Here is a 57671-nt window from a genome sequence, read left to right as displayed (position 1 = left end):
GGCGGCTACTGGGTGATCTCCGCCTACAAGGCGCTCTTCGACGCCTCCCGTGACGACGACCTCTTCTCGTCCGGCCGGCACGACGAGTACGGCGGGCCGGGGCTCTCCGTGACCATCCCCAAGGCACCGACCGCCTTCCACATCCCGATCGAGCTCGACCCCCCTGCGTTCCGTCCCTACCGCCGCGCGGTCAACCAGGTCACCGCCCCCGCCGCCGTCGAGAACCTCGACGCGGTCATCAAGCACTACGTCACCGGCTTCCTCGACACGATCATCGAGGGCGGCGCCGCCGACCTGGCGATCGTCGCCTCGGTCCCGGCCGCGGTCACCATCGACTGGCTCGGGCTGGACCCGTCGGAGTACCAGAACTACGTCGACGCCATGCACACCCTCGTCTCGGCGGCCCCCGGATCGCCGGAGTACACCCACGCGGCCGAGGTCGCCGTGCCCTGGGTCAGCAAGACGGTGCGGGAGCACATCGCCCACCGGCGCCAGCACCCCGCCGACGACGCGACGACCCACTTCATCAACGTCGAGGTCGACGGCCGGAAGATGGACGACGACGAGATCTACTCGATCCTCGAGCTCGTGATCTCGGGCGGGGTGGGCACCACCGCGTCGCTGGTGACGCAGTCGCTCGTCTGGCTGTTCCAGAACCCCGGGGAGCGGCAGCGCCTCATCGACGACCCGTCCATGGTCGACGTGGCGGTCGAGGAGTTCCTCCGGGTCTTCTCGCCCACCCAGGCCCTGGCGCGCACGATCATGGAGGACACCGAGTTCCACGGCTGCCCGGTCCGCAAGGGCGACCGCGCACTGCTCTCGTGGGCCTCGGCCAACCGCGACGCCGAGCAGTTCGAGAACCCCGACACCGTCGACATCACCCGCTGGCCCAACCGCCACGTGGCGTTCGGGCTGGGCATCCACCGCTGCGCCGGCTCCCACCTCGGCAAGGCGATGGCGCGGGAGATGATCCGTCAGGTGCTGCGCCGGATGGGCGACTACGTCGTCGACATGGACAACGCCGTGAGCTACCCCGACCAGGGGACCAACGCCGGGTTCCACAGCCTCCCGGTGACCTTCACCCCGGGTGCGCGCGAGCTGGGCGACACCCCGCTGTTCGCCGAGCACTACACCAAGACGGGGTCGTGAGCGCGGCCGTCGGGCCGGCCACTGAGGCACCGCTCGACCTGGCCGAGGGACGGGTCGTCGTCGTCGGCGGCGGCCTGGCCACCGCCCGGGTCTGTGCGGTCCTGCGGCGCAAGAAGTTCCGTGGCGCCCTCACCGTGGTCGGCGCGGAGGACGTGCCGCCGTACGACCGCCCGCCACTGTCCAAGGAGGTCCTCGCCGGCGAGCGCGATGACGCCGCACTGCCCTTCGACGTGGAGAAGCTTGCCGTCGACCTCCGGCTCGGGACCCGCGCCACCGCACTCGACACCGGCTCGCGCACCGTCACCACGACCGCCGGGCAGATCGCGTACGACCGCCTCGCTCTCGCTACCGGCGCCGAGCCCCTCACCCTTCCCGGCGAGGGCCGGCAGCTCACGCTGCGCACCCTCGACGACTCGCTGCGCCTGCGTGCCGCCCTCGTCCCGGGCGCCCGGGTGGTGGTCATCGGCGCCAGCTGGATCGGAGCCGAGGTGGCCACCGTCGCCCGGACGAGCGGCTGCCGGGTCACCTGTCTCGAGTACGGTCCCGAGCCGCTGGCCGGCGCCCTCGGCGCCGAGGTCGGTGCGGCCACCCGCGCCTGGTGGGACGGCGTGGACCTGCGCACCGGCACCGCCGTCGCCTCGGTCGAGCCTGACGGCGTGCACCTCGCCGCCGGCGCCGTGCTGCCGGCCGACGTCGTCGTCACCGGCATCGGCGTCCGCCCGGACGTCTCCTGGCTGGCGTCCTCGCAGGTGGAGACCGACCGCGGGATCCTCACCGACACCCGCTGCCGCACCAACGTCCACGGCGTCGTGGCCCTGGGCGACGTGGCGCAGCGCTGGTCGAGCCACGCCGGCGCGCACCGCGTGGTGGAGCACTGGGACGAGGCGAGCACGTCCGCCACCGTCGCGGCGATGAGCCTGCTCAGCTGGGACGACGGACCCGCCCACGATCCCGTTCCCTACTTCTGGTCCGACCAGCACGGCCACAAGCTCCAGTACGTCGGCTCGCACGGCCCCGAGGACACCGTCACCGTCGACCGGCGCACCGACGGTTCCCTGGCCCGCGCTCGGTGGAGCAGGGACGGGCTCCTGACGGCGTGGCTCGGGGTGGACGCGACGAAGGACGTCGTGGCGGCCCGGACGGCCGTCGGCGGACCGCTCGACGCCCTGGACTGACCCCGTTGGACCCCAGCCTCGCCGCCGACCCGCGAGGCCGCCGTCCCGCGGGCAGCCGCCGACTGCCGGCGTGGGTCGCACTCGCCCTGGTCGTTGCGATCGGGGTGAACGTCCGCGCCATCTTCGGCGTGACACCTCCGCTCATCCCGGTCATCAGCGACGACCTCGCACTCAGCGCGACCACCGCGAGCCTGCTGACCGCCCTGCCGGTGCTCGCCATGGCGATCTGTGCCCCGCTCGGCCACGCGCTGTCATCCCGGCTGGGGACCGACGGGGCGATGATCGTCATGCTGGTGGCGCTGAGCATGGGCGAGCTCTCCCGCCTGGCCATCGGCAGCGCGGTCCCGCTCGTCGTCTCGGCCGGTCTCATCGGGGGCGCGCTGGGCGTCCTCTCGACCCTGACGCCGGCGTTCATCGCGCACCACCTCCCGCGCCTGCGCGGGCTGGCGACGGGCATCTACTCGACCTCCATGGCGCTGGGCGTGGCCGTGGCCGCCGGCACGGCCCAGCCCCTCGCGGGCGGCCTCGGCGGGTGGCGGGTGGCGCTGGCGCTGTGGGGCGTTCCGGCGCTGCTGCTCGTCGCGGCTCTGGTAGCGGCCCGGGCGAAGGGCGCCGGGATGCCGGAGGCCGCCGGACCGCGCGTGAGGCTGTCGCTGCCCCTGCGCGAGGGGCGGGCGTGGTTCGTCACCGCGGTCTACGGCGTACCGATGTTCCTGGGCTTCGGGGTGATCGCCTGGCTCCCCAGCCTCTTCATCGAGGTCGGGATCAGCCCGGCCCGAGCCGCCGTGAACCTCGTCATGTTCCAGGTCGTCCAGCTGCTCTCGATGCTGACGCTGACGCCGCTCACCGACCGGAGCCCCGGTCGGCGCGGCGTCTTCGCCACCGTCATGCTCACCTCGACCCTCGGCCTGCTGCTCCTCACGATCGACCCCCGGGCACTGGCGCTCCCCGGCCTGCTCCTCGCCGGCTTCGGCATCGGCGGCGCCAGCAGCCTGGCCCTCGTCAAGGTGCAGGACGAGGCAGTCTCCCCGCAGGACGCCACCCGGCTCAGCAGCATGGCGATGCTCTTCTCGTTCACCGCCGGGGCCCTAGGCCCCTTCCTCATGGGGTCGCTGAAGGACCTCACCGGCAGCCTGGTCCCCGGCTTCGGGCTGTGCCTGTTCGTGAGCACCCTCAGCCTCGCGCTGCTGATCCGGATGCACCCTGCGCATCGCAGGCCGGCCGGCGCGACCACAAGCCACTAGAATCTATGCGCATGATTGTTCTAGACTGCGACGTCTACCGAATCTCTCGAGAGGAGCCCCGCGATGCCGGGCATGTGGTTTGAAGAGTTCGAGTCCGGCCAGGAGTTCGCGCACCCCTGGAGCCGCACGGTCACCGAGATGGACAACATCCTGTTCACCTCCATCACGATGAACCCGGCGCCCATCCACCTCGACGCCGAGTACATGGCCACGCAGCCGCATGGGCAGCGCCTGATGAACAGCCTCTACACCGCCGGGCTCATCGGCGGGATGATTGTCTACGACCTCACCATGGGCACCACGCTCGGCAACCTGGGCTACACGAAGTTCGACTTCCCGAACCCGGTCTTCCACGGCGACACCCTGCGCGCCGAGACCACGGTCCTCGACAAGCGGGAGTCGAAGAGCCGCACCGACTCGGGCATCGTCCGCTTCGAGCACCGCGGCTACAACCAGCGCGACGAGCTCGTCCACATCGCCCACCGGGCCGGGCTGATGCTCAAGCGGCCCACCGAGGACTGAGCTCCAGATCGGCTGGCGCGGCGCTAGCACGGGCTTGTCCACCCGGCTCGCGCCGCGCGCCTGGTCACGCCTGCGCGGGGAGGCCCGCCCCGGCCCAGCCGCCGTCGACGGGAAGGACTGCCCCGGTGACGTAGGAGGAGCGCGAGCTCAGCAGCCAGGCAACCGCGTCCCCGATCTCGCCTGGCTGCCCCACCCGACCCATCGGGATCCGTGCGAGGTACCCGTCCAGCGAGGCGCGACCGCTCGCCACCATCTCCTGCTGCATCTCCGTCGCGATCGTGCCCGGAGCCACGGCGTTCACGCGCACGCCGTCGGCGGCCCACTCGGTCGCCAGCGACCGGACCAGCCCCTCCACCCCCGCCTTCGAGGCGCAGTAGGAAGCGCGTGCGGCGAACCCCTGGACCGCGCAGATCGAGCTCAGCACGACCATCGACCCGCCGTGCGGCAGGTGCCGACGGACCACCCGGGCGCCCACGAACACAGCCCGCAGGTTGACGTCGAGCACGCGGTCCCAGTCGTCCATGTCGTAGTCCAGCGACGCCCCAGGCGCCGCAACTCCGGCATTGAAGGCCGCGCCGCCGAGCCCACCCGAGGTCGAGCCACCGAGGGAGCACGCCCGCTCGAGGACATCGACGTCACGGACGTCACCGACCACCGCCGCATGCTCGGGACCCAGCGCGTCTGCGACGTCCGAGACCGCCGGGGCGCGGTCGACCAGGACCACCGGCCGCCCGTGACCCGCCAGGACCTCGGCGATGCCGCGGCCGAGCCCCTGGGCGGCCCCGGTCACGACCACCGCGCCCGCGCGCCCGGCCGTCCCGGTCATGCGCCCACCACCGTGGCGGCCGGAAGCGTCACCACGCGCTGGACGTGGTTGCGCTTGTGCGCGAAGCGGAGCTCGTCCGCCACCTCCACCAAGTCGTCGACGTAGCGGCCGACCACCACGCGGGTGCTCTCGGCTTCGAAGAACATCGCACGGAAGTACGCCCGCGCCTGGACGACCTCACCGTCCTGCTCGGCCACGATGTTCGTCACGGAGTGCTGGGTCAGCGGCACCCCCTGCGCGACGACCTGGCGGTAGACGTCCAGGAAAGCCTCGACCCCCGCCGCCTCCCCTCCGGGCCGCGTGATCGCGACGTCGTCGGTCACCTGCTTGCGCAACGCCTCGATGTCGCCGGCGTCCACCGCCTCCGCGTAGCGCGCGTATAACCGGGCGACCCGACTCTCCAGCAGCGACTGCGCGCGTTCGAGCTGTTCCATGACGGACTCCTCCATCTGTTCCCGCGACCAGGGCAGCGGCCCTCTCGACGAGGGACCCTCTTCCCTATCTAGAGTAATCATGCATATGGTTGGCAGTGAACCAGGTCACGATGGTCGGGTTGATACACCAGCAGGAGGTCCTCATGTCCGCACGCAAGCACCGCCTCGCAGTTCTTGGCTCGACCTTCGCGGCAGCCGCGCTCCTCAGCGCGTGTGCCGGGGATGGCGCCGGCTCCACGAGCGACGACGGGAGCACGACCCTCAAGTTCCAGGACATCTACGCCCCGGGGAACTACTTCGCGGACGCGAGCCAGGCCTACGGCGACTACGTCACCGAGGCCACCGACGGCGCCGTGGACTTCGAGTACTTCTGGTCCAACAGCGTGGCGCCCACCGACGAGCTCGCGGCTGCCATGAACGACGGGCTGCTCGACATGGGTCGCGTCCAACCTCCGGCGTCGCCGGCGGAGTTCCCCGTCATCAACTGGCTCAGCTCGGCGTCCTTCCTGAACACCGGCGCCTTCCCGGCCGGACTCCTGCAGAAGATCGGTGCGCACCTCGAGTTCGCCGTCGACACCGGCGCGCTCGACAGCGACCTCGAGTCCCAGGGCATCCGCTACATCGCTCCGATGGCACTGGTCCAGCAGTACGACCTCCTGTGCAAGGAGCCGATCGAGGAGCTCTCGGACTTCCAGGGCCGCAAGATCCGCATCGCCGGCCAGGCGTGGGCCGAGGAGGTCGAGAACCTCGGCGCCAACCCCGTGACCCTCCTGCCCGAGGAGATCTACGAGGGCTACCAGCGCGGCGTCGTCGACTGCGTCATGACCTACCCGACCCACTACGTCCTCTCCGGGCTCTGGGAGCTCGGCGGGCACTACGTGCCGCTGCAGTTCAACGGGTGGAACCAGGACGGCGTGACCATCAGCAACACCGCCTGGGACAGCCTGGACGCGGACGAGCAGGAGCACATGTACGCCGGCACCCGGGCGTGGCTCGAGACGTTCGTCCAGGCTCAGATCGAGGTCTACTGGCAGTTCGCCACCCAAGCCGAGGACAACGGCGTCCAGTTCGGCGAACCGGACCCGGCGGTGCAGCAGAAGATCACCGCCCACCAGGCGACCGTGCTCGACGCGATGGCCGCGGACGCCCCGGAGGGCGTGGAGGACCCGGAGGCGCTGCTCGACGAGTACGAGGCCGCGCACGAGAAGTGGCTCGGCATCGTCGAGGACCTCGGCTTCGCCACGGACTACACCGGCCTGCAGGGGTTCCTGGACTCTCTCGAGGACCCGACACAGGCGCCTGAGGTCGACCTCGACCCGTGGCTCGACGCGGTGATGGCCGAGGCGTTCGACATCGACGAGTCCTGAGACCGGGCGGGAAGCACGTCATGAGCGCGACCGGTGAGCGCGACTCGAGAAGACCGTCCCGGTTGGGCCGGGCCCTCGACGCGGTGTGGACGTTCTACGCCGTCCTCGGCGGGGTGGGGGTGGTAGCCCTCCTCGGCGTCGTGGTGGTCGACGTGCTCCTCCGCTACCTGGCCAGCTCGGGCATCACCGGGGCCAACGACATGGTGGCGTCGTGGTTCATGGTCACGATCGCCTTCGCCGGCGTCGCCCTCGCGCAGCGGGCAGGCGGGCGCATCCAGGTCGACTTCGTGGCCGATGCCGTTCCCGGACGTCTGCGCCAGGTCGTGGACGTGTTGGTCCTCCTCGCCGTCGCCGGCGTGGGCGTGCTCTTCGCCTGGTTCGGCTGGGAGGAGGCCCTGAGCAAGACGGCGTCCGGCGAGTACGCGCCCATCGGCAACCGTCCGCTGTGGCCCTTCCGCTTCCTGGTCCCCCTCGGGTTCGCCGGCTTCGCCCTCGCCTGTCTCCTGAGCGCTGTCGAGGTGGTCCGGAGAGGTCCGAGCGAAAAGCCCGCGGCCGAGGTCGAGTACGAGCTCGCGAAGCTGGAGCGCGAGGCCCGCGACGCCGCTCGTCGGGGCGCAGGGAAGGCAAGGAGCATCTGATGAGCGTGACCACCGAGGCCCCGGCCCCCGCGAACGCTGAGCCCACCGGACCTCGCCGCGGGCGCCGAGCGGCCGCCGTCTTCGTCCTCACCAGCCCGATCGTGCTGGGCTACTGCGTCTTCGTCATGTTCAGCGGGGCGACCCCGCTCAACATCGCCGGCTCCGCCCTCGTCGCGCTGTTGTGGCTCATGTTCCTCCGGGTTCCCGTGGGCATCGCCCTCGCCGCCGTCGGTCTCGTCGGCCTATGGGCCTTCACCGGGACCACCGCCGGCGCCATGAACAGCCTCCGCGAGACTGCCTGGTCGAGCACCAGCAGCTGGACCCTCAGCGTGATCCCGATGTTCGTCCTGATGGGCATCCTGCTCGAGCGCAGCGGGCTCGGCGCCGACATCTACCTTGCGGTGCGGGCCATGGTCGGCCGTACGCCGGCTGGCCTCGCCGTGAGCACGAACTTCGCCGGCGCGGCGATGGGTGCCGCGAGCGGGTCCACCACCGGCATCGTCTACTCGCTGGGACGCACCGGCATCCCGGAGATGGTCAAGGCCGGCTACGACCGGCGCTTCGCCGCGGGGTCGGTCCTCATGGCCGGGTCCGGCGGCCAGCTGATCCCGCCGAGCATTCTGCTGGTGGTCTACGCCGGGATCGCCCAAGTCCCTGTCGGGCAGCAGTTGATGGCCGGCATGCTCCCGGGAGTCCTGCTGCACGTCGCCTACGCGATCGCGATGGTGGCACTCGTCCTCACGCTGCCGGGACTCGCACCGCGTCGCGGCGGGTCCCGGCAGGCCTTCGGTGAGCGAGCGCGCGAGAGCGCCGGCATCTGGCCGGTGCTGGTCCTGATCGCCGTCGTCCTGGGCGGGCTCTACCTCGGGATCTTCACGCCGACGGAGGCAGGAGCCTTCGGCGCACTGAGCGCGGCCGTGATGGTGGCGCTCACCAAGGGCCTCGGCACGCTGCTCGAGACCCTTCCCGGCGCGATCAGGAGCACCGTGATCGCGTCCGGCAGCATCTTCCTGATCATCATCGGCGGCCACATCTTCGGCCGGTTCATGGCCGTGAGCGGCATTCCTCGGATCTTCACGGAGTTCCTCCAAGACGCGAACACCGGTCCGATCGGCTTCATGCTGCTCGTGCTGGTGCTTTACCTCGCACTCGGCACCTTCATGGACCCGGTCCCGATGATGCTGATCACCGTGCCGATCCTGCTCCCCATCGCGATCACCCTGAGCGTCGACCCGATCGTCTTCGGCGTCTTCGTGGTCCTCATGGGCGAGCTCGCCGTGCTGACCCCGCCCGTGGGCATCCTCATCTACATCGTGCACCGGATCGCTTGGGACGCCGACGTCAAGATGTCCTTGGGAGAGGTCATCCAGGGCATCGCCTGGTTCTACCCCATCGCGATCGCCTTCGCCCTCTCGCTCGTCTTCTTCCCTGAGTACGTCGTGTGGCTCCCCGGGCTCATGCAGTGACCACCAGCTCGGCGCCGATGGGCATCGCGGTGGTGACCGGTAGCGCGAGCGGTATCGGCCGGGCCTGTGCGCGCCGACTTGCCGCAGACGGGTTCGAGGTTCGGGGGCTCGACCTCGCGGAGCCCGGCGTCGGCGGCGCGGGTCCGTGCACGCGCTTCGACGTGACCGACGAGCCCGCGTGGGAGGAGCTCGCCCGCGAGCTGGGCGAGGGCGACGCGCCGGTGACGGCACTCGTGACCTCTGCGGGGATCCTCCGGTTCGGTTCGGTGACGTCCTGCTCGCTGGATGACTTCCGCCTGGTCCACGAGGTCAATGTGGTGGGGACGTTCCTCGCGCTCAAGCACGTCCTGCCGCTCATGGCGAAGGGCGGTGCCGGCTCGGCGATCACGATTTCCTCGGTCGCCGGGCTTGTCGCCAAGCCCAATCAGCTGGCCTACGTCGCCGGGAAGTGGGGGATCCGCGGCATGACCAAGGCTGCCGCTCAGGACATGACCGGGACCGGGGTGCGGGTCAACTCGGTGCACCCGGGGCCGGTCCGGACGGAGATGACCGAAGGACTCCCGGACGACGTCTTCGCGCGGCAGCCCATCCGTCGTCGAGCCGACTCCTGGGAGGTCGCGGGGATGGTCTCCTTCCTCGCCGGGCCGGACTCCGCCTACTGCACCGGCGCCGAGTTCGTGGTCGACGGCGGGCACGTGCTGCAGGGCTGACGGACAGCGCTGATCTCGCCCACGCACACGACGAGGGCCGCGCGGTGAACCGGGCGGCCCTCGTCCTGGGGGTGTGCGGAGGCACTCGGCGTGGTCAGCCGGTGCGTGCCTCCAGCTCGTCGAAGCCGATGCTCTCGAGCTCCTTCAGCGGCTCGACGACCTCGCGACCGACGTGCTCGAGGTAGGCGACGGTCTGCTCGATGTCCATGCCGGGCCAGTGCGGGCGGATCAGCAACGGACCGATCGGGAGCCGGTCGGCGATGTCACGGATCTGGTCGCGCACCTGCTCGCCGGTGCCGAGAAGCACGTGGTCCTTCAGGTTCTCCTCGAGCTCGCGCTCCACCCGCTCCTGCTCGAGCAGCTGCATGCCCTGGCCGGCGTACGACACGTACTTCACACGCGCCACGTCGGCGAACTTGCGGAGCGCGTCCTCGGGGGACGACCCGACCATCAGCTCACGGCGCAGCGGGAACTTCGTCAGCGGCAGCTCGTGCTTGGCCCGCTCGTCGAGATAGATCCCGACGAGGTCTTCGACCTGCTCGATGGTCTGCTGCGGGGTGATCGTCCAGACGTCGCCGTGCCGGGCGGCCCGGCGCACACCCATCTCCTTCATCGCGCCGAGCCAGATCGGCGGGCGCGGCTTCTGGACCGGGTGCAGGTGCGTGGGTCGGTCCTCGATGTCGAAGAACTTCCCGTGGTGGGTGACCCGGTCCTGGGTCCAGACCTTCGTCATCACCTCGATGAGCTCCTCGAGCAGCGAGTAGCGCTGCTTGTAGGGCTTGTCGAAGACCTCGTACTCGTGCGGGAGGTAGCCGGTGCCGATTCCCACGACCAGCTTGCCGCGGGTGATGACGTCCAGGGTCGCCAGATCCTCGGCGAGCGCCACCGGGTGGTGCAGCGGTCCCACCAGGACGGTGGTCCCGATCTTGACGTGGTCGTCGAGCTCAGCCGCGAGGCGGGCGAGCATCGGCACCGGCTGGAACCAGCGGAACCCGTCGTAGAGGTAGTGCTGTCCGATGGTGAGGTAGGTGAAGCCGGCCTTCTGCGCGGCCTCCACCTTCCTCAGCAGCAGGTCGAGGTGCTCCTCGGGCGGGGTGGAGACGGGCTGGTCGCCCATCAGGATGCCGAACTCCACGTGCGTTCCTTCTCCGGTCGGCCCGACCGCACCGGGGTGCAGCCGACCGTCCTGGGTCACTTGGCCGTGAGGCCACCGTCAACGGGGATCGTCACACCGGTGACGAAGCTGGACATGTCGCTGGCGAGGAAGAGCGCGACCTGGGCGATCTCCTCTGGCTGAGCGGCGCGGCCCAGCGGGATCTGGGCGAAGAAGGCCGCCTTGCGCTTCTCGGTCTCCTCCGGGCTGGCACGGAAGAACGCGGGCAGGCCCGGCGTCTCCACCGACCCAGGGGCGATGGCGTTGACGCGGATGCCATCGGGCGCCAGGGCCAGCGCCATCGAGCGCACCAGCGCGATGACGCCGCCCTTGGTGAAGGAGTACATCGGGCTGAACGGCGAGCCGACGAGACCCGACGTCGAGCTGGTGAAGATCACCGACGCCTTGTCGGCGGCCTTCAACGCGTCGGTCAGGTAGCCGGAGAGGAAGAAGCTCGCCCGGGCGTTGATCTCGATCCCGGTGTCCCACTCCTCCACCGACATGGCGAGGCCGGCGGCGCCCGGGATGCCGACGTTGTTGTAGAGCACGTCGAGCTTCCCGTGCTCGGAGACCACGCGGTCGGCCAGCGCCTCGAGGGCATCCAGGTCGCGCACGTCGACCACCGCCGCGGTCGCGGAGCCACCCTGCGCCTCGATGCCCTGGACGACCTCGTCGGCCGCCTCCTGGTTCACGTCCACGACGTACACGTGGGCGCCGTGGGCTGCGAACAACTCGGAACCAGAGCGTCCCATCCCAGAAGCGCCAGCGGTCACGAGCGCGACCTTGTCCTTCAACAGCATGTGCGTGCCTTTCTGTGGTCCTCGGGAGTGGTCGGGTCGGGCTCAGGTGCCCGGCGGCTTCGTGATCCCGGCGAGGGCGTACTGGATGTGCTTGACCTCGAAGAACTCCGCGTAGCCGTCCTCCCCGAGCTCGCGACCCACGCCGCTGCGACCGGGGCCCCCCCACGGGGCGTCCGGGCGCATGCCAGCACCGCCGTTCACGGTCACCGTTCCGGCGCGGATGCGGCGGGCGACCTCGATCGCCTCGTCCAGCTGGCCGAAGACGTTGCCGGCCAGGCCGTAGCGCGACTTGTTCGCCAGCTCGACGGCGTGGTCGACGTCGCGGTAGCCGAAGATCATCCCGATGGGGGCGAAGAACTCCGTGTCGGCCAGCGGGTGGTCGGGATCGACGTCGCGCAGCAGGCCCGGGCGCACGTAGTGCCCGTCATCGAGGTTCTCCGGGCGGCCGCCTCCAGCACCCCAGCTCGCGCCCGACTCGAGGAGCTCGGCGACCCAGCCCTCGACCTTCTCGCGCTGAGCCGCGGAGATCACCGGGCCGACCACGCTGTCCTCCTCGAGCGGATCCCCGACCTTGACGGTGGCGATGAACTCGTCCGCCAGCCGGCAGAACTCGTCCACCTTGTCCTCCGGCACCAGCACGCGGCTCCAGGCCGCGCAGCCCTGACCGGCGTTGCGGGCGAAGCGCAGGATCGAGGCGGCCACGGTCGCGGAGATGTCCGCACTGGGAAGCACGATGTTGGGGCTCTTGCCGCCGAGCTCCAGGACGGCCTTGCTGACCGAGCCGAGCGCGCCTTGGGACATCACCTGAGCACCGACAGCGTCCGAGCCGGTGAACGAGACCATGTCGACGTCCGGGTGCCCGGTGAGGCGGATGCCGACGTCCGGCCCGCCGGTGACGAGGTTGACCACACCGGGCGGGAGTCCGAGCTCGTCGACGAGCTCCATGATCCGCAGCGTGCTCCACATGCCCTGCGGGGAGGGCAGGACGACCGCGGTGCAGCCGCTGGCCAGCGCACCGCCGAGCTTCCAGACCAGCAGGTTGAGCGGGTAGTTGTAGGCCGGCAGGCAGGCGATGACCCCGACCGGCTCATAGTGCAGGAGGCTGCCTGATGCCACCGGCGTGTTGTAGTGCGGCAGCGCCTGCTCGTAGCCGCCGCGCGGGCCCTTCAGGGCCATGGTCGCATACCAACGCAGCACCTCGATCGGGCCACCGACCTGCATGCTGCGGCACGCGGCGACAGGAGTGCCGACCTCGGAGGCGATGAGCCGCGACAGCGGCTCCCGCTCGCGCTCGAGGATGTCGGCGAGCTTGAGGATGACGTCGGAACGCATCTGCGGCGTCCACGAGCGCCACTCGCCGCCCTCGAAGGCGGCCTTCGCCGATGCGACCGCCTGGTCGACCTGCTCCACCGAGCTGGTCACGGTCTCACCGAGGGCCACGCCGGTCGCGGGATTGGTCGACACGAAGGATTCCCCCGCGGCACCGTCGCACCAACGTCCGTCGATGTAGGTGCTCGCGCTCCGCTTCTCCGCAGCCATGCTGGACACTCCCTCAGATCGTTCGGTCGGCTCTGACTCGCTTCTCTGTCACCCAGACCATAGCAATCATATGCATGAAAAGGAACGGCGTCAGATGACTTTCCACTCGCACCGCTAGCCTTCTGCCGAGATCGCATTTAGTATTAACTATTCGCATAGATCTGCCCGCTCGACGAGGAGGCACCGTGCACGGCCAGTCCACCACCGAACGGACCCAGCTCGAACGAGTCGTCATCCGCTTCGCCGGCGACTCCGGCGACGGGATGCAGCTGACCGGGGACCGGTTCACCGCCGAGAGCGCCGCCTTCGGCAACGACCTCTCGACACTGCCGAACTTCCCCGCCGAGATCCGCGCACCCCAGGGGACCATCCCCGGCGTCTCGTCCTTCCAGGTGCACTTCGCCAGCCGCGACATCCTCACCCCCGGCGACCGACCCGACGTCCTGGTGGCGATGAACCCCGCCGCGCTGAAGGCCAACGTCGCCGACCTGCGCCCCGGCGCCACCGTCATCGTCGACACCCACGACTTCACCAGTCGCAACCTGACCAAGGCCGGCTACGCCGAGAGCCCGCTCGAGGACGGGACGCTCGACGAGCTGCAGGTGCACGCCGTCGACATGACCGGCGTGACCGTCGAGGCGGTCAAGGAGTTCGGGCTCTCCCGCAAGGACAGCGCGCGGGCGAAGAACATGTTCGCCCTCGGCCTCGTCTCCTGGATGTACGGACGCCCGGTCGAGGGGACCGTCGCGCACCTTGGGCGCAAGTTCGCCAAAGTTCCAGCGATCCGGGACGCCAACATCACGGCCTTCAAGGCAGGCTGGAACTTCGGCGAGACCACCGAGGCGTTCGCGGTGAGCTACGAGGTCGCGCCCGCGGAGGTACCCGCGGGTACCTACCGGAACATCACCGGCAACGTCGCGCTCTCCCAAGGTCTGGTCGCCGCCGGTGTGCAGTCCGGGCTACCGGTCTTCCTCGGCGCCTACCCGATCACCCCGGCGAGCGACATCCTGCACGAGCTGAGCAAGCACAAGAGCCTCGGCGTCACCACCTTCCAGGCGGAGGACGAGATCGCCGCGGTCGGCGCCGCGCTCGGCGCGTCGTACGCCGGCGTGCTCGGCGTCACGGCCACCTCGGGCCCCGGTGTGGCGCTGAAGGCGGAGACTGTCGGGCTCGCGGTGATGCTCGAGCTGCCCCTGGTGGTGATCGACGTGCAGCGCGGCGGACCCTCGACCGGCCTGCCGACCAAGACCGAGCAGGCCGACCTGCTGATGGCGATGCACGGACGCAACGGCGAGGCGCCGGTTCCGATCGTCGCACCTCAGTCCCCCGCCGACTGCTTCGACGCCGCTCTCGAGGCGGCGCGGATCGCGATCACCTACCGCACCCCCGTCATGCTGCTCTCCGACGGCTACCTCGCCAACGGGTCCGAGCCGTGGCGGATCCCCGACGTCGCCGATCTCCCGACGATCGAGCCGGACTTCGCCACCGAGCGCAACCACGTCGTCAAGACGCTCGAGGACGGGACGGAGGAGAAGGACTTCTGGCCGTACCTGCGCGACGAGGAGACCCTCGCCCGCCCGTGGGGGGTCCCCGGCACGCCCGGCCTGGAGCACCGGATCGGCGGGCTCGAGAAGAAGGACGGCTCCGGGGACATCTCCTACGACCCGGCCAACCACGAGCACATGGTGCGGACCCGACAGCAGAAGGTCGACCGCATCGCTCGCAGCCTGCCTGCGCTCGAGGCCGACGACCCCACGGGCGACGCTCGGCTGCTCGTCGTCGGCTGGGGGTCCACCTTCGGGCCGATCAGCGCCGGAGCCCGTCGGGTCCGGCAACGTGGCCTCTCGGTCGCAACCGTGCACCTGCGTCACCTCAACCCCCTTCCGGAAGACCTCGGAGAGATCCTGGAGCGCTACGACCGGGTGGTGTGTCCTGAGATGAACCTGGGGCAGCTGGCGAGCCTGCTGCGGGACCGCTACCTCGTCGACGTCCGCCGACTCACCAGCGTGCGAGGCATGCCGTTCGGCGCCGAGCAGCTCGAGCACGAGTTCCTGCAGCACCTCGAGGAGATGGAGCGCGCATGACCACCACCGCAGACCTGCCGTACCCCGGCGCCCGCTCGGGCACCGAGCTGGTCCCCACCACCGACCAGGCCCAGACCGGCAAGGACTTCTCCTCCGACCAGGAGGTCCGCTGGTGCCCCGGCTGCGGCGACTACGCCGTGCTCAAGGCCGTCCAGGGCTTCCTCCCCGACCTCGGCCTGCGCCGCGAGAACATCGTCTTCGTCTCCGGCATCGGCTGCTCCAGCCGCTTCCCGTACTACCTCGACACCTACGGGATGCACTCCATCCACGGCCGCGCACCCGCGATCGCCACCGGCATCGCCACCGCCCGAGAAGACCTCTCGGTCTGGGTCGTCACCGGCGACGGCGACGCCCTCTCCATCGGCGGCAACCACCTCATCCACGCCCTGCGCCGCAACGTCAACATGACGATCCTGCTGTTCAACAACCGCATCTACGGCCTCACCAAGGGCCAGTACTCCCCCACCTCCGAACCGGGCAAGGTCACCAAGTCCACCCCCATGGGCTCCCTGGACCACCCCTTCAACCCCGTCTCCCTCGCCCTCGGCGCCGAGGCCTCCTTCGTGGCCCGCACCATCGACTCCGACCGCAAGCACCTCACCTCGGTGCTCTCCGCGGCCGCCGCCCACCGCGGGACCTCGCTGGTCGAGATCTACCAGAACTGCCCCATCTTCAACGACGGCGCCTTCGACGCCATCAAGGGCCAAGGCGACTACAAGGAGTCCAAGGGCGAGGCCATCATCCCCCTCGTCCACGGCCAGCAGATCCGCTTCGGCGCCCCCGACGAGAACGGCCTCGGCTCCAAGGCCGTCATCCGCGACGCCGGCCCCGAAGGCACCGGCGGCGTCAAGGTCGTCACCGCCGCCGACGTCGACGACGCCGACATCCTCGTCCACGACGCCCACAACCCCGACCCCTCCACGGCCTTCGCCATCTCCCGGCTCACCGCGTCCGACTACCTCCACCAGGCACCCATCGGCATCTTCCGCCAGGTCGAACGACCCACCTACGACGACCAGGCCCGCGCCCAGGTCGGCACGGCGCAGCAGCAGGCGCAGGAGGCCTCCCCCGGCGACCCTTCGGACCGGCTCGCCGCGCTCATCGGCTCCGGCGACACCTGGACCGTCGTCTGACCCTGCCCGATCCGGTGACGTCGCGCGGGCGAGCCCTGCTGTCGCCACACATGGCCCGGGACCTACCGCCGGAGCGGTCCGCCAGCACGGCGGTCCGTACGGTGGATGATGTCCGTGCGACGGAAGGAGAACCATGCACGACCAGCGGCCGGCCAGGTCGTCGTACCCTCGTCGCGACAAGGCTCCGCCCGTGATGCCGGCCGCGGAACGGGCCTGACGTGGTCGGCGACCGCGATCGGAACGACCGGGGACGCGCCGAGCAGGCCCGGCCCCGCGACGCGCTCGGACGCCCCCTACCGTACGGCGCACCGGGCGTCGAGCCCATCTCCGAGGAGCCGCTCCCTCCCGACGAGACCCTCGCGTACGCCCGCGCCCTGCTGGACGAGGGGCGCCCCTTCGCGGCGCACGAGGCGCTCGAGGTCCGGTGGAAGTCGTGCCCGGACGAGGAACGAGAGCTCTGGCAGGGGCTGGCCCAGCTGTGCGTGGGCCTGACCCACCACGAGCGCGGCAACGCCGTCGGAGCCCGCCGGCTCGTCGATCGCGGAGCGAGCCACCTGGAGGCCTACGAGCACGCGGGGGGTCCCGCCTACGACCTCGACCTGGCGGCGCTCGTGGCGTGCGCCCGGGCGCGGGTCGGAGCAGGCTGACGACGTCGGCGCCTCTTCCGCCGGCGGCCCGCCGTACCGCCCTTCGGAGGACAGTGGCGCTCCGCGCCAGCGCCTGCGGCGCCGCCTCGACCGAACGGTGAGCGCTGGTTACCGGACTCCCGGCGACGATCGACCAGGCGTGATGATGCGCCGCCCCGCACTTGCGTTCACCGGGCATAGGCGTCACGTCGGCGAGACCTCGTGGCGTGTGAGGTCGTTGGGCACCTCGTTGCCGGGACGGCTGGGCATCACGTCGCGATATAGAAGCTGATCGATGCAAGACTCTCGGGAGCTCTGGTTCCGCCGCCCCTGAGGTCTAAGATCAGGCGGGCGACCTCCGCCGTCCAGAGCATTCCGTCTGCTCCGAAGCGGCGAGGGGAGGCAGGGAAGCGAAGGGGCTGGTCTGCAATGCGCGGTTCACGCGATGCGCTGCGACCCGCCTATCACGGGCCGTCCTGGACCCAGGACGTGCTGCTGGGCCTCTTCGTCCTGGCGGGCACCTTGGTGGAGGTAGACCGGCAGCAGATGTGGGTGCTGGTCCACCCGGAGGCTGGCGTCGAGCTCTTGATCCTCGTTGCTGCCGCGGCCGCCGCCACCGCTCGGACCTTCCCTGTGCCCGCCTTGGCGGTGGCGTCACTGCTCGACGCCTTGCCGTACTGGCTGCCCATCGGAGGCGCCGGCTACCACCTCAGCTTCATGATCTGTCTGTACATGGTCGTCGCCCGCTGCCCACGTCGGACAGCGGCGCTCGCCGTGGCGACCGTGTTCGTCCTCCAGGTGGGGCTCATGGCCTACGACTTCGGTTGGCTGTGGGGGCACTTCTTCGTCCTGCTGGCTGCCTTGTCGGTCGTTCTACCGACCGCACTGGGAGTCGCCGCTCGGTCGCGCCAGGCAGCCGTGGAGGCACTCGAGGCTCGGGCCGAGGAAGCAGAGCGGTCGCGTGACTCCGAGGCCCGCAAGCTCCTCGCCGAGGACCGCCTTCGGGTCGCCCGGGATCTCCACGACTCTGTGGCGCACCAGATCGCGATCATGAACCTGAGCACCGCAGTCGCGTCGAATCTGCTTCCAAACCGTCCCGAGGAGGCCAGGCAGGCGCTGGTCACGGTCCGCGAAGCAGGACGTTCGGTCATCGCCTCCATCGGCGACCTGCTGACCGGGCTGCGCGAAGACAACTGGGACGACGTCGAACCAGATTATGACCTCGCCGAGCTGAGGAACCTGGTCGACGAGTTCCGCACCCTCATGCCCTTCATCGAACTGGACCTCAGCAACCACAGGACAGGCACCCACGGCGTCGGAGCGGTGACGTACCTCGTGGTTCGCGAGGGCCTGACCAATGCGTACAAGCACGGGGACCACGATGCGCCGGTCCACGTGCGGCTGCACCTCGGCTCGGAGTCGGACTCCGTCCGGATGGTCAACACGACCCGTCACCGCACGTCCGGGTTCGAGGAGGGTTTCGGCCTTCGAGGTATGCGTGAGCGAGTGAACGCCGCGGGCGGTCGGCTTCGGGTGTCCTGCACGGACCGGACCTTCACCATGTCCGCACAGGTGCCGGCGCGGGTGGGGACGGCATGATCGACGTCCTCGTCGTCGACGACCAGCAGCTCATTCGCAAGGCCGTCGCAGAGCTGGTCGAGCACGAGCCGGACATGCGGCTGGCCGGCACCGCAGAGAACGGAGTGGAGGCCGTTCGTCAAGCAAAGCGGCTCGAGCCCGACGTCGTCGTGATGGACGTACGCATGCCGGTGATGGACGGTATCGAGGCGACGCGCATCATCACCCGAGATGCGGCACTGCCGGGCATGCGCGTGCTCATCCTGACGACCTTCGAGGACGAACCCGAGTACGTCGTGCATGGTGTGCGAAGCGGGGCAGCAGGTTTCGTGGGCAAGGGCGCGGAGCCGGACGTCATCGTGGAGGCCATCCGGACCGTGCACCGCGGCGAGGGGCTACTGACGCCGCGCGCCACCAAGAACCTCCTCGACCGGTACGCGGGGTCGGCCACCCCGTCCCAGCTCCATCCCGAGCTCCGATCGCTCACCCCGCGTGAGCTCGACATCCTGGGCCTCGTGGCCGAAGGGAAGACCAACCAAGCCATCGCCGACAAGCTCGGCATATCGGTCGTCACGGTCAAGACCCACATCAACCGCACCATGACCAAGCTGGGTCGCCATGACCGCGCGCAGCTGGTGGTGCTCGCATTCGAGACCGGCCTGGTCACACCTCGCTATCGGTGAGCGCCACTCGCCACTTCGACCGCAAGACGCTGCTCCGGTGAGCAGCGTGCCGGTCCTGCCGGGCACGTCTCGAGCAGCAACCTACTGCGATCGCAGTACCTGAAATTGCGGCGAGAGGTTGACGCGTCGGGGCCACCCAGCGGCTGTACTTGCGCCGACGTGACTGACGCCACTAAACCGAGCAGTCGAAGGCTGAAACGTTTCATGCGCGGTCATGTGAACCCCCTCGAACAAGAGCTGGGGCGACCTTCCCGTCTGCCTCGACCGCAAAGGATGGACCGCACGACATGAACCTGACGACCAAGGGGACTACGCCGAAGGTCAACTGGCTGCTCGCAGCCGGGCTGAGCCTTGCCGTGGCCACACCCCTCACAGCGACGGCGGCATCGCCGCCTCCCGGAGCAGCACCCTCGGTGATCGCGTCCCTTCCCGCTGCGGCACTGCAGTCCCCTGCCGTCCCCAGGAGCTCCGCGTTCGCGAAGGAGCTGGCGAAGAAGTACGTCGACCCCGACCGCATCTACAGCAGCGACGTGCGCTGGTGGCTCGGCGAGGCCGCGCACACCGACGAGGTGCTGCTGGAGGAGATCCAGAGGCTCTACGACGCGGGCTTCCGCGGCGTTGAGCTGTGCATGCAGAACGACAAGGGCGCGCCGGACGCCGACTACGCGTACGGGTCGAAGATGTGGACCCACAAGTGGAACCTCATGATGAACAAGCTGCTCGACCTCGGCATGAGCGTCTACCTCACCTCGGGCACGAACTGGGCGACCTCGAACGTGCCCGGGCTCGACCCCACCAGCCAGGCCGCGATGCAGAACATCACCGTCGGTACCGACACCGTCGCCGCGGGCCAGACCCTCGAGGCACTCCCGACTCCCGGAGCCGACCATCGGCACGCCGGCGCAGACTTCGTGACGGCCTACGCCTACAAGGTGGTCGACGGCAACACCGTGGACCCCACCAGCTTCGTGGAGCTGACGCCGACCCAGGGCGGTGACGTGTGGCGCCAGAACCTCAACTGGACCGCGCCGGACGACGGCACCTACCGGGTCTTCGGCATGTGGACCCAAGGCACCCACCAGACCTCCGACCCGTCTGCAGAACCTGCCTACACGACCAACTACTTCGACAAGCGTGGCGTCGACGCGCTGCGCGGGTTCTGGGAGCGGAACTACCTGGCAGACCCGGCCCTCCGAGCGAAGATCGCCGAGGGTGACGTCCAGCTCTTCATGGACTCCCTGGAGATCGAGCTCGAGGGCGGCATCACCTACTGGTCCGAGGACATGGCCGCCGAGTTCCGGAAGCGGAAGGGCTACGACATCACGCCCTACCTCTTCCTCATCGACGGCGTCGAGGCGCCCTTCAACCGGCCGCACACCACCGTGGCCGACGTCGGCACCTACAAGCTGGACGGCGCCGAGGACCGCCGCCAGCGCATCATCAACGACTGGCAGGACGTGCAGACCCAGCTCTACCGCGAGCGGATGCTGCAGCCGCTGAAGCAGTGGCTCAACTCCGTCGGCATCGAGACGCGCGCGCAGATCTCCTACGGCAAGCCGTTGGAGATCTCCGAGCCGATCATGGACGTCGACTATCCCGAGGCCGAGAACCTCAACCAGTACAACCAGGTCGACATCTTCCGCTACTGGACGGGCGGTGCGAAGCTGGAGAACAAGGTCCTCTCCAGCGAGACCTCCGCCATCCCGATCGGTTGGAACGCGACCTACCAGACCCGCCTGCAGGACGCCTACTCGACCTACGCCGCCGGCTTCCAGCGCATCGTGTGGCACGTGTGGGCGGCCGAGTACGGCTACGGCGACTTCGCGTGGCCGGGCTTCAACCCGTCGCCGTTCGCCTTCCTACGCTTCCCGCTGATGGGCGGGCGCGACCCGGGTGCTGTGGACTACGACGAGTTCAACGCCCACCTCGGCCGGGTCCAGCAGCTGATGCAGACCGGTGAGTCACGCAGCGACGTCGGCTTCATCACCCAGAAGTGGGTGACTGGCATGGCGTTCGGTGGCGGCACGGGCAGCGACAACGACGCGATGAACTGGCAGAAGGCCCACCAGGGCATCCAGTACCGCTCGACCGAGCTGCAGGACAACGGCTACACCTACGACTACTTCAGCCCGCGGTTCCTCTTCGACGACGACGTCCGCTTCGACCAGCGGACCAAGACGATCGAGAAGGCCGGCTACAAGGCCGTCGTTCTCTACCAGGACTGGCTCGACATCCATGGCGCCCGCCGCCTGCTCACCTGGGCCAAGCGTGGTCTGAAGGTCGTCATCCTCGAGGACGCCGCCTCGCAAACGCCGTTCAACGACGGCAAGGACGGCGCCCTCAAGAAGGTGATGGACGAGATGAAGACCCTGCCCACCGTGCGGCAGGCCACCGTCTACGACAACATCGACTACTTCAGCAGCGAGCCCGGCGGCTACCAGGACAACGTCTTGGAGAAGCTCCGGGAGCTCGGGGTGGAGCCCTACGCCGGCTACGCCGAGCCCAACCAGCAGCTCCTCACGCAGACCCGGCAGGACGACGAGGGCAACCGCTACCTCTACACGTACAACTACGACGACGGGTCCTACCGCGACAAGAGCTTGAACCCGGAGGTCCGCAGCGCCCGCAACCCGGGCAAGAACATCAAGACCGACGTCGAGATGCAGGGCCGGTACGTCCCGTACGTGATCGACGCGTGGACCGGTGCCGTGACCGAGGTCGCCGACTACCGCTGGGTGGACGGCAAGACCGTTGTCCCGATGGACCTCGACTACAACGACATCTCGCTGATGGCGTTCGAGAAGGTCACCCGCGACCGGCTCCACGTCACTTCCACCGACGCCGACAGCGCGTACGCCACCGAGTCGGGGGTCGCGGTCCGGGTCGACCGCAGCGGCACAGTGGCAACGACGTTGAGCAACGGCACCACGTTCAAGGACGACGTCACGGTTCCCGCGGCCTACGACATCACCGACTGGGACCTCACAGTCGAGTCGTGGCGGCCCTCGGAGACAGAGGGGGACCTGCGCCGGACCGAGACGATCGACGGGCTCACGACGCTGAACCGGAAGACCTCCACCGTCAAGACGCCCATCGAGGTCGAGCTCGACGAGCTGACCACCTGGGACAAGATCCCCGAGGTCGGCGAGGCCGTCTCAGGTACCGGTCACTACGAGGCCACTTTCGAGTGGGACGGTGACGCCGCCTCAGGTGCCTGGCTCGACTTCGGCGACTCTCTCCACGAGAGCATGACCGTCCTCATCAACGGCCGGAAGGTCGGCGGCGAGGTGTCGACGAACCCGACGAAGGTGCGCAAGGACGTGGGCGGTGTCGGCAAGCCGACCATCGACGACGGCACCGGACAGCAGGTACCGCTGGTGGGCCAGGACCTCTACACCGGCGGCGTCAACTGGATGAACCCGGTCGCCGACATCAGCGACTACCTCGTCGACGGCGCGAACACGATCGTCGTCGACTACAAGTCTGTCCTGTCGAACGTGCAGCTCGACCGGGGAGTCATGAAGCCGACGCAGAACGCCAGCGGCTGGTGGGGCTACCACGTCGACTACCTGCCGTTCGGCCCAGCTCAGGCGAAGGTCGTGCCGTTCGTCGACATCGAGTATTCCAGCGCAGCCGGGCCCGCCCCGACCGTGGAGCCGAAGGTGACGGTCAGGGCGAAGGTCCGCGCCGGCCAGTCGCTCAAGGTCCGCGGAAAGAACCTGCCGGTCAACAGGGTCACCATCACCTTGGCCGGCAAGAAGCTGGCTGCGGTCAAGGTCAAGGACGGCCGCTTCGCGGTCACCAGGACCGTCCCGAGGAACCTCGCTGGCAAGAAGGTCCTGCGGGTGCTCGGACGCAAGGGCGAGGTTCACTTCAAGACCACCATCAAGGTCCTGAAGAGGAAGGCGGGCTAGCCGCGCCCCGAGTTCCGCGAGCCGTCATCGGACAGGGGGCCACACCCGTGGGTGTGGCCCCCTGTCGATCGTCTCACCAGGGCGCGACGTCCGAGCGACGGCGATCCGGTCTGAGATCGTCACAATCTTCCCGAGATTGGCGACGATGTAGCTGAAGGCCGAGAATCCGCCCGCCACGATCGCTGGAAGCTCGGCAGCGTCCCACTATTCGACAAGCGTCGGAGACTTTCCGGGTATGCGCAAACGCGAGGGCGCGGCGCGTCCTGCTTCTGACGTGCCCACGTGTCCCGGTAACCCAGTTGGTACGCCTCAGCGGAAACGCCGACACCTCAGCTCCATCCCATGCCTTCAAGTGCCGGACGGCGTCGTTGCGTCCATACCGCCGAGCAAGCTTCGCCTCGCGGAGGGCGGCTTCACGTCGAGACCACAGACACAGGCCGCCTCCGGCTCGGCGCAACGGCGCGCACCGCAGCAACCGGACAGCCCCACTGACCCTCGTGCCGCCCGCGCTGCGGAAGGAATGTCCACGCGGACCACCTCGGCCGCCGGAGAAGTGCGTCGTTCGCCGCCCGTCGGCGCGAGTCGAGGGTGACCCCGATGCTGTCTGGTGTGCGCTCGCCAGTGGTGCTGCGCGGGTTGGCGGGCTGCTCGCCGTTCGCCGGTATCAGCCTGTCAGCCGGTCCAGCACGGCACGCAGCGGTGGCCATCGGTCCTGGCCTCGTCGGGTCAGCGTGTAGGCGCGCAGGATCAAGCCTGGGTCCTCGAGGGGGAGCACGGCGATCCCGTCGCGGTGCGCCCCGTCGTCGGGCAGGAGGGCCACGCCGCGGCCGGCGCTGATGACTTCCTCGACCAGTTCTAGGGAGTCGATCCGGTGGGTGATGCGCGGGGTGAAGCCGGCGAGGGACGCCAGGGTCCGCAGGGCGTCTTCGTCCGCGCTGTTGCGCGAGTTCACGATCCACCCGTGCGCGGCGTAGTCGCCGATGTTCCCCTGCTGGTCCGTGCTGGGCACTCCGAGTCCCCACGGTGCCGACCAGAGGTCGGTGACGTCGAAGGTGGGGCCCCAGGCGGCCGGCGCGAGGTCGTAGTCGTAGACCAGGGCGAGGTCGACGGCGTCGCGGGCGAGGAGGTCGAGGGCTTCGGGCGGCTCGTGCTCGAGGACGCGGATCTCGAGCCCCGGGTGGATCGCTGCCAGCTCGTCGACGACCGGGAGGAGCGAGCGGCGCAGCGCGGTGGCGAACCCAGCCACCCGCACCAGACCACGTGGCTCGGCTCGGGGGTCGAGGTCCAGGCGGGCGGCTTCGACCGCGGACAGGATCACCTCCGCGTGCTCGGCCAAGCGACGTCCGGCCGGGGTGAGACGAACTCGGCGGCCGTCTGGCTCGGTGAGCGGAGTCCCGACCTCGCGGGCCAAGGCCGCGAGGCCTTGCGACACGTTCGAGGTCGTTGTTGCCAGCTCGGCAGCGACCTCGCTCATCGAGCCCAGCCGAGACAGCTCGAGGAGCAGTCGAAGTCGACGGACGTCCATCCCTCTATTGTGCGCTGCCAGTGAACGGTGTGTGCAGCATCCTCACGTGGACGCGAACAGGTGCGCCGAGGTCCACTCCTTCCATGTCGCTCACACCCGAACGCGCCGGTCTGTCGATGGCGCTGGTCGCCATGGTGTCGGTCCAGCTCGGTCTCGCGGTCTCGATCGGCCTCATCGACGAGCTCGGGACCACCGGCGCGGCCTGGCTGCGACTGTCCTGGGCCGCGGCGCTGTTCTTGCTGATCGTGCGGCCACGACCCTCGACCTACAGCCGCGAAGCGCTCATCGCGGGCGTCGCGCTCGGCGTGGTGACCGGGAGCGTGACCCTGCTGTTCATGGCCGCCGTCGAGCGGATCCCGCTGGGCATGGCCAGCGCGCTGGAGTTCCTCGGCCCCCTCGGGGTCGCGGTGGCCCGCAGCAAGAGCGCCGGCCGGCTCTGGGCGGTCGTGGCCGCCGGCGGTGTCCTGTGCCTGACTCAGCCCTGGGGCGGCACGGCTGACCCGGTCGGGGTGGCCTTCGCCTTCGCCGCCGCGTTCTGCTGGGCTGCCTACATCCTCCTCACCCAACGCCTGGGCGACACCGCCGACGGCATCTCCGGCCTCGCCGTGTCCATGCCGGTCGCCGCTCTCCTGGCCACGGGCGTCGCCGGCCCCGGCGTCGTCACAGACCTCACCCCGAGATCCTCGCCATCGGCGTCGGGCTTGCCCTCCTCCTCCCCGTCGTGCCGTTCACCCTCGAGATGCTGGCCCTCCAGCGCCTGTCGACCGGCGCCTTCGGAACCTTCATGGCGCTCGAACCAGGCATCGCCCTCCTCATAGGATTCGTCGCGCTCCACCAGACCCCGAACCCCCTTGCCATCACCGGGATCGGACTCGTGATCGCCGCCGGCATCGGAGCCGAACGCAGCGGAGCCGGCCGACCACCCACGCCGCGCGCAGAGCTGTCCACTCACACGAGCCTGGACGAAACACCCCGAGCAACGTTTGGCCTGACCATCGCTAAGGACGCCGATGTCTGACACCGAAACGCTCCAGTACTACCTGTCGGAAGCCCGAGTGGACCCCGAGGTCTTCGATCTACGACCCGACTACCGGACCATGCTGGTCGCGGTCGAAGGGATCGCCCCGCAGCCAAGTGACGATCTCAGCGAGTCACTCCTGCGGGCGGCGGAGGTAGAGGCTCAGATGCTGTTGGCCGATCGAAGGGTGGAGGACCTCCCTCACATCTCAGCGTGGCGCGAGGCGTACCGCGCCTTCGGCGCCAAACCCCAGCGCACCCGCAACAGCGTCGAGGCCCTGACCCGGCGCGCCGTGGCCGGCGGACTGCCGCGGGTCAACCGGCTCACCGACATCTACAACGCGATCTCTGTGCTCCATCAGGTCCCCATCGGCGGTGAAGACCTCACCAAGTACGCCGGAGCGCCGCGGCTCATGCGCGCGAACGGTGCCGAGCCCTTCGACACAACCGCTGAAGGCGAGGTGGTCATCGAGCACCCCGCGCCCGGCGAAGTCGTGTGGTGCGACGGGACCGGCGTCACGTGCCGACGGTGGAACTGGCGACAGGCGCGCCGCACCCAGCTCACCCCCGCAACCACCACGGCGCTGTTCATCATCGACGCACTCGAACCGATGAGCAACGACCAGCTCACCGCCGCCACCGAAGCGCTCACCGGGCACCTCACCGCACTGGGCCCCGGTGTCCAGGTGGCGCGCCGGTTCATCGAGGCACACGATCCCGCCCCCACGTCGCCGACACCCCAGGAGCGACCCTGACATGCTCATCCACCCGTGGGACGCCGCCTCCGACGCGGAAGAGTGGCGCACCTGGCTTTCGGCCACCGACCGCTTCGGCCTCTTGGTGGTCAACAACCTCGACCCCACCCACGCCCCCATCGTGGTGCCCACGCACTTCACCCTGGGCGAGGCGGGAGACGAGCTGCTGATCCATCTCGCACGTCCCAACCCCGTTTGGCCTCACCTCGAGAGTGCCGCCGAGGTCCGCATCGCAGTGATCGGCGACTACGCCTACATCCCCACCTACTGGCGCGCCGCAGCCGACATTCCCGAGACGGACGGGGTGCCGACCAGCTACTACACCGCCGTGCAATTCGTGTGCCGCCCCACAGTCGTCGACGACCCCGACGAAAAGGCGCAGATCCTCAACACCCAGCTGGCCGACTTCCAACCCGAGGGCCGGTACGCCGATGTCGCGCGCGACAGTGGACCGCACCACCGGATGCTCCCCGGTATCCGCGGCGTGCGCCTTCATGTGCAGCGGGTGGAGGCGAAGTTCAAGTACGACGACAACAAGCCCGTCGAGCACCGGGAGCACGTCAGCCAGAACCTGACCGAACGAGGTCGTGCGCTCGACGCCAGCGCAGCCGCCCAGCAGGAACGGCGCCTCAAGAGCCGCGGACCATGGAAGCCACCCAGCCGCGGCTGACCACTTCCTCGTCGACAACCCGCTCCGCGCACATCCCCAGACGACAACCGTTCGGCGGGGGGCCGGCGACCACGGGCGCCGACGGGACTAAGAGCGTCGCGTGGCGGACTACCTCGAGTCCGAGTTGTTCGTCCACGATGGCGCGGTGGAGGAAAAGCGGTCGCGGCGCCGCGGCGCGGTGCTCGAGCGGGCCATCCTGGAGGCGGCGTGGCAGGAGCTGTCCGAACGCGGGTGGCAGGGCTTCTCGGTCGAAGGCGTGGCCGGCCGCTCCGGCGCTGCGAAGACCGTGATCTACCGACGCTGGCGCAACCGCGTCGACCTGGCGCAGGACATGCTGATCCGTGCCGCCGCCGACTCGGGGCGCGCTACTTCGCAGGGCGCGTTGCGCGCCGACCTCATAGCGTTCCTGGAAGGCATGTCGCGCTTCCTCGGTACGCCGTTCGGGGAGGCAGCTCGCGGTGTGACCTGCGAGGGGGACCCGGCCGCTCAGCCGAGCATCTTCGGCGCGACCCCGGTGGTAGCCGCGATCGAGGACGTGATCGACCAGGCCGTCGCCCGAGGAGACCTCGAAGGCCGGCCGTCGGCTCTCGCGATGAACCTCGGCCACGCGGTCGTGATGTCGGAGTTCCTGCACACCGGCCGACTGCCCGGCCCAGAGCAGGTCACCGAGATCGTCGACGACGCCTGGCTGCCGGCCCTGCGCGCCACCAGCAGCTGATCACAGCTGTGAGTTCCGAGAACGGGCCGGCGCTGATGGCCTAGGAGAAGGGTGAAGGGCGCCGGGGCGATGGCCCGGCGCCCTTCACGATCACTCGCTGCGGTCAGTCCCGCGTCATCGCCGCTTGCCGCGGGTCTTGACGACGGTGTCGCGGTACGGGTCGAGCACGACGGGGCCGAGCAGACCGGTCCGCTGCCACTCCTGCATCTGGTAGTTGCTGTCGCCCGATGCGCGCACGGCGTTGAACATCGTGGTGGCGACGCGGACGACGACCGTGTTCTTCCCGGCGTCGAGCGCCTTCCCGAGGTCGATGCGACCCCGGTCGGACTGGTTGACGACGACTCCCTTGCCGTTGACGGTCACCGACACGGTGTCGATGACGTCGCCTAAGTCGAGGTAGGCCCCGTCCTTCGACTTCCACGACTTCGGCAGCGTCACCGTGGCGGCGTAGGTGCCGACGCCCGAGGACGTGGCGAGGTTGACCGGCGCGAGGATCTCACGCCACGACGGCAGCTTCCCGTCCTCGCCTGCGGTCACGGTGACTCCGGGCTGGTCGGTCTTGACGGTGGTGTACTGGTTGGCGCCGGGCGTCCAGGTCTGGGCGGTCAGCGTCCACGTGTCGAGGTCCTGGCTGGCGGCCAGGCCACGGACCTTCGTGGTGCGCTTGGAGCCGTTGCTCAACCGGGTGGTGTAGCGCCCGTTGGAGGTGGCCCGCAGGACGAGGGTGCGCTTGGTCGCGCCAGCGACCTCAGCAGAGCTGCTGGTGGCGTGAAGTGCTGGGCGCGGGCCCAACCTGGCGGACTTCTTCGCCAGTGCGATGACGACCTTGTCGTAGGGCGCGACGCGGACCTCCACGGTGGTGGCGCCGGCCTTGGTGGTGTACTCGCCGATCGGCTCGATCCTGCCGGTCCAGGTGTTCAGCCGGTACGGGGTGCCGGTCCCGGCCAGGGTGAGCTTCTCGTTCACGACCTTGCCGGTGCGGTTGTAGACGAAGTCGTAGGTCACCCCGGCCGCCTCGCGACGGACTGCGCCGAGCGCGGCGCCGGACTTCCTCGGTGTCACCGTGGGCTTGATGCCCGCGGCGCGCAGGGCGGCCGGCAGACCGGCCTCCTTCCCCACCGTGACGACGTTGGGCTGGTCAAGCAGGGCGTCGATGACGCTCCTGAGCCGGTCGCCGTTCGAGTGTGCCCCGGTCGTCTTCTGCGGCGCGGTTCCCACGACGAACACGCGCAGGCCGTTCTTGGCCAGCTCCAGCAGCTGCTCGGCGTTCTCGACCGACATGGTGGTCTGGTTGTTCAGGACCAGGGCTTCCTGGTCGGTGCGGTCGCCGAAGAGTCCACCGTCCGGTTCGACGATGCCGGGCTCGGTGAGGAAGTCCGGGGCAACGTAGTCGTAGGTGTAGCCCGCGGTCGCGGTCGCGGAGTCGGTGCCCAGCATGTGCTTGGTCGGCTGCTGGACTCCCACGCTGGCGCCGGCGAGGCCGAGGTCCTCGTAGTAGACGGCCAGGTCGACGGTGCCGCGCCCCTGGCGCAGGACGAGCTGGGTCCGGGCGAGGTTGTCGTTGATGCGCTTGTAGTCAGGCCAGTTCGGCTGCCGGGGCCCGAACTCGTCGTTGACGTTGAGGACGTTGAAGATGTCCCACGGGTGGTAGCCAGGCCAGGAGCCGTCGCGACCGGTGGCCGGGTCGGCGGGGGCGTCACGGTAGGGGTAGCCGTGCCAGACGAGCTGGTTGACCCCGCCGGCGTAGGACTTGTAGACGGCGTCGAGGAGGCCGTTGGAGAACTTCCCGCCGACCTGGGTGCCGTCGCCACCCTCGTTGAACTGGCCGGGGACGCTGGGTCCGGCGACACTGGAGCGGTAGTTGCCCATGAACACCGCGCAGCACTCGACCGAGACGATGTCCTGACGGTTGAGGCGGGCTCCGCTGGCCAGGACGCGGTAGTCCTGCTCGGCGCCGAAGGTGTTGGAGCTGGCGCCGAAGTTCAGCGACTCGCCCTCGACGATGCCGGCCTTCCCGGCCGCGACGCCGGAGGCGGCAGGGATGCCGTAGGGCTGGATGCGGAAGTCGAGGCCGTGGCTGGCGGCCCACCGCTGCATGGGTGCGACGTACTTCTGCGCGAACAGGTCGCTCAGGGTCTGCCGGTAGTCCTCGCGGACCTGGTCACCGACACCTTCGAGCTCGAAGGCGGGAGCGTGCGTGCCCTGGATCCCGATGCCGGCGAGCGCCGGGAGCAGCGTGGTCGGGTCGTACCCGCGTCGCTTCTCGAACTCGCGGAGGAAGCCCCACGTCCACTTCTGAGTCTCGCCCAGCTCCAGGGAGTCCTCGAAGATCGCTCCCTGGCCGATGCGGTCCAGGTTCTTTCGCACGGCGTCGGTGAGGACGTGCTCGTCCCAGAAGTTGGTCTGGATGTTCACCCCGCCGCGGCTCCAGTGGTCCACCACGTAGTTGGGCTGGGTGGCGGTGAACCCGCCGCGCTGGGCGACGAGGCCCGAGGCCACCTGGAGGAGGTCGATGACCACCCAGGGGTTCCCGTTGCCGGTGGCGAAGGTGTGCTCGAGGTTGCCGCGCGTCACCTTGTCGGTCACGTCGGCGACCGAACCGGGCACGAGCTTGATCGGGTCGGTGCTGGACGCGTCGCAACCCTCAGCGCACTGCGCGACCAATGTCCTGATGCGGGTGGAGCGGGCGACGTTCTTGACCGGCTCGGCGACCGCGTGCGCGTTCGTCACCGCAGACACCGAGAGGTCAGCACACGTCGCGGTCCGGTCCCCGAGACCGGTCACGACGACCTCCTCGGCCGTGGGACCGGCGCCGACGGTGATCTTGTCACCGCGGGCGAACCCACCCAGGCTGGCGACCTTGAGCACCTCGTCGCCAGGAGCAGCGACACCGCACAGCTGGGTGGTCACCGAGGGCGGAGCAGTCGTGGGCGCAGGCAGTGCGCCGGTGCGGCTCGAGCCGGGCTCGTTGAACTCGCGGCCGTAGATGAGCTGCTGCTCGGCCTGCGGCTGGTTGAAGCTGTTCAACGTGGGCACGGTCGGCGGATAGTGGGGGCCGAGGTTCTGGTCGACGATCAGACCGAGGTCGGCGGCCTCGGAGGTGATGACCTCCATCTTGTGCGCCCACAGAGGGGTGCCCCACCCGTACTCCGCCAGGAACGCGTTGCTCTGGTTCCCCGGTCCGGGGACGACGAACGGCGCCACCTCGACGCCACCGCCCCCTGCGGCTGCGATGTCGCGCAGCTCCTCGCGCAACACCTCGTCGTCGGTGAACGCCAGCGGCATCCACCACCGGTACATCGGCCGGACCCCCGTCGGCGGCTTCGCGAACGTGCGGGGCGTCAACCTCGTGGCCCCCGCCTCCTGGGCCGCGGCACGCGCAAGAGTCGAACGAACCGAACCCGCCGACGCCACATCGGACGCCACGGCGCTACCGACGCCGGCCGCAGCAGCGCTCCCCGTCCCCACGAGAGGAAGGGCCGCCGCCACTGAGGCAATCGCGGCGCACGCCGCAAGCGAGGCCCGTCGACGCTCGCGAGGTCGACGTGGCGGGAAGGATCGTTGCTTCATCTGGGACCTCAAGTTCGCATTGAAAGGTTTCACAGTGGCGGTGGTCACACACGCTAAGCGGGAAGAGGTAGCCCGTCAATAAGCAACGGCACGTTGCTTCAAGGCTTTGCCCTGCCGGTCGGCGGGGGCGGCCCCGCGGCGGGTAGCGGGCGGGATCCAGTGACGCGATGAGGGTGTGGGCGGACCCGTGTACTCCCCGCGTGAACCATCTCTGGTCGCGAGCCCCACTCTTCACCGGCGGGCCCGACTCGACCGCCGACAGGATGTCGGGCGACATCGTGAGCAGCCGGCACACCGTCGCCCCGTCCAACGGTTCAGCGAGCTCGGTGCGCCGAGGCCACCACAGCTCCGCACCTAGTCGAGCGAACACCGAGAACGTAGGCCGATTCCGGGCCTGCTCCAGCCGCCTCAGCGACCCCAAGCTCACTTCCGCGACCGCGACGGCCTCACGTATGGGAACTGTGGCAGCCACTCGCACGGCGCGCAGCTCACCACAGCGCCGCACCAGCTCCGCCGTCACCTCGCGCGTCGCTGTGCGCCTACGTAGCCCGCACTCCCCCAACCCCAATCGTGAGCCGCCCCTGTGCAGAAGCGGCATAGAACCCGTGACGATTCACCGCCGGACACCACATCGCACCACCACCCACCAGGTGGCGGCAGCCTGCCCACACACGACCCCGAAGGCCGTCACTCGCGCTGCGTGAGGGTCTTTCGCGCGCTCTGACTCGTCCTGCCGTGAAACGCGGGTCCACTGCCCAAGCACACCGAAGGGCCTGCTGCACGAGTGGGTGACACTGTCATCAGTTCGTGCAGTAGCCCCTACACGTCACGTACACCAGTTCTCGGCCCTGGCTCACATCGCTGACCCGCGGCCGCTGTGCGGGTAAAAGCACGCGACCGTGCCACTGAAGTCTCCCGTTGCGACCTCGGCGGACGCGGCCGCGACCAGCAGCCGCCACCCCGGAACCGTTACGTACTCGTGACGCGGGACGGGCAGGTCGAAGAGGACCAAGACCTCGCCACCACGGCGGCATCGGACCCGCTTCTCCACCTGCTCCCACACGTCGCGGGTCGGCACGGGGTATCCCCCCATCCGCGCCGCGGGTGCGAGGTCGACGTAGTCGTCCTCAACCGGCGACGTCTCGGCCAGCTCCAAGCCGCCGGCCACGTTGCGCAAGTACGGGTCCTCGTCCAGGACCCGCTCGAGGACGGCGTACTCATCCCGCTCGCCCTCCTCGAACAGGTCGACCACATCGGACAGCGGCGGCAGGGTGAGGGCTGTGTCGGCGTTGACGAGCTCAAGGTCGGACTCCGCGCTCTCCCGCGGCGTGCGATGCAGCTCGTCGCTGAGTTCCTCCGGCGGCACGCACACCACTTGGTGGTCCACGAACCGGGGCTTCCGAACGGACCCGACTCCGCGGCTCTCGGTGGCCGCGGCCAGTGCGTCGGTGACGGGCTCGGAGGTCGCCGAGTCGGTCGTTGCCGCCAGAAGGGCACTGGTGTCGACGAAGAGCTGTAGGACACCTCTCGTCGGCAGCCCGACGGTCGCATAGTCCTCCTCGTACACGTTGCTCTCGACGCCTTCGAGGTCGACCTGGAGCAGGAACGACAGCGGAACACCGGCGCCATTGATGGGCCACGACATCAGGGCGCTGGAGGACTGGGGCGCTCCCCCGTGCCAGCCGTACCCACCGGTCCAGGGCTTCTTGCGGAACCGGCGTCGTTCCAGCACCGACCCGGATGGGAACGGCTTGGTGAGCAGCGTGACCGCGGGCCGGAACGGGACCCGTGCCGGGCTCACGGGCACGGCAGGCTGGGCGTAGACGCGCTCCGGATCGGTGACGCCCAGGTGCACACCCGGCACGACCAGCGACCGGAGCCACTCACGCACCTGTGGGTCCGGGTGCCCGGCGAGGATCGAGCGCAGCAGGGCGCGGTCGGTCGACCTTGCGGTGGAGGCGCTCAACGCGTCCAGCACTTGGTCGGCCTGGTCGCTGGCGTCGGTGGAGTCCGTCCCGCCGGGGGTCGCGGCGATCTGCTCCAGCCGAGCCACCAGGGCCCGCAGCCGCCCGGTGGCGTCGGCACCCTGGCTCGGGCTCACGGTGTCGTCACCGGCCCACGCGAGCGGGCGACTTCCAGGTCATTGTCGCTGATCACAGTGCTACCTCCACCCCGCATAGTGTCAGGAGCCGGAGCCCGATCAGATGCAGGTTCTCGTAGCTGAAACCTCGCTGGTACTCCCGTAAGGTCAGGTTCCGGTTCGCCGCGACCCGCCGGATTCCCAGACGGGATAACTGGCTGGCGGGGATGTTCTTCAACCTCGTACCCATCAGGGCGCTGACGCACTTCTGGTGGATCCCGGTCGGGATCGCAACGAGGTTCTGCCGGTTGTGCACCATCCACGCCTTCACCCGGCCGCCGGTGTGCCGAAGCGCCGACTGCTCCACGATGTGGTGCCACTGGCGGCCAGTTCCCGCTGGTCCCCACTTCTTGAGGAACGCCTTGTAGGTGCCGAACCCGTGCTTCTCTTTCGGCGTGGCGTTGAGCCGGATCTTGAAGTTGCCGGCCGTCTTGAACTACCCCTTGATCGGTGCCCCGGCCTTCTTCGGGGTCTTCCCAATCTTCTTGACCGCACGCACGGCCGCGCGCTGCGCGCCCTTCTTCGTCAGGGCCTTCACCGCGACCTTGACCGCGATCCGACTACCAACGATCGCGACCGGCACGAACCAGGCCGGGTCAGCGATCACGGGGTACCGAGCGCCGCGGTGATCGACGACTTGGGTCAAGCCCTCGGGAGTGATCTCGAAACGCGTCGGAACCGGGCGGGCGCCGGCGTCGAACGCCCAGGGCGCCGCGAACGCGCCGATGACGTCACCGGAGGAGCTCACGGCCGTCAGGGATCCGTCATCGGCGTGGGCCAGGCGGGCACCGGCCGTAAGGAAGACAGGGATGTCGTAGCGGGTCGCCGTACGTCGGGGTGCTCCTGGAGGCGCCCGATGCGGGAAGCGATCCGCATTCGCGGAGGGTTCGCGGAAAACGCGCACACCTGTGACACCAACAGAGCGGCTCCTGACTTGCGTGGCCGCAGGTCAGGAGCCGTTTGATCTGAGCCGCCTGTCGGAATCGAACCGACGACCTATTCATTACGAGTGAATCGCTCTACCGACTGAGCTAAGGCGGCGCGCTGCCCCCGTCCGGCGGGCCGGGTGGCGGGCAACTCGGGGAAGTATACGGATCGCCTCTGGTGGCGCGAAAACCGGCGGGCGCCACGTCCCGCGGCGCGGGTGGACGGCGTTGCCGGCCGCCGAGCAGACTCGGGACATGGCCGCCCCATCGGAGCAGACCGCACACCGCTCGACCCTGACGGCGCCGCCCGGGTCGTCGACGCACGCAGGGCTCGGCCTCGCGGCGTTCGTGGCGGCGGTGGCGGTCGCCGCGGCGCTCGGAGCGGTCGCGGCCGGATCCGCCGAGTCGACGTACGACCGGCTGGAGCTGCCGCAGTTCGCGCCGCCGTCCTGGGTCTTCGGACCGGTGTGGACGGTGCTGTACGGCATGATCGCGATTGCCGGCTGGCTCCTGTGGCGCCAGCGCGGGGTCGACCGGGCAGTCGTCGTGTGGGCCGTGCAGCTGGTGCTCAACGCCGCATGGACGCCGCTCTTCTTCGCTGCCGGAGCCTACGCGCTGGCGCTGGTCGAGATCCTCGCGCTGCTCGCCTCCGTCGTTGCCCTGATCGCGCTCGCGGTCCCCCGCAGCCGGGCAGCCGCGCTGCTGCTGGTGCCCTACGCCGCCTGGGTGGCGTTCGCGACCGCGCTCAACGCCTCGATCTGGTGGTTGAACCGCTGAGCCGGTCAGGCCGCGAGGGCGACCTTCTTCTCGCTCTTCCCGCCGGTCGGGGCGAGCCCGTACGGCGCGGACTGCTCGGCCCCGCACCAGCAGGTGAAGGTGGCGACCGCGCCCTGGCCGGAGTCGGCGACGGCCGTGATCTGGGAGGGGAAGATGAGCTGACGCTTCTGGCACACGGTGCAGGTGTGGGTGAACACGGCGGGTCCTTTCTCGACTCGGCAGCAGGATTGCTACGTCCAGTCTGACCGCCGAGGATCCATAGGGGTAGCCTCTCTTTCCAGCCAGTGGCATAGGCTCGACCTTGTGCTTTCTGTGCACCAGCTCACATGCTTCCTCGCCGCCTACGAGCACGGCTCGCTGACCCGCGCCGCCGAGGAGCTCGGCTACGCCCAGCCGTCGGTCTCCGAGCAGATCCGGGCGCTGGAGAAGTCCCTCGGCGTCCCGCTCTTCCGCCGGGTCGGTCGCGGCGTCGTGCCGACCACCGTGGGCGACACCCTGCGCCCGTACGCCGAGCGCGTGCTTGCCTCGATCGACGACGCCGAGCGCGCCGTGCAGAGCGTGAAGTCCTTCGAGACCGGCACCATCCGGTTCGGCATGTTCGGCGCCGCCCGGCTGTACGCCGGCGCGGGGCTGGTCGCCGACGTGCTGCAGCGCTACCCCGGCGTCCGGGTGGAGCTGGTCGGGCAGAACTCCGCCGACGTGCAGGAGGAGCTGCGCCGCGGCCGGCTCGAGGCGGCGATGATCGCCGTCGCCGCCGCGACCAGCGAGGGGATGGCCATCACCCCGGTCGCCCGCGACGAGCTGGTCTACATCTCCACCGACCCCGAGCGGGTCGCCTCACCCGTCACGGCGCACCGCCTGGCCCAGGCCTCCCTGGTGATGCCCGAGACGACGTGGCGCGCGACCGACTCCACGCGCATCGTGCTGCGCCAGATGCTCCACGAGACCGGCCGCAACCCGGCGACCCGCATCGAGGTCGAGGACATCGAGACCGCCGTCGAGCTCGTGGGCATGGGCCTCGCCGACAGCGTCGTGCCCCGCGGCGTCGTCGACGAGCTGCTCCCCCGGCTCGCGCCGGACGCCGGCTACGTCTCGCTCCGGCCCCGCCAGTTCGACACCATCGCGATCGTCCACCGCGCCGACGCCACGCTCTCCCCCGCGGCCCGGCTGATGATCGAGCTGGCCACCGCGCGCATCCAGGCGATCGCCGAGCCGGTCCGCCCCCGCTGACCCGCCCCGTGCTGCCCACAGTGCGCCCTGGCGCACGCTGGGCAGCACGCGGCGGGAGGGGTGGGGACTAGGAGCAGACCAGCCCGTCCTCGGGCACGACCTCCTCGACGAGGAACTGCTCGACCGCGTCGTCGACGCACTCGTTGCCGGCGTAGTAGCCGGTGTGGCCGTCGCCGTCCCGGGTGACCAGCACCCCGGACTCCAGCCGCTCCGCGAGCCCCTCGGCCCACTCGTACGGCGTGGCCGGGTCGCGGGTCGTCCCGATCACCACGATCGGCGGCGCACCGGCCGCGTCGATCTCCAGGTCCGCCACCTCGGACTCGGCCTCGTGGCCGAGGCACCCGACGAGCCCCCACGCGAAGACCCGGCCGAAGGTCGGCGAGGCCTCCTCGAAGTCGGGCACCTGGGCCGGCACCTCCTCCGGCGTCACGGCGTACGGGTCGTCGAGGCAGTTGATGGCCGCGATCGCCTCGGAGCTGTTGTCGAGGTAGCCGTCCGGCCCGCGGGAGGAGTAGGCGTCCGAGAGCAGCATCAGCATCGAGCCGTCTCCGGCGAAGGCCCGCTCGAGCGCCTGGGTCAGCAGCGGCCAGTAGTCGCGGTTGTAGAGCGGGGCGACGAGGCCGTAGAAGGCGTTGCCCACCCGCAGCGACCGGTCGCCGCTGGTCGGGAGCCCCTGGCGGTCGACCTCGGCGAGGAACCGCTGGAGCCGGTCGAGTCCGGCCTCCACGCTGTCGCCGAGCGGGCAGTCCCCCTGGGCGACGCAGTGCTCGACGTACGCGCGCAGCGCCGTCTCGAACCCGCGGGCTTGGCCCAGGCTGAGCTCGCGGGAGCTGAGCCCGGTGTCGACCGCGCCGTCGAGCACCAGCTGGCCGACCCGGTCGGGGAAGAGCTCGGCGTAGGTGGCCCCCAGCTTCGTGCCGTACGACGCGCCGAAGTAGTCCAGCTCCGGCTCGCCCAGCGCGGCGCGGAGGACGTCCATGTCGCGGGCCGCCTCGACCGTGGTCACGTGGTTGGCGAGGTCACCGGAGCGCTCGAGGCAGCCCGCGTGGAGCGTCTCGATCCCGTCGACCAGGACGGCCACCTCGCTCGAGGAGTCCGGGTCCGGGTCGGCGGCCAGGTAGGCGTCGAGCGCATCGTCGGAGAGGCAGTCGAGCGGCGCCGACGAGCCGGTGCCCCGGGGGTCGAAGCCGACGACGTCGTAGTGCTCGCGCAGCGCGTCGCCGAACGCGAGGCCCGCCTGGGCGGCGTACGTCGTGCCGGGCGCGCCCGGTCCGCCCGGGTTGACGACCAGGGAGCCGAGCCGGTCGCCGGGGTCGGTCGCCGGCACGCGCAGGAGGGCCAGCTCGATGGTCTCCCCGTCCGGGTCGTCGTAGTCGACGGGCACGGTGAGCCGCGCGCACTCGTGGTCGTCGCAGGCCTGCCACTCGAGGTCCTGCTCGTAGAAGCGGGCGAGGTCCGGGCTCGGGGGCTCCGTCGCGTCGCCGACGGGCGTGCTGGTCGGTGCGGGCACCGCGCGGCCCCCGCCGCCGGACCGCGGCTCGCCGTCGCCCCCGACGAACGCACCGAGCGCCACCGCGGCGGCGGCGAGCACCATCGCGACGGCCACCACGAGCGCGATGACCCGGACGGTCTGCTGCCTCACCGGCTGCTCCCCTGCTGGCTCGGGACCTGTAGCTCGACCATCATGGACTCCAGCGCCAAGGCGACCGGCACGTTGAACTCGAGCATCTGCTCGCGGGCCGTGAAGATCGCGTCGATCCGCCGGAGGTTGAGCTCGGGCGTCGAGGTCCGCACGACCTGCTCCACGTCGCCGCGCACCTCCTCGTTGACCAGCTCGCCCGGCGCCCCGGTCGCGACCGCGATGGCGTCGCGGTAGACCGAGACCAGGTCCATCAGCGCCCGGTCGACCACGTCGAGGTGCCGCCGCTTGGCGCGGGTCTTCTGCCCCTTCTCGAGCGCGGAGAGGGCGGGCGAGTACTCCCGCGGCCGGCGCCCCCGCTCCACCACGCCGTACGACGCGTCCAGGTCGGCCTTCTCCCGCGCGTCGAGCTCGCCGGTGATCACGTCGGCCTCGTCCTTGGTGACCTCCGCCAGCCGGGTCGCGGCGCTCATGCAGCGGCCCAGCGTGGTCAGCGTGGCCGGGATCCCCACGACCTCGCGCCGGCGCTCCCGGGCACCCTCGTCGCGGGCCAGCGCCCGGGCGCGGCCGATGTGCCCCTGGCTGGCGCGGGCGGCGTACGACGCCAGCGCCGGGCTGACCTGGTCGCGGCGCGCCAGGAAGTCGGCCACGTCGGCGGCGGCCGGCGTCGACAACGTCACCAGCCGGCACCGCGAGCGGATCGTGGGGAGGACGTCCTCGACGGTGGGCGCGCAGAGCATCCACACCGTCCGCTCGGTCGGCTCCTCGATCGCCTTGAGCAGGGCGTTGCAGGCCTGGTCGGTGAGCCGGTCGGCGTCCTCGACGACGAGCACCTGCCACCGCTGGCCCACCGGGGCGAGCGCGGCGCGACGGACCAGGTCCCGGACCTCGTCGACGCCGATCGACAGCTTCTCGGTGCGGATGACGCTCACGTCGGCGTGCGACCCGGCGAGCACGGTGCGGCACGAGTGGCAGCTCCCGCAGCCGGCCTGGTCGCACTGCAGCGCGGCGGCGAAGGCGACGGCGGCGTTCGAGCGGCCGGAGCCCGGGGGGCCGGTGAAGAGCCAGGCGTGGCTCATCCCGTGGCCGGTGGCGGCGCCGCGCAGCGCCTCGACCGGCCGCGACTGGCCCACGAGCGAGTCCCAGACCGAGGCCGGGGCCGTGGCGCTCACGACGCCACCTGCCCCAGGAGCGGGGCCACCCGGGCTCGCACCGCGGCCGCGGTCTCGTCCACCGACGTGCGTGCGTCGAGGACCAGGTAGTGGTCCGGGTCGGCCTCGGCCATCCGCAGGAACGCCTCGCGCACCCGGCGGTGGAACGCCAGCGACTCGCCCTCCATCCGGTCCCGGCCCTCGAACCGGCCCAGCCCCTGCTCGGGCTCCAGGTCGAGCACCACGGTCAGGTGCGGGCGAAGGTCGCCGGTCGCCCACCGCGAGACCCGCTCCACGTCGGCGACGTCGAGCTCCCGGCCGGCGCCCTGGTAGGCCAGCGAGGAGTCGACGTACCGGTCCATGACGACGACCTCGCCGCGCTCCAGCGCCGGGCGCACCAACCGGTCGACGTGCTCGGCGCGGTCCGCGGCGTAGATGAGCGCCTCGGCCCGCGGTGACAGCTCCCCCGTCTCCGGCCCGAGCAGGATCTCCCGGAGCCGGCGCCCGACCGGCGTGTCACCCGGCTCGAAGGTGAGCACGACGGTGTGGCCCTGCTCCTCGAGCCAGGAGCGCAGGAGCCGGGACTGGGTGGACTTGCCCGACCCCTCGCCGCCCTCGAAGCAGACGAGGAGACCGGTCGCGGAGTGCACGGGGCGAACCTACGTCCACCTGCCGACAGCGGCCAACGCGCCGTCCGCGGCCGCCCAGCAGGACGACCAGCAGGACGACCAGCAGGACGCCGGCGACTTGGCTCCCCGCCGGACATCCACTTGGCTGGCTGCCGATGCCGTCACTCTCGATGCTCCTCCGCCGATACCTGCGCCGCGCGTCCTGGAGGACGCCGGTCCTGGTGCTGCTCGGCGTCTTCCTGAGCAGCTGGGCGCTGATGGCGCTGGTCGAGACCGACACCGACATCGCCGACCCGCACCAGTACTGGTGGTGGTTCCTCATCACCGCCTCCACCGTGGGGTACGGCGACGTGTACCCCGAGAGCACCGCCGGCCGGGCCGTGGCGGGGTACGTCGTGGTGGGCGGCGTCGTCACCCTCACGACCGTCTTCACCCACGTCGCCGACCGGATCTCCCGAGCGAAGGGACGCCGCATGCGAGGCCTCACCGACCACGACCTCTCCGGGCACGTGGTGCTCGTGGGCTACACCCCCGGCCGCACCGAGCGGCTGGTCCAGGACCTGCGTGCCGACGCTGCGATCGCCGGCCGCGACCTCGACGTGGTGGTCTGCGCGTGGGAGGACCAGGCCGAGGCGGACCCGTTCGCCGACGAGCCACGCATCCACTTCGTCCGCGGCGACCTGGCGGACCTGCCCGTGCTGCGTCGCGCCGCCCCCGAGCGGGCCGGGGCGGTGCTCATCGACGCCCGCGACGACAACGAGGCGGTCACGCTCACCGTCGCGGCCGAGGAGGTCTCCAGCGGCGTGCACACCGTCGTGACGCTGCGTGACCTCACGCGGCGGCGGACCATCGCCCGGATCGACCGGACCGTGCACTGCGTGCAGTGGCACGCGACCCAGATGGTGGTCGAGGAGCTCCAGGACCCCGGCATCGCCGGCGTCTACGACGAGCTGATGACCCCCGGAGGGGTCGGGACCTGGTCCAGCACCGCCCCGGACGGCGCGACGGCGACGTACGGCGCGTGGCAGCGCGCGCTCGGCGAGGCCCACGGCGCGACCCTGCTCGCCCTGCGCCCGCCGGGCCACCTCGACGACGTGACCGTGAGCCCGCCGTGGGACAGCCCGGTGCCGGCCGGCTCGGTGCTCTACTACGTCGGCCCGCGGCGACTGGGTCCCGACGAGCTCCGCGGGCTGCTCGGCGACGTGCCGTCGGGCACGTGACCACCGCGCGCACGGTCCCGGTCACCACCGAGCTCGACGGCGACGAGCTGGACGCGGAGGACGCCTGGCGCCTGGCGCGTCAGCACGGGCTGTGGCGGATCGCCGTCGACTCCTTCGTCCGCTTCCGGTACGGCGACGGCTTCACCAACAGCCGGGCGCTGGCCCTGCAGGCCTGCCTCGCGGTCGTGCCGTTCCTGCTGGCGCTCACCGGGCTCACGGCCGACCTGGACCAGCGGCGCCTGGCCCGGGTCGTCGCGCTGACCGTGCAGCAGGTGGCGCCCGGGCACGGTGACGGCGACGCACTGGTGGGAGCCGTGACCGGGGACTCCGCCGAGCGGGCGGGCGAGCTGGCGCTCGTCGTGGGCCTGCTCGTGTCCCTCGTCTCGATGGCGACGGCGATGGGCCAGGTCGAGCGGGGCGCCAACCGGATCTACGGCATCCGCCGCGACCGCCCGGCGCTGCGCAAGTACGGCCGCGCCGCCGTGCTCACCGGGCTCCTGGCCGTGCCCGTCGGGCTCGGCTTCCTGCTCCTGGTGGCCGGCGGGGCGTTCGCCGACGCCATGGTCGAGGTCTACGGCTGGTCCTCGTCGACCGAGACGACCTGGCAGGTGGTCCGGTGGCCGCTGGGCACGCTCCTGCTGGTCGTGACGATCGCGGTCGTGCTCGACCACGCCCCGCGGCGCCGCCAGCCCGCACTGTCCTGGCTCGCCCTCGGCTCGGCCACCGCCGTGGCCGTGAGCATGCTCGCGGCGGCCGGCCTGGCGACGTACGTGCGGCTCAGCGGCTCCTTCGACGCCACCTACGGCCCGCTCGCCGGCATCATGGCGCTGCTGCTGTGGTCCTGGCTCAGCGCGACCGGGCTCTTCTACGGGACCGCCGTCTGCGCGCAGCTGGAGGCCTACCGCGCCGGCGAGCCGGATCCGGTGTACGACGACCCCGGTCGGCCGCACGGGCGCCGCGTGGAGTCCGACGACCACTCCTGAGCGCGGCGGGGGGGTCTCGAGACGGTCGCTGCGCGACCTCCTCGACCAGCCGAGGTCAGGCCTTCTTCGCCGCCGCCTTCTTCGCCGCCGTCTTCTTCGTGGCGGTCTTCTTGGCGGCAGCCTTCTTCGTGGTGGTCTTCTTCGCAGCGGCCTTCTTCGTGGTCTTCTTGGCCGTCTTCTTGGCCGGCCCCCGCTCGCGGCGCTCGGCGAGCAGCTCGGCCGCGCGCTCGAGGGTGATCGACTCGACCGTGTCGTCCTTGCGCAGCGTCGCGTTGTACTCGCCGTCGGTGACGTACTCGCCGAACCGCCCGGACTTCACCACGACCGGCTGGCCGGAGACCGGGTCGTTGCCGAGCTCCTTGAGCGGCGGCGCGGCCGCGGCGCGGCCCCGCTGCTTGGGTTGGGCGTAGATCTTCAGCGCCTCGTCGAGGGTGATGGTGAGCAGCTGCTCCTCGGAGGTCAGCGACCGGGAGTCGGTGCCCTTCTTCAGGTACGGCCCGTAGCGACCGTTCTGGGCGGTGATCTCCTCGCCGTCCTCGGCGACGCCGACCACGCGCGGGAGCGAGAGCAGCTTGACGGCGTCCTCGAGCGAGACGGTGTCGAGCGACATCGACTTGAACAGCGAGCCGGTGCGCGGCTTCGCGTTCTTCGGCGCGTCCTCCGGGAGCACCTCGGTGACGTACGGCCCGTACCGGCCGTTCTTCGCCACGACCTCCAGCCCGGTCTCGGGGTGGCGGCCGAGCTGGATCTCCTCGCCGGCGGGGTTGGCGAAGAGCTCGGTGGCCTTCTCCAGCGTGAGCTCGTCGGGCGGGAGGTCGTCGGGCACGTTCGCCCGCTTGCCGGTCGGGTTGCCCTCGTCGTCCGGTCCCTCGAGGTACGGCCCGTAGCGGCCCACCCGCAGGTGGATGCCGGAGTCGGGGCCGCCGACCGGGAAGGTCGCGAGCTCGCGGGCGTCGATGTCGCCGAGCCCGTCGACGAGCGTCTTGAGGCCCTCGACGTCACCGGACCCGAAGTAGAACTCCGCCAGCTCCGTCGCGCGGTCGCGGCGACCGGCCGCGATCTCGTCGAGCACGTCCTCCATCTGCGCGGTGAACTCGTAGGAGATCTGCCGCGGGAAGTGCTCCTCCATCAGGCGGATCACCGAGAACGCCAGCCACGCCGGCACCAGGGCGTTGCCCTTCTTGTAGACGTAGCCGCGGTCGACGATCGTCTTGATGATCGAGGCGTACGTCGACGGGCGCCCGATCTCGCGCTCCTCGAGCTCCTTGACCAGCGTCGCCTCGGTGTAGCGCGACGGCGGCTTGGTCTCGTGGCCGGCGGCGCTGAGCGAGGCGGCCGAGAGCGCGTCGCCCCGCTCGAGCACCGGGAGCCGGGTCTCCGCGTCGTCCTTCTGGCCGCCGTCGTCGGTGCCCTCGACGTAGGCCTTGAGGAAGCCGTGGAAGGTGATGGTGCGGCCGCTGGCGGAGAAGACGACGTCCTCGCCGGTCGCCGCGGTGCCGCCGATCCGCACCGAGACCGACTGGCCGGTGGCGTCCTTCATCTGCGAGGCGACGGTGCGCATCCAGATCAGCTCGTAGAGACGGAACTGCTCACCGCTCAGGCCGGTCTGGCCGGGCGTGCGGAAGGTGTCGCCCGCGGGGCGGATGGCCTCGTGCGCCTCCTGGGCGTTCTTCACCTTGCCGGCGTAGGTGCGGGGCGCGTCGGGCAGGTACTCCGCGCCGTACAGCTCGCGCACCTGGGAGCGCGCCGCGTCGATCGCGGCCCCCGACAGCGTCGAGGAGTCGGTGCGCATGTAGGTGATGAAGCCGTTCTCGTACAGGCGCTGGGCGACCGACATCGTCACGCTGGCGCTCATGCCGAGCTTGCGGCTGGCCTCCTGCTGCAGCGTCGTGGTCCGGAACGGCGCGTACGGCGAGCGGCGGTACGGCTTGGACTCGACCGAGCGGACCTCGAAGGTGCTCTCCTGGAGCGCGCCGGCCAGCGCCTCGGCACGGGTCCGGTCCAGGTGGACGACCTTGGCGCCGTCCTTGAGGACCCCGTCCTGGCCGAAGTCGGAGCCGCGGGCGACCCGGACGTCGTCGACGGAGTGCAGCTTGGCCGGGAACATCCGCTGCTCGTGCTTCGAGCCGGCGTCGAAGGTCCCCTCCAGGTCCCAGTAGGAGGCGACGCGGAACTTCATCCGCTCGCGCTCGCGGTCGACGACGAGCCGGGTGGCGACCGACTGCACGCGGCCCGCGGAGAGGCCGGACATGACCTTCTTCCACAGCACCGGGCTGACCTCGTAGCCGTAGAGGCGGTCGAGGATGCGGCGCGCCTCCTGCGCCTCGACGAGGTCCATGTCGAGGTCGCGGGGGTTCTCCGCGGCGGCGAGGATCGCCGGCTCGGTGATCTCGTGGAAGACCATCCGGCGCACCGGGATGCCCTTCGGCTTCAGCTCGTCCAGCAGGTGCCAGGCGATCGCCTCGCCCTCGCGGTCCTCATCGGTGGCGAGGAAGAGCTCGTCGGCGTCCTTGAGCAGGCTCTTCAGCTTCTTGACCTGGTCCTTGGAGCGCTTGGGGACCACGTAGTACGGCTCGAAGCCGTGGTCGACGTCGACGGCGAGCCGGCCCCACGGCTTGTCCTTGATCTTCGCCGGGGTGTCGGCGGCGGACTGGGGCAGGTCACGGATGTGGCCGACCGAGGACTCGACGACGTACCCCTGCCCGAGGTAGCCCCCGATCTTCTGGGCCTTCGCCGGGGACTCGACGATCACCAACTTGTGTGCCACGAACCTGTCATTTCCTCACGTTGCTCGGCGGAACCCACGCTCCGGGGGCTCACGGCCGATCACGGTAGCGCGTGCTGTCCACCGCGCCGCTTCGGTGGCCCCCGGGCCGGACGGGTCGTGTGTCCCACGACGCGCCCCGTCGGCCCGGCACCGCGTCGGGGAAACGGGGCACGCCCTCAACGTTCCGTGACCCGCCGACGTCAACAGGGGGACAGTAGGAGATCCGAACGGACGGAGAGCTGACGTGGCAGGAGGCGGACCGGGCCGCAACCCCGACTTCGGCGAGTTCGTCGCGGCCCAGCAAGGGAACCTGCTGCGGCTGGCGCACGCCCTCACCGGTGACCCGCACGACGCCTGGGACCTGACCCAGGAGACGCTGGCCCGCCTCGGCGAGCGGTGGACGGGCCGACGTCCCGACGTCCCGGAGGCGTGGACGCGCACGGTCATGGTGCGGCTGAACATCGACCGGATCCGCCGGCTGCGCCGCGAGTTGCCGCTCACCGGCACGACGGACCCAGCCACCGCCCCCGTGCAGGTCGGCGAGGTCGACGCCTGGCTGGTCGACGCGCTCGCGACGCTCAGCCCCCGGCAGCGCACCGCGCTGGCCCTGCGGTACGTCGAGGACCTCGACGTGCGCGGGATCGCCGCACGGATGGGGTGCTCCGAGGGGACCGTGAAGAGCCAGCTCTCGCGCGGGACCGAGCGCCTCCGCGAGCACGCCCGCCACCACCTCCCGACCGTCCCGGGCACGACCACACGAGAGGACGCACCCCGATGAAGGACACCGAGCAGGACCCCGACATCCGGGCCGCCTACGAGCGGCTCACCGGCGCGCTGGCGCCGCCGGCCGACGGCCCGGCCCGGGTCGAGCGCCGCGTCGCCGTACGCCGCCGTCGGCGCCGTGCCACCGCCGGTGGTGCCGCCCTCACGCTCGCCGCGGTCGTCGGCGCTTTCGCCCTCGGCAGCGGCGACGAGCCGGTCCGGGCGGTCGACCCCGCCGTCGATCCGGGACCGGTGAGCACGCTGACCACCACGCTGCCGGACGGCACGCCGTACACGTTCGCGGACGTCGACGTCACTTGTGAGGGCGGCCTGATCACCGCGGAGACGCCGTTCCGGACCGTCGGCGAGGGGCCGGAGGAGGGGCTGGCCCAGCCGTTCCTGCTCATCCAGGGGCAGGTGGCGAAGCTCCCGGCGGGGCGTGTCCTGCGCCTGCCCGTCGACGGCCCGGGCGGCTCCGACACCTACCCGATCGTCCTCTTCTTCGCTCTCGCCGGCGATCGCGACGCCAACGAGCTCTCCAGCGCCGTGGGCGACGCCTCGGGCACCGTCGAGGTGCTCGAGGCCAGCTGCGGCACCGAGCCGCGTCTCGCGCTCCGGGTCGACGCCGTGCTGGGCAGCGAGGTGGGCCAGCCGGCGATGTCCCTCACCGGCGAGCTTCGGTGAGGAACCCCTCCTCGACCAGCTCCGCCACGACCGGCAGGTAGCCGGCCCGGACCTCGGCGGCGTCCCGGTCGAGCAGCTGGGCGACCGCGTCGAGGATCCGGCCGACGCTCAGCTCCCCGTCGCAGGCGCCGACGAGCGCGGCCTCGACGGTGTCGGCCTGCCGCGCCCGGCGGAACCCGCGCTGCTGGCGCAGGACGATCGTCTCGGGGTCCTCCGCGCCGACCGGGCCGACCGTCTCCTGCCGCACGTCCTCGCGGACGACCAGGCGGGCGTCGGCGTCCGTCGGCACCTGTCCGACGCGCCCCCAGTCGGCGACAGCGGGCGCGATCGGCTGCTCGACGTCGTACGGCCAGTCGAGAAAGGCACGTCGAGCGGCGCCCTCGCCGACCCGGTGCAGGTTGATCCACCCGAAGCCGATGGCCTCCACGCCCTGCTCCTCGAACCACGACAACCAGGTGTCGTAGCGGACCAGGTAGTCGGCGGCGCCGTGCTGGCCGGCGTCCTTGAGCCAGAGCTCGACGTAGGCCGCGGGGTCGAGCAGCTCGCGCTGGACGACGAGCGCGTCGCAGTCGTCGGCGACCCAGGGGGCCAACCGCTCCTCCCACGGCCGGCCCTCGGTGACCACCCAGTTGGCGAGAACCTGGCACCAGCCGCCGTCGGCCAGGTGCGACGGCGCGGTCCGGACGATGTCCTCGACCACCCGGTCCCCCGGCAGGCCGGAGTCGCGGTAGACCAGCCGCTCGCCCGTGCCGGGGGAGATGACGAACGGCGGGTTGGTGGCGATCAGGTCGAACCGCTCGCCCGCGACCGGGTCGAAGTAGGAGCCGTCGCGCACGTCCACGGTCGCCGACACCTCGTTGAGGGCGGCGTTGAACCGGGTCATCCACAGCGCCCGCCGGTTGACGTCGGTGGCCACGACCTCGCCGGCGTGGGTCGCCAGGTGCAGCGCCTGGACGCCGCAGCCGGTGCCGAGGTCGAGGGCGCGACCGACGGGCTCGCGGATCGTCAGCTGGGCCAGCGACGTGGACGCGGGGCTGATGCCCAGCACGTGGTCCGCGCCGACCCGCTGCGGCCCGCCGTCGAGTCCTGGGGTCAGGTCGCTGACGACCCAGAGGTCGCGACCGTCGGCCTGGTAGGGGCGGACGTCGAGCCGGGCCGCCACCTCACCGACGCTCTGCTCGATCAGCCCCTCGGCCGCCATCCGGTCCACGAGGCCGGGCAACGCCCGCTCGGCCGCCTCGGCCGGGACGGTGGTCTGGAGGAGGAAGAGCCGGACCAGCGTCTCCAGCGCGGTGCCGCCACCGGTACGCCGCAGACCGGGTGTCGTCTCGTTGCGCGCGAGCGCGTCGTGCGCGCGGGAGCCGAGGAGCTCGGCCACGGCGTCGTAGGTGAAGCCCGCGACGGTCAGGGCGGCGCGCAGCCTGGCCGGCAGGTCGGTGGGAGTGCTCACGGCTCGACTGTAGGGCGCACCGCGGAGCGTCGCCCCGCCGAAGGACCACCCCCTGGCCCGTTCGGACTAGTACGAACGGCCCATCCGTCGCCAAGAGGTGTCCTAGCCCACGAAATTGGCCTTAAGTTCGGCGTTCAGCGGGTCGATACGGCCCCGCACACGTCGAGGAGCGCCCGGTCGGGAGCCCGGTCGCCCGAGGGGGAGGACCCACATGCACGCATTCCAGCGCGCCGCCGGCACGGTCGCGGCCACCGCGCTCGTCACCAGCGGACTAGTCACCTCGGCCGTCGCCGCCGAGCCGACGGCACCCGCCGCACGTACGGCCGCGGCGACCACGAGCACCGGCACCGCGGCGCAGCAGGACCTGCTCGGCCTGCTGCCCCTGCCCACGCTGCCCCCGAGCCTGAGCGGCACCGCCGGGGTCGGCCAGCTGCTCACCCTCGTGGACCCGGTGTGGGGCCTGCTCGACCCGCTCCTCGGCCCGCTGCTCAAGCCGCTGGTGAGCGTGGACACCTGGCTGTGCAACGGGGTGCCCATCCCGGGCACCGCGGGCCTGCAGGAGTACGTCCCGACCGAGCTGCAGGCGGGCTGCGAGGTCACCGCGAAGGTGGTCGCCTCCCTCCTCGGGTTCCTCCCGCTCAGCCTCGAGACCAGCCCGGTCACGGTCCCCGCCGACGGCGACGCCGCAGGCCAGCTGAAGGCGGTATTCCACTCCGCGCTCCAGCAGCTCACTGACCGGCTGGGCATCCTGCGTCCCACCTGGCTCCTCGACGGCCAGGCGCAGACCGCCGTGCAGCAGGCGGTGCAGTGGTTCCGCGAGAAGGCCGGCACCACGCTGCCGATCCCGGGCGCCACGGGCTGGGACTACGTCCCGACCGCCGACGACGCCGGCAGCCAGGTCTTCGCGCGCATCACCGGCAGCCTCGCCGGGCTGCCCGTCGTCAGCCTGCTGACCAGCAAGATGCCGATCCCGGCGCAGGAGATCAAGGCCACCACCCCGGTCGCGATCGACGCCTCGAAGGGCCTCGCCCCCGGCGACGTGCTCTCCGCCAAGGCACCGGTCTGGGACCCGGCCGACGTGGAGCCCACGACCTACGCCTGGATGGTCGCCGGCACGCCCGCCGGCACCGGTCCGACGTACACCATCAAGCCCGGTGACGTCGGCAAGGCCGTCACGGTGGTCGCCACCGCAACGAAGGGCACGGCCGAGGGCACCTCGACGAGCGCCGCGATCACCCCGGTCGCCGACGAGCTCACCGCCGTCACCGCGCCGGCGATCAGCCCGTCCAGCGGCGTCGAGTACGGCGACACCCTGAGCGTCCGACCCGCCACCTGGAGCGAGGGGCCGGCCCCCACGCTGAGCTACCGGTGGGTGCGCAACGGCAGCGAGACGGTCGGCACCGGCTCGACGTACCGGGTCGGCTTCGGCGACCTCGCCTCGCAGCTCGCGGTGGTGGTCACGGCCACCCGCGACGCGGACTCGGCCATGGCCACCTCCGCACCGGTCACGGTCGCCAAGCTCGCGGCCAAGGTGAAGGCGAAGGCCCAGCGCACGACCCTCCGCCAGGGCCAGAAGGCGGTCCTGCGGGTGTGGACCAAGGCCGACGGCCACTTCGTCCCCGGCCGGGTCCGGGTCTTCGACGGCAGCAAGCGCCTCCGGACGGTCACCTTCGAGCAGGGCGACAAGGCCAAGAAGGTCCGGATCAAGATGCGCAAGGCCGGCCAGCACAAGCTGCGCGTCGTCTACCTGGAGAACCAGTACGTCGAGGGCTCGGTGAAGACGGTCAAGGTCAAGGTCAAGCGCGCCAAGCGCTAGGTCCGACCCGCCACGGCCCTGACCCGACGCAGAGCAGGAGCAAGAGCCCCCGGTGCCGATCGGCACCGGGGGCTCTTGCTGCGTGGCGGCGCCTACGCCGTTCAGGCGGTGGGCGTCTGGTACGGCTGGGTCGGTGACGTGTCCACCGCCGGCCCGCCGCCGGGCGCGGGCGGCGGAGGTGCTGCGCCGTCGTCGTCGCCGATGACCACCGAGCGGCGCTTGGAGATCACCACCGCGGCAGCGATGCCCGCGGCGGCCACCAGGGCGATGAGGATGGAGACCGGGCGGTTCGCGTCCTCACCGAGGTTGAGGCTGACCACCGCGCCGACGATGAGCAGGGCGACCAGGTTCATCACCTTGATCAGCGGGTTGATCGCCGGCCCGGCGGTGTCCTTGAACGGGTCGCCGACCGTGTCCCCGATGATCGTCGCCTCGTGCGCCAGTGATCCCTTGCCGCCGTGGTGGCCGTCCTCGACGAGCTTCTTGGCGTTGTCCCAGGCGCCACCGGCGTTGGCGAGGAAGACCGCCATGAGCGTGCCCGCGCCGATCGCTCCGGCGAGGAACCCGGCGAGGGCGCCGACGCCCAGGCCGAAGCCGACCGCGATCGGCGAGAGGATCGCGAGGATGCCGGGCGTGGCCAGCTCGCGCAGCGAGTCGCGGGTCACGATGTCGACGACCTTGCCGTACTCCGGGCGGCCCGTGCCCTCCATGATCCCGGGGATCTCGCGGAACTGCCGGCGGACCTCGTACACGACCGCGCCGGCGGCCCGGCCGACGGCGTTGATGGCCAGGCCGGAGAAGAGGAACACGACCGCGACGCCGATCAGCAGCCCGACCAGGACGTCGGGGCTGAAGACGAAGAAGTTCAGCGTGTCGCCCTCGGCCAGCCCGGTCTCCCGGATCTGGTCGATCGCCGTGCCGATGTAGGAGCCGAAGAGCGCGCTCGCCGCGAGCACCGCCGTGGCGATGGCGATCCCCTTCGTGATCGCCTTCGTCGTGTTGCCGACCGCGTCGAGCTCGGTGAGGATCTGCGCGCCCTCCGGGCTGACGTCGCCCGACATCTCGGCGATGCCCTGGGCGTTGTCGGAGACCGGGCCGAAGGTGTCCATCGCGACGATGACGCCGACCGTCGTGAGCAGGCCGCAGCCGGCGAGCGCCACCGCGAACAGCGCGATGGAGAGCGACCCGCCGCCGAGCAGGAACGCGCCGAAGACGGCCGCCCCGATGACGAGGGTCGTGTAGACCGCCGACTCGAAGCCGACCGACAGCCCGGAGAGGATGACGGTGGCGGGACCGGTGAGCGAGGTCCGGCCGACGTCCTTGACCGGCTTGAAGTCGGTGCCGGTGAAGTAGCCGGTGAGGGCGAGGATGGCGGCGGCGAGCACCACGCCGATCACCACGGCGAGCGCGGCGATCAGGGCCGGGTTGCCGTTGGCGGCCTCGTAGCCGAACGCCTGGTCCAGCGGGCTGCCGCCGGCCGGGACGCCGTCGAGGTCGGCGAAGTCGGTCGGCAGGTAGAGGAAGGCCAGGACCACCGAGGCGAGCGCACCGACGGCGGCGGAGATGTAGAAGGCCCGGTTGATGGTCGTGAGGCCGCTCTCGCCGGCCCGCGGCTTGGTGAGGTAGACACCGGCGACCGCGGTCAGCGCGCCGATGGCCGGCACGAGCAGCGGGAAGACCAGGCCGGCGTCGCCGAACGCCTGCGACCCGAGGATCAGGGCCGCGACGAGCGTGACGGCGTAGGACTCGAAGAGGTCGGCGGCCATGCCGGCGCAGTCGCCGACGTTGTCCCCGACGTTGTCGGCGATCGTGGCGGCGTTGCGCGGGTCGTCCTCGGGGATGTTGTTCTCGACCTTGCCCACCAGGTCGGCGCCGACGTCGGCCGCCTTGGTGAAGATGCCGCCGCCGACGCGCATGAACATCGCCAGCAGCGCGGCGCCGAAGCCGAAGCCCTCCAGCACCTCCGGCGCGTCGTCCTGGAAGAACAGGACCACGACGCTGGCGCCGAGGAGCCCGAGGCCGACCGTCAGCATCCCGACGGTGGCGCCGGTGCGGAAGCCGATGTGCATGGCCGGGTCCCGGCCCTGGGTGGTGGCCGCAGCGGCGACGCGAAGGTTGGCCCGGACGGCGAGGGACATGCCGAGGTAGCCCACGGCAGCGGAGAAGCCGGCGCCCACGAGGAAGAACACCGACCGGAAGATCCGCACCGTCGCGTCGTCCGCGGGGAGCGCGAGCAGCAGGAAGAAGGCGATGACAGCGAAGACCGCCAGGGTGCGGAACTGCCGCTGCAGGTAGGCGTTGGCGCCCTCCTGGACGGCCTGGGCGATGGTCTTCATGTTCTCGGTGCCCTCGGCGGCGGCGAGGACCTCGTGCCGGAACATCACGGCCATCGCGAGGGCGCCGAGCGCGATCAGCGCGACGACGATGACGAGGACGAGGTCACCCCCTTCCACCGACACGGCGGGATGGATACCGATCATGCGCTTCCTCCTGGGGTGAGCGGCGGTCTAGCGGACCGGCACCCGGACCTGCGTCGAGGTGATCCCGGTCACGAAGTGAGCCGGAGTCTACGCACGCCGTACCGGGGGAATGCACGACGGTGTGACGTGGACCACACGTGTCGCTCCGCTCGCGGTCATCGCCCCGGGGAAGCACGACGACCGCGGGCCCCCGGGGGGCACGCGGTCGTGACTGGCTCGATCCGGCCGACAGCTGAGGGCCGGCTGTCGGCCGTCAGCTGTCGGCCAGGGCCGCCTCGGCGGAGTCGTGGATGACGAAGACCTTGGCGAGGCCGGTGATGCGGAAGATCTTGAGGAGACGGTCCTGCGTGCACACCAGCTGCAGGGAACCGTCGTGGGCGCGGACCTTCTTCAGGCCGCCGACGAGGACACCCAGGCCGGTGGAGTCGAGGAACTCCACGGCCTCCATGTCGATGACCAGGTTGTAGGTCCCGGCGGCGACCAGCTCGGTGATCTTGTCGCGCAGCTTGGGGGCCGTGTAGACGTCGATCTCGCCGCCGACCGCGACGATGGTCGTGCCATCGACGTCGCGCGTCGCAAGAGTGAGGTCCACGTGTTCTCCCTGGAGGCACTGTCCGGTCGGGGTGAGCGTACGGGGCCGCCTGAACTGGTCCCGCCACTCGGCTCGCCTATGAAACCACGTCGGGGGTGACCGCCGCACACGCACGCCGACCTCCGGTGGATCGGCTGTCCCGGGTGACTGTCCCCGGCGCCTGGGAGAATCAGGGGATGACCTCGACCGCACAGCCCGCTCAGGACGGGCGGGAGCTGTCGGCGCTGGTCGACCGGCTCGCCTCCGTGCCCGGGCGCGAGGAGCGGTTGGTCCACGTCGAGACGCTCCCGTCCCGGCCCGCGGTCACCGCCCCGTGGCCGGCGTGGGCGGACCCGTCCGTCGTCGCGGCCTTTCGGGCCCGGGGGGTGGCCGCGCCGTGGCAGCACCAGGCGGCTGCGGCGGATGCTGCCCACGCAGGCACGCACGTGGTGCTCGCGACCGGGACCGCCTCCGGCAAGTCGCTGGCCTACCAGCTGCCCGCCCTCTCCGCCGTCCTGGCCGGCCGCGGCCGCCGGGGGCAGCGCGGCGCGACCGTCCTCTACCTCGCCCCGACGAAGGCGCTGGCGCAGGACCAGCTCGCCGGGCTGCAGGGCCTCGGCGTCGACGTGCGGGCCACGACCCACGACGGGGACAGCGGCCGGGACCAGCGGGACTGGGCGCGGGACCACGCCGAGTACGTCCTCACCAACCCCGACATGCTGCACCGGTCGCTGCTGCCCGGTCACCAGCGGTGGGCGCAGTTCCTCGGCTCCCTGCAGTACGTCGTGGTGGACGAGTGCCACCACTACCGGGGTGTCTTCGGCGCCCACGTCGCCCACGTGCTGCGCCGGCTGCGGCGGATCTGCGCGGCGTACGGCGCGCACCCGACGTTCGTGCTCGCCTCGGCCACGGTGGCCGACCCCGAGGTGGCGGCCGGCCGGCTGACCGGGCTCGACGTGCTCGCCGTGACCGGCGACGGCTCCCCGCGCGGCCGGGTCTCGTTGGCGATGTGGGAGCCCCCCTTCACCTCGCACGCCGGCGAGAACGGTGCACCGGTACGGCGAGCAGCGTCCTCGGAGACCGCCGACCTGCTCGCCGACCTGGTCGCCGAGGACGTCCGCACGCTGGCCTTCGTCCGCTCGCGCCGGGGAGCCGAGCAGGTCGCCATGACGGCGGCGGGGCTGCTCGCCGAGGTGCACCCCTCGCTGCCGGGCCGGGTCGCGTCCTACCGCGGTGGCTACCTGCCGGAGGAGCGGCGCGCCCTCGAGGAGGCGCTGCGTCGTGGGGAGGTGACGGGGATGGCCGCGACCAACGCCCTCGAGCTGGGCATCGACATCAGCGGCCTCGACGCCGTGCTGATGGCCGGCTTCCCCGGCACCCGCGCCGCACTGTGGCAGCAGGTGGGCCGCGCCGGTCGCGGCGCGCAGGACGCGCTCGGCGTCCTGGTGGCGCGAGACGACCCGCTCGACACCTACCTCGTGCACCACCCCGAGACCCTCCTCGGGCGACCGGTCGAGGCGACGGTCTTCGACCCCGGCAACCCCTACGTGCTCGGGCCGCACCTGTGCGCCGCGGCGCAGGAGATCCCGCTGACCCCCGAGGACCTGCCGCTCTTCGGCCCGACGGCCGAGGGTGTCGTCGGCCAGCTGACCGCCGCCGGGCTGCTCCGCAAGCGGCCGCGCGGCTGGTTCTGGACCGACCGGCGGCGGGCCGCCGATCTCGCCGACATCCGCTCCTCCGGCGGCCGCCCCGTGCAGCTCGTCGAGGCCGGGACCGGTCGGGTCGTCGGCACCGTCGACGCCTCCAGCGCCCACGGCGCGGCCCACCCCGGCGCCGTCTACGTGCACCGCGGCGAGACCTACCTGGTCGAGTCGCTCGACCTCGAGGAGCACGTCGCGGTCATCGACCGCCGCGACGTCGACCACTCCACGTCGGCGCGCGAGGTCACCGAGATCTCGATCGTCGCGGAGCGGGAGGCCCGCCGCTGGGGCGAGTGCCGGCTCGCGTTCGGCGAGGTCGACGTGTCCCACCAGGTCGTGTCGTTCCTCAAGCGCCGCCAGCCCGGCGGCGAGGTGATGTCGGAGGAGCCCCTCGACCTGCCGGTGCGCACGCTGCGGACCACCGCGGTCTGGTGGACCGTGCCGGACGACGTGCTCGAGGAGGCCGGTCTCCTGCGCCAGGACCTCCCCGGGGCCGCCCACGCCGCCGAGCACTGCTCCATCGGCCTGCTGCCGCTCTTCGCCACGTGTGACCGCTGGGACATCGGCGGCGTCTCGACCGCGCTGCACCCCGACACCGGCATGCTCACGGTCTTCGTCCACGACGGGCACCCGGGCGGCGCCGGCTTCGCCGAACGAGGCTTCGCCGCGGCACGGGAGTGGCTCACCGCGACGCGGGACACCATCGCCTCGTGCGCGTGTGCCGACGGGTGCCCCTCGTGCATCCAGTCGCCGAAGTGCGGCAACCAGAACAACCCCCTCGACAAGGCCGGCGCCGCCGCCCTGCTCGACGTGCTCCTCGACGGCGGCTGACCGGCCGCCCGACGTCTACGGGGCGTCTACGGGGCGGGTCCGGCGCGCGCCTCGCCGGCGAGGTCGGCCACCTGGCCCAGCCACCTGGGGCCGGGGGCCTCGACGACCACCCGGACGTCGCGGGCGGCCACGGTGCAGCTCAGCAGCGTGGTGCCGTTGCGGCCGGCGACCCGGTCGGCCGCCGCGCAGGGATCACCGGAGCCCACGGTCGCGGCACCGGCGAGCGCCGCGAGGTCCGCCGCCGACTGGGCCACCCGGTGGGCACGGAACATCGCCGCCGTGACCCCGAGGGCCGCGCCCAGCAGGAGCAGCAGGACGAGGCAGCCGGCGGCGAAGAGCGTCACCGAGCCTCGGTCCTCCCCCCGCCGCCTCCGGTCAGCGCGCATCAGCCGCCGCCCGGGGCCCGCTCGTCGAGCGCGGTGGCGCTCGCGCTGACCCGGACCGACGGCAGGGCGTCGAAGAGGCCCCCGGGTCCGTCGACCTCGCCGCTCGCGGTGGCGACGACCTCGCCGCCGGAGCGGGTCAGCGTCACGGTGCTCCCGGGCGGGGCCACCCGCTCGCCGCGGGCGACGGCCGCCGCGTCGTCGTCGCCGCGCGCTGCCGCACGGGCGGCTTCGCGGGCCGCGTCGACGACCTGCACCTGGGCGGCCCCGACCGCGAGCAGCCAGACCAGGCCGGCCGTCACGGCCACGAGCGACGGCAGGACCAGCGCGAGCTCGGCGGTGGCCGCTCCGCGCTGGTCCCGGCACCGGCCGGCCCGGCGGATCACCCGATGCCCAGGAGCCCGAGCACGTGGTCGAAGAGCGTCTTCAGCAGCTTGTCGCCGAAGCCGCCGCTGAGCATCTTGTAGAGCAGCCCGGCGAGCCCGGCGCCGGCTGCGGTGCCCACGGCGTACTCCGCGGTGGTGATGCCGTCCTCGCGGCGGGGACGGGCGTGGTGGACGAGCGACATGTGGAGCTCCTTCGGTCGGGGCCACGGCGTGGCCGGTACCGAGAGGTTCGTCCGTCGGGAGCCGGCCCGCCGGTCTCGCGGCGGCCGGTGTGGAGGCACCCGCCGGACGAGCCGGCTGTGGACGTCGCCCGGCCACGTCAGCCACCGGCGAGCAGGCCGCCCAGCAACCCGGCGACGAGCGGGACGATGCCGACCAAGAGGAAGGCGGGGAGCAGGCAGAGGCCCAGCGGCAGCGCCGCGCGCACGCCGACCGTCCTGGCGCGGTCCTCCACGTCGGCACGGCCGCGCTGGGCGAGCTCCTCGGCCAGCCGCTCGACGGTGCCGGCGAGCGGCGCACCGGTCTGGTGCGCGCGGGCGAACGCCCGCCCGAGCGGCGCCAGCTCCGGGTCGTCCGCGAGACCACCCCAGACGCTCACCGGGTCCACGCCCAGCTCGAGTCGCGCGGCGACGACCGCGAGGCGGTCGGCGGCAGCCCCCGGGAGCGCGCGACAGACCAGCGCCACCGCCTGGCCCGGCGGCGACCCGCCGTGCAGCGCGGCGCCGAGCAGCGTGACCACGTGCGGCAGCTCCCGGCGGACCGCCTCCCGCCGGCGGCGGAGCGCCGGCGGCTCAGCCCTGGTGAGGGCCAGCCAGGACCCGACGGCAGCCGCAGCCGCCGCGACGGGCGCCAGGGGGCCGCCGAGCGCCTGGTGCGCACCGAGGCCGGCGAGCAGCGCCAGGACCACTCGGTGGCGGCGCATCCAGCCGCTGTCCGGGCCAGGGACCGCGGGCGCCACGGGGTCCGGGGGGAGGTGCACCCGCGGTGGGACCAGCAGCGCGACGGCGAGCCCCGCAGCCAGGCCCGCCACCAGCAGGCCCGACGCCGGCGTCGCACCGCCTCCGGTCAGCACCGGTTCACGCCGTCCGCTCGACGTCCCGCGCGATCGCCTCGATCCAGGCCAGCCCGAGCCAGCCCAGACCCAGGCCGGCACCCAGGCACGCCACCCCGACCGGATGGCCGAGTAGGAAGGCCCACGGGTCGGCGCCGGAGCCGGAGCCCATGAGCAGGGCCAGCACCGGAAGCACCGCGACCAGCCGGGCCGTCGCTCGCGCCGAGGCCAGCTCGCCGCGCACGATGCGACGCGTCGCCTGGACGGCGCGCAGCTCACGGGCCACCCGGTGCACGGCGTCGGCGAGGCCGTGGCCGGTGCGGTGGGCCACCTGCCACGCCCCGGCGACCAGCCGCAGGTCGTGGGCACCGGGCCGGTCGGCGAGCACCCGGAGGGCGGCGGGCACGTCGGCGCCCATCCGGAAGGCAGCGGCGACCGGGGCCAGCGCCGGCCAGTCCGCCGCCGCTCGCTCGAGAGCCGCCCCGGGCGACTGACCGGCGCCCAGCTCGGTCGCCAGCTGGTCGCAGGCCTCGAGGACCCGCTCCGCCACGGCCACCGCCTCGCGCTGGCAGACCCGCTCACGCAGCCCCCACCGGACGCCGAGCGCGACGAGCACCGCCAGGGCGACCAGCGCGGTCGTGGTCGGCCCGAGGCCCAGGAACATCGACCCGGCTGCTGCGGGCGCCGTGAGGACCAGCGGCATCCCGGGCCGGGCCCGCTCACCGGTCCCTCCACCCGGACGCACCGGCCGCGGCGCGGGCGGCCAGCAGAGCGCCACCGCAAGGGCCGCGGCCACGGC

49 protein-coding genes, 1 tRNA gene and 2 pseudogenes (1 of these 52 running past the window's edge) are annotated in these 57671 nt (G+C 71.3%); 27 read left to right on the top strand and 25 right to left on the bottom strand.

Features of this window, described 5'->3' with window-relative positions; translation table 11 throughout:
* From ACSMHG_RS03425 to ACSMHG_RS03410, 4 genes and pseudogenes are all read left to right on the top strand, one after another.
* Nucleotides 1–1149 carry the 3' portion of a cytochrome P450 gene (locus ACSMHG_RS03425; RefSeq protein ID WP_435741981.1) on the top strand. The gene continues 123 nt to the left of window position 1, outside the view, so the window shows 1149 of its 1272 coding nt (coding positions 124–1272); the start codon falls outside the window, past its left edge; the stop codon is at nt 1147–1149.
* Nucleotides 1146–2324 carry an NAD(P)/FAD-dependent oxidoreductase gene (locus tag ACSMHG_RS03420; protein WP_435741980.1) on the top strand — a complete coding sequence of 393 codons (1179 nt, stop codon included), beginning with the start codon at nt 1146–1148 and terminating at the stop codon, nt 2322–2324. Before ACSMHG_RS03425 ends, ACSMHG_RS03420 begins: the two co-directional genes overlap by 4 nt.
* Nucleotides 2325–2329: 5 nt before the next feature.
* Entirely contained in the window at nt 2330–3568 is a 1239-nt protein-coding gene (locus ACSMHG_RS03415) for an MFS transporter (RefSeq protein ID WP_435741979.1), read from the top strand.
* 51 nt (nt 3569–3619) lie between these two features.
* Nucleotides 3620–4090 (top strand): annotated as a pseudogene (locus tag ACSMHG_RS03410) (MaoC family dehydratase); the annotation flags it as partial.
* Nucleotides 4091–4154: 64 nt separating this feature from the next.
* Here the strand turns inward: ACSMHG_RS03410 and ACSMHG_RS03405 are convergent.
* The gene (locus ACSMHG_RS03405; protein WP_435741978.1) at nt 4155–4916 is read right to left on the bottom strand and encodes an SDR family NAD(P)-dependent oxidoreductase; all 762 of its coding nucleotides are present in this window, start codon (nt 4914–4916) and stop codon (nt 4155–4157) included.
* The gene (locus ACSMHG_RS03400; RefSeq protein ID WP_435741977.1) at nt 4913–5350 is read right to left on the bottom strand and encodes a nuclear transport factor 2 family protein; all 438 of its coding nucleotides are present in this window, start codon (nt 5348–5350) and stop codon (nt 4913–4915) included. Before ACSMHG_RS03400 ends, ACSMHG_RS03405 begins: the two co-directional genes overlap by 4 nt.
* A 143-nt stretch (nt 5351–5493) precedes the next feature.
* On the opposite strand from ACSMHG_RS03400, the gene dctP reads away from it, so the two are divergent.
* The 4 genes from dctP to ACSMHG_RS03380 are packed head-to-tail and all read left to right on the top strand — an operon-like array spanning nt 5494 to nt 9531.
* On the top strand, nt 5494–6717 hold the full coding sequence (dctP, locus tag ACSMHG_RS03395) for a TRAP transporter substrate-binding protein DctP (protein ID WP_435741976.1): 1224 nt from the start codon (nt 5494–5496) through the stop codon (nt 6715–6717).
* 20 nt (nt 6718–6737) lie between these two features.
* On the top strand, nt 6738–7355 hold the full coding sequence (locus tag ACSMHG_RS03390) for a TRAP transporter small permease (RefSeq protein ID WP_435741974.1): 618 nt from the start codon (nt 6738–6740) through the stop codon (nt 7353–7355).
* Entirely contained in the window at nt 7355–8821 is a 1467-nt protein-coding gene (locus ACSMHG_RS03385; protein WP_435741973.1) for a TRAP transporter large permease, read from the top strand. The genes ACSMHG_RS03390 and ACSMHG_RS03385 overlap by 1 nt, the downstream gene beginning before the upstream one ends.
* 17 nt (nt 8822–8838) lie before the next feature.
* Entirely contained in the window at nt 8839–9531 is a 693-nt protein-coding gene (locus ACSMHG_RS03380) for an SDR family NAD(P)-dependent oxidoreductase (RefSeq protein ID WP_435742094.1), read from the top strand.
* A 94-nt stretch (nt 9532–9625) separates the two neighbouring features.
* Here ACSMHG_RS03380 and ACSMHG_RS03375 read toward each other — a convergent pair whose 3' ends face one another.
* Genes ACSMHG_RS03375 through ACSMHG_RS03365 form a run of 3 tightly spaced genes read right to left on the bottom strand, consistent with a single transcriptional unit; the run spans nt 9626 to nt 13023 of the window.
* A complete protein-coding gene (locus tag ACSMHG_RS03375; protein WP_435741972.1) occupies nt 9626–10666 on the bottom strand; it encodes an LLM class flavin-dependent oxidoreductase in 1041 nt (346 codons plus the stop codon).
* 56 nt (nt 10667–10722) lie between these two features.
* Nucleotides 10723–11484, bottom strand: a complete 762-nt coding sequence (locus tag ACSMHG_RS03370) for an SDR family NAD(P)-dependent oxidoreductase (RefSeq protein ID WP_435741971.1) — start codon at nt 11482–11484, stop codon at nt 10723–10725.
* Between the two features lie 42 nt (nt 11485–11526).
* Complete coding sequence (locus tag ACSMHG_RS03365) at nt 11527–13023, bottom strand: aldehyde dehydrogenase family protein (RefSeq protein ID WP_435742093.1); 1497 nt, start codon at nt 13021–13023, stop codon at nt 11527–11529.
* 185 nt (nt 13024–13208) lie between these two features.
* Here ACSMHG_RS03365 and ACSMHG_RS03360 point away from each other — a divergent pair, with 185 nt between their 5' ends.
* The 6 genes from ACSMHG_RS03360 (at nt 13209) to ACSMHG_RS03335 (ending at nt 23041) form a co-directional block, all read left to right on the top strand.
* Nucleotides 13209–15107: a 2-oxoacid:acceptor oxidoreductase subunit alpha gene (locus ACSMHG_RS03360; RefSeq protein WP_435741970.1), complete on the top strand. Its 1899-nt coding sequence runs from the start codon at nt 13209–13211 to the stop codon at nt 15105–15107.
* Nucleotides 15104–16240, top strand: coding sequence for a 2-oxoacid:ferredoxin oxidoreductase subunit beta (locus ACSMHG_RS03355; RefSeq protein WP_435741969.1), 1137 nt, complete (start codon nt 15104–15106; stop codon nt 16238–16240). Before ACSMHG_RS03360 ends, ACSMHG_RS03355 begins: the two co-directional genes overlap by 4 nt.
* Before the next feature lie 218 nt (nt 16241–16458).
* Nucleotides 16459–16887 (top strand): DUF309 domain-containing protein, encoded by a 429-nt coding sequence (locus tag ACSMHG_RS03350; protein WP_435741968.1) that lies wholly within the window; start codon nt 16459–16461, stop codon nt 16885–16887.
* 468 nt (nt 16888–17355) lie between these two features.
* Nucleotides 17356–18465 carry a sensor histidine kinase gene (locus tag ACSMHG_RS03345; RefSeq protein ID WP_435741967.1) on the top strand — a complete coding sequence of 370 codons (1110 nt, stop codon included), beginning with the start codon at nt 17356–17358 and terminating at the stop codon, nt 18463–18465.
* Nucleotides 18462–19127: a response regulator transcription factor gene (locus ACSMHG_RS03340; protein ID WP_435741966.1), complete on the top strand. Its 666-nt coding sequence runs from the start codon at nt 18462–18464 to the stop codon at nt 19125–19127. The genes ACSMHG_RS03345 and ACSMHG_RS03340 overlap by 4 nt, the downstream gene beginning before the upstream one ends.
* 287 nt (nt 19128–19414) lie before the next feature.
* Complete coding sequence (locus ACSMHG_RS03335; RefSeq protein ID WP_435741965.1) at nt 19415–23041, top strand: glycosyl hydrolase; 3627 nt, start codon at nt 19415–19417, stop codon at nt 23039–23041.
* Between the two features lie 664 nt (nt 23042–23705).
* Here the strand turns inward: ACSMHG_RS03335 and ACSMHG_RS03330 are convergent.
* Nucleotides 23706–24359, bottom strand: a complete 654-nt coding sequence (locus ACSMHG_RS03330) for a LysR substrate-binding domain-containing protein (RefSeq protein ID WP_435742092.1) — start codon at nt 24357–24359, stop codon at nt 23706–23708.
* A 33-nt stretch (nt 24360–24392) separates the two neighbouring features.
* Nucleotides 24393–24566 (bottom strand): annotated as a pseudogene (locus ACSMHG_RS03325) (helix-turn-helix domain-containing protein); the annotation flags it as partial.
* Nucleotides 24567–24649: 83 nt separating this feature from the next.
* Here ACSMHG_RS03325 and ACSMHG_RS03320 point away from each other — a divergent pair.
* The 5 genes from ACSMHG_RS03320 to ACSMHG_RS03300 all read left to right on the top strand — a co-directional run bounded on the left by ACSMHG_RS03320 (nt 24650) and on the right by ACSMHG_RS03300 (nt 27726).
* Nucleotides 24650–25384, top strand: a complete 735-nt coding sequence (locus ACSMHG_RS03320; protein WP_435741964.1) for an EamA family transporter — start codon at nt 24650–24652, stop codon at nt 25382–25384.
* Nucleotides 25288–25584 carry a DMT family transporter gene (locus tag ACSMHG_RS03315; RefSeq protein WP_435741963.1) on the top strand — a complete coding sequence of 99 codons (297 nt, stop codon included), beginning with the start codon at nt 25288–25290 and terminating at the stop codon, nt 25582–25584. Before ACSMHG_RS03320 ends, ACSMHG_RS03315 begins: the two co-directional genes overlap by 97 nt.
* Entirely contained in the window at nt 25577–26338 is a 762-nt protein-coding gene (locus ACSMHG_RS03310) for a B3/B4 domain-containing protein (RefSeq protein WP_435741962.1), read from the top strand. Before ACSMHG_RS03315 ends, ACSMHG_RS03310 begins: the two co-directional genes overlap by 8 nt.
* Nucleotide 26339: 1 nt before the next feature.
* Nucleotides 26340–27008 carry an FMN-binding negative transcriptional regulator gene (locus tag ACSMHG_RS03305; RefSeq protein WP_435741961.1) on the top strand — a complete coding sequence of 223 codons (669 nt, stop codon included), beginning with the start codon at nt 26340–26342 and terminating at the stop codon, nt 27006–27008.
* A 100-nt stretch (nt 27009–27108) separates the two neighbouring features.
* Entirely contained in the window at nt 27109–27726 is a 618-nt protein-coding gene (locus ACSMHG_RS03300) for a TetR/AcrR family transcriptional regulator (protein ID WP_435741960.1), read from the top strand.
* 114 nt (nt 27727–27840) lie between these two features.
* Here the strand turns inward: ACSMHG_RS03300 and ACSMHG_RS03295 are convergent, their stop codons facing one another.
* The 5 genes from ACSMHG_RS03295 to ACSMHG_RS03275 form a co-directional block, all read right to left on the bottom strand.
* A complete protein-coding gene (locus ACSMHG_RS03295; protein ID WP_435741958.1) occupies nt 27841–31011 on the bottom strand; it encodes a glycosyl hydrolase in 3171 nt (1056 codons plus the stop codon).
* A 1138-nt stretch (nt 31012–32149) separates the two neighbouring features.
* On the bottom strand, nt 32150–33397 hold the full coding sequence (locus ACSMHG_RS03290; RefSeq protein ID WP_435741957.1) for a DUF1963 domain-containing protein: 1248 nt from the start codon (nt 33395–33397) through the stop codon (nt 32150–32152).
* Between the two features lie 52 nt (nt 33398–33449).
* Nucleotides 33450–33743 carry a hypothetical protein gene (locus ACSMHG_RS03285; RefSeq protein WP_435741955.1) on the bottom strand — a complete coding sequence of 98 codons (294 nt, stop codon included), beginning with the start codon at nt 33741–33743 and terminating at the stop codon, nt 33450–33452.
* 129 nt (nt 33744–33872) lie between these two features.
* Nucleotides 33873–34184 (bottom strand): hypothetical protein, encoded by a 312-nt coding sequence (locus ACSMHG_RS03280; RefSeq protein WP_435741954.1) that lies wholly within the window; start codon nt 34182–34184, stop codon nt 33873–33875.
* A gap of 220 nt (nt 34185–34404) precedes the next feature.
* Nucleotides 34405–34477 (bottom strand) — tRNA-Thr (locus ACSMHG_RS03275).
* A 140-nt stretch (nt 34478–34617) separates the two neighbouring features.
* Here ACSMHG_RS03275 and ACSMHG_RS03270 point away from each other — a divergent pair.
* The gene (locus ACSMHG_RS03270) at nt 34618–35139 is read left to right on the top strand and encodes a TspO/MBR family protein (RefSeq protein ID WP_435741953.1); all 522 of its coding nucleotides are present in this window, start codon (nt 34618–34620) and stop codon (nt 35137–35139) included.
* A 5-nt stretch (nt 35140–35144) separates the two neighbouring features.
* On the opposite strand, the gene ACSMHG_RS03265 is transcribed toward ACSMHG_RS03270, so the two are convergent.
* Entirely contained in the window at nt 35145–35336 is a 192-nt protein-coding gene (locus ACSMHG_RS03265; protein ID WP_435741952.1) for a hypothetical protein, read from the bottom strand.
* 106 nt (nt 35337–35442) lie between these two features.
* Between ACSMHG_RS03265 and ACSMHG_RS03260 the strand changes: the two genes are divergently transcribed.
* Nucleotides 35443–36369 carry a LysR family transcriptional regulator gene (locus ACSMHG_RS03260; protein WP_435741951.1) on the top strand — a complete coding sequence of 309 codons (927 nt, stop codon included), beginning with the start codon at nt 35443–35445 and terminating at the stop codon, nt 36367–36369.
* Nucleotides 36370–36436: 67 nt separating this feature from the next.
* Here ACSMHG_RS03260 and ACSMHG_RS03255 read toward each other — a convergent pair whose 3' ends face one another.
* From ACSMHG_RS03255 to tmk, 3 genes are read right to left on the bottom strand one after another with little or no spacing between them, the layout of a single operon-like run.
* Nucleotides 36437–38011 (bottom strand): alpha/beta hydrolase, encoded by a 1575-nt coding sequence (locus ACSMHG_RS03255; RefSeq protein WP_435741950.1) that lies wholly within the window; start codon nt 38009–38011, stop codon nt 36437–36439.
* Complete coding sequence (locus tag ACSMHG_RS03250) at nt 38008–39180, bottom strand: DNA polymerase III subunit delta' (RefSeq protein WP_435741948.1); 1173 nt, start codon at nt 39178–39180, stop codon at nt 38008–38010. Before ACSMHG_RS03250 ends, ACSMHG_RS03255 begins: the two co-directional genes overlap by 4 nt.
* Nucleotides 39177–39809, bottom strand: coding sequence for a dTMP kinase (gene tmk / locus ACSMHG_RS03245; protein WP_435741947.1), 633 nt, complete (start codon nt 39807–39809; stop codon nt 39177–39179). The genes ACSMHG_RS03250 and tmk overlap by 4 nt, the downstream gene beginning before the upstream one ends.
* Nucleotides 39810–39943: 134 nt before the next feature.
* Here tmk and ACSMHG_RS03240 point away from each other — a divergent pair, with 134 nt between their 5' ends.
* Together ACSMHG_RS03240 and ACSMHG_RS03235 are read left to right on the top strand one after the other, a co-directional pair.
* Nucleotides 39944–41008 (top strand): ion channel, encoded by a 1065-nt coding sequence (locus tag ACSMHG_RS03240; RefSeq protein WP_435741946.1) that lies wholly within the window; start codon nt 39944–39946, stop codon nt 41006–41008.
* Complete coding sequence (locus ACSMHG_RS03235; protein WP_435741945.1) at nt 41005–41991, top strand: YihY/virulence factor BrkB family protein; 987 nt, start codon at nt 41005–41007, stop codon at nt 41989–41991. Before ACSMHG_RS03240 ends, ACSMHG_RS03235 begins: the two co-directional genes overlap by 4 nt.
* Before the next feature lie 55 nt (nt 41992–42046).
* On the opposite strand, the gene topA is transcribed toward ACSMHG_RS03235, so the two are convergent.
* Nucleotides 42047–44758, bottom strand: coding sequence for a type I DNA topoisomerase (gene topA, locus ACSMHG_RS03230; protein WP_435741944.1), 2712 nt, complete (start codon nt 44756–44758; stop codon nt 42047–42049).
* 244 nt (nt 44759–45002) lie between these two features.
* On the opposite strand from topA, the gene ACSMHG_RS03225 reads away from it, so the two are divergent.
* Both ACSMHG_RS03225 and ACSMHG_RS03220 read left to right on the top strand, forming a co-directional pair.
* Complete coding sequence (locus tag ACSMHG_RS03225; protein WP_435741943.1) at nt 45003–45536, top strand: RNA polymerase sigma factor; 534 nt, start codon at nt 45003–45005, stop codon at nt 45534–45536.
* The gene (locus ACSMHG_RS03220; RefSeq protein ID WP_435741942.1) at nt 45533–46204 is read left to right on the top strand and encodes a hypothetical protein; all 672 of its coding nucleotides are present in this window, start codon (nt 45533–45535) and stop codon (nt 46202–46204) included. Before ACSMHG_RS03225 ends, ACSMHG_RS03220 begins: the two co-directional genes overlap by 4 nt.
* Here ACSMHG_RS03220 and ACSMHG_RS03215 read toward each other — a convergent pair.
* Nucleotides 46185–47654, bottom strand: coding sequence for a DUF7059 domain-containing protein (locus ACSMHG_RS03215; protein WP_435741941.1), 1470 nt, complete (start codon nt 47652–47654; stop codon nt 46185–46187). The two genes, ACSMHG_RS03220 and ACSMHG_RS03215, sit on opposite strands and share 20 nt — an antisense overlap.
* A gap of 211 nt (nt 47655–47865) precedes the next feature.
* Between ACSMHG_RS03215 and ACSMHG_RS03210 the strand changes: the two genes are divergently transcribed.
* A complete protein-coding gene (locus ACSMHG_RS03210; RefSeq protein ID WP_435741940.1) occupies nt 47866–49470 on the top strand; it encodes a hypothetical protein in 1605 nt (534 codons plus the stop codon).
* Between the two features lie 101 nt (nt 49471–49571).
* Here the strand turns inward: ACSMHG_RS03210 and ACSMHG_RS03205 are convergent, their stop codons facing one another.
* Nucleotides 49572–51950 carry a sodium-translocating pyrophosphatase gene (locus tag ACSMHG_RS03205; protein WP_435741939.1) on the bottom strand — a complete coding sequence of 793 codons (2379 nt, stop codon included), beginning with the start codon at nt 51948–51950 and terminating at the stop codon, nt 49572–49574.
* Between the two features lie 253 nt (nt 51951–52203).
* Entirely contained in the window at nt 52204–52542 is a 339-nt protein-coding gene (locus ACSMHG_RS03200; RefSeq protein ID WP_435741938.1) for an anti-sigma factor antagonist, read from the bottom strand.
* 176 nt (nt 52543–52718) lie between these two features.
* Here ACSMHG_RS03200 and ACSMHG_RS03195 point away from each other — a divergent pair, with 176 nt between their 5' ends.
* On the top strand, nt 52719–55052 hold the full coding sequence (locus ACSMHG_RS03195) for a DEAD/DEAH box helicase (protein WP_435741937.1): 2334 nt from the start codon (nt 52719–52721) through the stop codon (nt 55050–55052).
* A gap of 26 nt (nt 55053–55078) precedes the next feature.
* On the opposite strand, the gene ACSMHG_RS03190 is transcribed toward ACSMHG_RS03195, so the two are convergent.
* The 5 genes from ACSMHG_RS03190 to ACSMHG_RS03170 form a co-directional block, all read right to left on the bottom strand.
* On the bottom strand, nt 55079–55396 hold the full coding sequence (locus ACSMHG_RS03190; protein WP_435741936.1) for an Rv3654c family TadE-like protein: 318 nt from the start codon (nt 55394–55396) through the stop codon (nt 55079–55081).
* A 41-nt stretch (nt 55397–55437) separates the two neighbouring features.
* The gene (locus ACSMHG_RS03185) at nt 55438–55821 is read right to left on the bottom strand and encodes a TadE family type IV pilus minor pilin (RefSeq protein WP_435741935.1); all 384 of its coding nucleotides are present in this window, start codon (nt 55819–55821) and stop codon (nt 55438–55440) included.
* Nucleotides 55818–56003, bottom strand: a complete 186-nt coding sequence (locus tag ACSMHG_RS03180) for a DUF4244 domain-containing protein (RefSeq protein WP_435741934.1) — start codon at nt 56001–56003, stop codon at nt 55818–55820. The genes ACSMHG_RS03185 and ACSMHG_RS03180 overlap by 4 nt, the downstream gene beginning before the upstream one ends.
* Nucleotides 56004–56140: 137 nt before the next feature.
* Nucleotides 56141–56893: a type II secretion system F family protein gene (locus tag ACSMHG_RS03175; protein ID WP_435741933.1), complete on the bottom strand. Its 753-nt coding sequence runs from the start codon at nt 56891–56893 to the stop codon at nt 56141–56143.
* Between the two features lie 4 nt (nt 56894–56897).
* Nucleotides 56898–57671, bottom strand: a 774-nt coding sequence (locus ACSMHG_RS03170; protein ID WP_435741932.1) for a type II secretion system F family protein, incomplete at its 5' end; no start/stop codon positions are given.

It is taken from the genome of Nocardioides ureilyticus, from assembly GCF_051280745.1.
Taxonomy (GTDB): domain Bacteria; phylum Actinomycetota; class Actinomycetes; order Propionibacteriales; family Nocardioidaceae; genus Nocardioides.
Note: the sequence above shows the minus strand (reverse complement) of the source record. Positions and strands in the feature narration are given on the sequence as shown.

Bases quoted from the DNA above. Each gene is read 5' to 3' on its own strand.
- ACSMHG_RS03405 (WP_435741978.1), bottom strand. From the start codon at position 4,916: ATGACCGGGACGGCCGGGCGCGCGGGCGCGGTGGTCGTGACCGGGGCC.
- ACSMHG_RS03400 (WP_435741977.1), bottom strand. From the start codon at position 5,350: ATGGAACAGCTCGAACGCGCGCAGTCGCTGCTGGAGAGTCGGGTCGCC.
- dctP (WP_435741976.1), top strand. From the start codon at position 5,494: ATGTCCGCACGCAAGCACCGCCTCGCAGTTCTTGGCTCGACCTTCGCG.
- ACSMHG_RS03390 (WP_435741974.1), top strand. From the start codon at position 6,738: ATGAGCGCGACCGGTGAGCGCGACTCGAGAAGACCGTCCCGGTTGGGC.
- ACSMHG_RS03385 (WP_435741973.1), top strand. From the start codon at position 7,355: ATGAGCGTGACCACCGAGGCCCCGGCCCCCGCGAACGCTGAGCCCACC.
- ACSMHG_RS03380 (WP_435742094.1), top strand. From the start codon at position 8,839: ATGGGCATCGCGGTGGTGACCGGTAGCGCGAGCGGTATCGGCCGGGCC.
- ACSMHG_RS03370 (WP_435741971.1), bottom strand. From the start codon at position 11,484: ATGCTGTTGAAGGACAAGGTCGCGCTCGTGACCGCTGGCGCTTCTGGG.
- ACSMHG_RS03365 (WP_435742093.1), bottom strand. From the start codon at position 13,023: ATGGCTGCGGAGAAGCGGAGCGCGAGCACCTACATCGACGGACGTTGG.
- ACSMHG_RS03355 (WP_435741969.1), top strand. From the start codon at position 15,104: ATGACCACCACCGCAGACCTGCCGTACCCCGGCGCCCGCTCGGGCACC.
- ACSMHG_RS03340 (WP_435741966.1), top strand. From the start codon at position 18,462: ATGATCGACGTCCTCGTCGTCGACGACCAGCAGCTCATTCGCAAGGCC.
- ACSMHG_RS03335 (WP_435741965.1), top strand. From the start codon at position 19,415: ATGAACCTGACGACCAAGGGGACTACGCCGAAGGTCAACTGGCTGCTC.
- ACSMHG_RS03320 (WP_435741964.1), top strand. From the start codon at position 24,650: ATGTCGCTCACACCCGAACGCGCCGGTCTGTCGATGGCGCTGGTCGCC.
- ACSMHG_RS03310 (WP_435741962.1), top strand. From the start codon at position 25,577: ATGTCTGACACCGAAACGCTCCAGTACTACCTGTCGGAAGCCCGAGTG.
- ACSMHG_RS03305 (WP_435741961.1), top strand. From the start codon at position 26,340: ATGCTCATCCACCCGTGGGACGCCGCCTCCGACGCGGAAGAGTGGCGC.
- ACSMHG_RS03295 (WP_435741958.1), bottom strand. From the start codon at position 31,011: ATGCCGCTGGCGTTCACCGACGACGAGGTGTTGCGCGAGGAGCTGCGC.
- ACSMHG_RS03270 (WP_435741953.1), top strand. From the start codon at position 34,618: ATGGCCGCCCCATCGGAGCAGACCGCACACCGCTCGACCCTGACGGCG.
- ACSMHG_RS03240 (WP_435741946.1), top strand. From the start codon at position 39,944: ATGCCGTCACTCTCGATGCTCCTCCGCCGATACCTGCGCCGCGCGTCC.
- ACSMHG_RS03220 (WP_435741942.1), top strand. From the start codon at position 45,533: ATGAAGGACACCGAGCAGGACCCCGACATCCGGGCCGCCTACGAGCGG.
- ACSMHG_RS03210 (WP_435741940.1), top strand. From the start codon at position 47,866: ATGCACGCATTCCAGCGCGCCGCCGGCACGGTCGCGGCCACCGCGCTC.
- ACSMHG_RS03205 (WP_435741939.1), bottom strand. From the start codon at position 51,950: ATGATCGGTATCCATCCCGCCGTGTCGGTGGAAGGGGGTGACCTCGTC.
- ACSMHG_RS03195 (WP_435741937.1), top strand. From the start codon at position 52,719: ATGACCTCGACCGCACAGCCCGCTCAGGACGGGCGGGAGCTGTCGGCG.
- ACSMHG_RS03180 (WP_435741934.1), bottom strand. From the start codon at position 56,003: ATGTCGCTCGTCCACCACGCCCGTCCCCGCCGCGAGGACGGCATCACC.